Consider the following 55,981-nt stretch of genomic DNA (forward strand, 5'->3'; position numbering starts at 1 on the left):
CGAGCGCGGCGGCGGCACCGATATAGACCATGCGCCGCTTCGCATCGCGCAGCAGCAGGATCGCGAGCAACGCCACACACACCAGCCCCGTGCGCGCCTGCGTACCGATCGGCATCAACAGGCAGGCGAAGATCAGGGCGAGGCCGAAGCATTTTACGCGCCAGTCGGGCGGAAAGATCGTGCCGTGTTTCATGAACCACAGGATCAGCGGAATGACGCAGATCGACACGGCGGAGATGATGCTCCCCTCGAACAGTCCGGAATTGTTATTCACCAGCAGCTTCAGCTCGCCATAGCCGCCGCCGCCCAGCACCGTCTTGACCCCGCCGACGATGATGATCGTGGAGACCGACAGCAGCATGAACAGCAACAGCGCCTCAATCCGCAACTTCGTTCGCAACGTGAGGGGGAGAAAGATGGCGAAGGCCAGCGCCTTCCACACCCAATCCCATTTGAACGCCGCGTCGATCGGGAAATCCGCGCGCGTCGTGGTCCAGAAACAATAGGCCAGCAGCGCCAGCATCATCCCCTGACGCGGGGCGAAGCGAACATCCTTTTTGTCGTCCATCGCCAGCCATGACAGCACCGCGAACGCCACCGCCATCGCCGAAATCGGAAAGGCGTTGAGCAGGAAATAGCTCATCCGCTGGGGCGAGACGACGTCGATATAGACATAGGCCAGCACGAAAATGAACGGCCGGCGAAAGCCGAGCGCGAAGATCACGCCGAGGAATGCGATAAAGGCTAGGTCACGCATCGCTGCGGCCCCAGCGACGTTTGCGCGGCTTGTCGGCAGTGGCGGGCGGCGCATTCTCTTCGTCGAGCGCGGGGTTGCGCATCAGCCGCACGGCGGTGAGCAGCAGCAACCCGTGCGTCATCAACAGAACCAGATTGTCGATCATGTGCCGCGCGTCGCCCTTGATAGGTGGCGACACCAGACCCGCTTCCGCACCCTGCTGCCCGTAATGGGTGGGGGAGCGCGCCTGATGCCGCATTCGCTGCCTAACCGGGTTCGGTTGACGGGCCGTTAAGTGCTGTCGTGGCAAGGGGCATGCATCATGCGCATCCTGCACGTCCTCGACCATTCGCTGCCGCTGCACAGCGGCTATACCTTTCGCACCCGCGCGATCCTGAAGGCGCAGATGGCGCGTGGCTGGAGCGTCGCGGGGGTCACCGGCCCGCGCTACCACACCGGCGATGCGCCGTTCGAGACGCTCGACGGGATCGATTTCCACCGCACCGCGCAGATGCGGCGGTTACCCCCGATCGTGGGCGAGGCGGCGGAGATCGCGGCGTTCGCACGGCGGATCGATCAGGTCGTCGAGCGATTCCGGCCCGACATTCTGCACGCGCATTCGCCGGTGATCGACCCGCTGGCGGCGATGCGCGTGGCGAAGAAGCATGGGATTCCATTGCTCTATGAAATCCGCGCCTTTTGGGAGGATGCGGCGGTCGGCAACGGCACGGGGCGCGAGGGATCGTGGAAATACCGCCTGACACGCGGGCTGGAGACGTTCGCGGCCAAGCGCGTCGATGCCGTCGCGGTAATCTGCGAGGGGCTGAAGCGCGACCTGATCGCGCGGGGCATCGATGCGGACAAGATCATGGTGTCGCCGAATGGGGTGGATTTGCACCTGTTCGGTGAGCCGCCCGCGCCCGATGCCGAATTGACCGCGGAACTCGGGTTGGCAGGGGGCGACACGATCGGCTTCATCGGCAGCTTCTACGATTATGAGGGGCTGGACGACCTGATCGCGGCGATGCCTGCCTTGGTCGCGCTGCGCCCTAACGCAAAGCTCGTCATGGTCGGCGGTGGACCGATGGAAGAGAAATTGCGCGCGCAGGCAAAGGCATCGAGCGCGGCGGGGGCGATCCATTTTGTCGGGCGCGTGCCGCACGAACAGGTCGAGCGATACTATTCGGTGATCGACTTGCTGGTCTATCCGCGCAAACGGATGCGGCTGACCGATCTGGTGACGCCACTTAAGCCGCTGGAGGCGATGGCGCAGCGGCGGCTGGTCGCCGCGTCCGACGTGGGCGGGCACCGTGAGCTGATTCGTGACGGCGATACGGGTACGTTGTTTCCGCCCGACGATCCGGCGGCGCTGGCGCGATCGGTGGCGACGGTGTTCGACAATCGGCCAGGATGGGACGCGCAGCGTGAGCGTGGGCGCGTATTTGTTGAGAAAGAACGTAACTGGTCGTCAAACATTTCCAGATACGAACCTGTTTACCAAAGGCTTATCGAGGCCCGCGGGCGGGATGGGAAATGGTTGCGTACACGCTCGTTCAACGTCTGACTCCGAACCTTGCGCTGATCGGCGCGGGTGTGGCTGGCGCGATCGTCGCGCTGGCGACGCTGGCGATTCCGGTGCCTCTGCTGGAGGATGCGGTCATCGCCAGCGGCATTGCCGTGTTCCTGCCGGCCGCCGAACCGCCATTGGGCTTAACCGCGCGCATCTGTGTCGGCGTGGCTGCCGGGGCAGGCATTGCGGCGGTGTTGTGGCTGATACTGTCGGTGCTGATCGGTATCCGCGTTTCGCGCTCCGTCGAGCCGGGTGCGCGGCGTCCTTTCGTGCGCCGTGCCGATGCCCACCCGGATGCGCCGCCGCGCGAGCCGTTACGCGCGAAGGATCTGGAGATGCCGCGAACACGGTCCTCCGTGGCGAACGTGGAAGCGGTCGAGGAATCCGGTTTCGATGACTTGCCCGTACCGGTGCTGACGGAAGTCGAGCCGGACGACGCCATCGTTTTCGGCGCGCCCGACCCCACATTGCCGCCCGAACCCGTGATCGCGATGGGACCGCCGCCGGTCCCGTCATCGCAGCCGATCCTGGAACTGGTGCCGACACCCGCCGTCCAACCCTTGCCCGTCGATCTCGACCAGCCGCTGGCGGCATTCGACCCGGCTGCGATTCCCGATACGCCTGTTGCGCCGTCACCGCCGGTCGCGCCGCTCCGTCGCAAGCCGCGCCCTCAGGTGTATGACGCCAGCGAGCGGTTCGAGACGTTCGAGCTGACTCCACAGGTGCGGGAGGTGCCGAAGCCTGCCGCGTCGGTGTCCGCGCCGCTTTCGGCACCGGAGACCGATGCGAGCGTCCACGCGCTGCTCGACCGGCTGGAACGGGGGATCGTGCGGCGTGGCGAACGCGTGGAGCCGGAAGGTCCGCACGGGCTGGAGAGCGCATTGGACGCGCTCCGTAAACTGGCGGTTCGCGCCTGAACCAAGAAATCCTCCCCGTGCCGGGGGAGGATTTGACACTATCTGTCCTCCACCGTCAGCGCTTCGAGATCGAAGGTGACCGCGTCCGCATCCGCATGGCGCGACGCGACCGCGAGATCGGCGACGAGGTGGCCCCACAGACTGAACTCCGCCTCCGGCAAACCTGCCAGCCAATGATCCAGCGTCGGTGAGGGCGCCGCCGACAAGGTCAGCCGATGGCGCGCGCCGGTGAAGGTCGCGCTGGCCCAGCGCACCCAGTCGGCCGACAGGATGACCGGAGCCACCCCGGCGACGCCGGCCCCGCAAATCAGCGCGCGTTCGAGCTGGGTGCCCGCATCCGGCCCGCGGCTCATCGCCGTGCCTCCGGTTCGCGCGGCGGCGGCGTCATCAGAAATGCCTCCACACGCTTGAGCGTGCCGGTGCGCAGCTCGCGTCCGTTCCGCAAATCGCCCACCAGCCGGGGGTCGTTAACCGCCAGCCGCCCGAATTTGGTCTGCGGCAGGCCATGTTTCCGCAGATACCGTTCCACCCTGTTCAAAATCGCCATCTCCACTTCCTTTGCCGACTCAGAAGTTCTTTAAATGTTCTCATTTCCAACTTGTCTAGGAAAAATCCTACGGCTATGGATCGAATATGGAATCAGGCGATCAGCGTGCAGCACTGGCAGTTGCGGCAGAGGGGCGGGGGGTGTCGCTGGCGGCGCTCTCGCGCTTGCTCGGGCGCAATGCCGCCTATCTTCAGCAATTCGTGGCGCGGGGAAGCCCGCGCTTTCTGGCGGAGGGCGACCGGCGCAAGCTGGCGCGCTATCTGGGCCTGTCCGATGCGGCGCTGGGCGGGCCGATGGCGGAGGGGCTGGTCGCGGTGGCGCGGGTCGATGCCGGGGCGGCGGCGGGGCGTGGCCGCGTGGTGGAGAGCGAGCGGCGCAGCGAGTTGCTGCTCGACCCTGCGTTGTTGCGACGGCTGGGCGTGCGCGCCGACATGGCCTCGACCATCCGGGTCGAGGGCGCGTCGATGGAGCCGTCCTTATGCGATGGCGACGAAATCCTCGTCGACGGCGCACGCCGCGCGATCGGCCCGCGGCCTGCGATCTTCGTGTTTCGGCGCGACGGGCTGGTGTCGGTCAAACGGCTGCGCACGATGGGCACGGAGGTCGAGGTGGTCAGCGACAATCCGGCGTTCGAGCGGGAGGTGGTGGCTGTGGGGACGGTTGATGTGGTGGGGCGAGTTGTGTGGCTCCATCGGGCGCTGATTTAGGCACCTTTCGATGTGGCACCCCGAATCAGTTAGGGTTGCCCGTTTGATTGGTGGTAGTGTTTGCAAGTGCGTCATTGGATGCGCACTCGATTCGGTTTCCAACTCGTTGCTACCGGGTATGACTTGTGTCCCGCAGGTCTCCGGCTTCCGAAGGCTACGGCCGTGGAACCAATTTTGTTACATCATGAATCTGCCAGCAGTCTGGGTATGGCGCTGGTCATTTCGTCCGCCACGCCGTTGCTGCTGCTCGACGCCGATCTGGTGATTAAAGCTGCCAGCGGATCGTTTTGCAGCGCGTTCGATCTCGACTGCGACCGTGTCGTCGGCGTCGAACTGTCTGCGCTGGGCGAGGGTGAATGGGCAGCACCACAGCTGCGCTCGCTGTTGCGCGCGACGATGTCGGGCAAAGCGGCGATCGAGGCGTATGAGCTGGATCTGGTCCGTCTGGGCAAGCGCCCGTGCAGCCTGATCCTGAACGCGCACAAGCTGGAACTGGCCGAGTCGGGCACGGAATATATCGCGCTGGCGGTCACGGACGTGACGGCGTCGCGGCAGGCCGAAAAGATCAAGGACGATGCGGTTCGCGAAAAGCATATCCTGTTGCAGGAGCTTCAGCACCGGGTCGCCAACAGCCTTCAGATCATCGCCAGCGTACTGATGCAGAGCGCACGGAAAGTGCAGTCGGACGAAGTGCGCCTGCACCTGCACGATGCGCATCACCGCGTGATGTCGATCGCCACGCTTCAGCGTCAGCTTGCCGCGACAAAGGCGGGCGATGTGGCGCTACGCCCTTATCTGACCGACCTGTGCGACAGCATCGGTGCGTCGATGATCTACGACCACGATCTGATGACGATGAAGGCGATCGTTGATGACAGCGTCACGACGTCGGAGGTTTCTGTCAGCCTGGGCCTGATCGTGACCGAACTGGTCATCAACTCGCTGAAGCACGCCTTTCCCGATCGCGCGGCATCCGGCACGATTACCGTGGAATATTGGTCACGCCCGACCGGCTGGAAACTGACGGTGGAGGATAACGGCATCGGGATGCCGGGCGATCACGTCGCGCGCAAACCGGGGCTGGGCACGGGTATCGTCGATGCGCTGGCAAAACAGCTGGATGCGACGGTTACCGTCACATCGACCGATCCCGGCACGCGCGTGGCAATCATCCACCTGGCGAAGAAATAGCAACTAGCTCCGGCTGCCGCGCGCCCGGTCGATCAGCGCGACGATCACGACCAGCGCGATGCCAACGCCGAGGCCCGCGAGGAAGCCGATCGATGGCTGGCCCTTCACCACCCCGATCATCGTGCCGACAATCAGGCTGAGGGCGAGCAGGGCGCCGCCGGCAACCGGCGCGGGCTTGGTATTGCGGTCCATGGCGGTGCCCATGCCACGTCGCGCGCCGCGATGCCATCGTCCACGTACAAGATGGTTTTCCGGGAATTTACCCTTGTTGGACACCGAAATCGCAAGGTCACAGTATATTGCCGCGGGATACCGGCCCAGCCGCCACGCAGGAGCGCCAATGTCCGACGCCATCGCCCCCCAGATGTCGCCAATCCCTTATCTCGCCGACCGTGCGCATGTGCATGACGCAGCCGACCTGATCCGCAACTTCGGCGACGATGCCGGGTTCGAGGCGGCGGCGCGGGCGGACCGGTATCGCGATCTGGGCAACCACATCAATTTTTGTCGCTGGCGTCAGATAGAGCGGCTGATCGTGCTGATGTCGGTTAACCGCGCCGTCGGCACCGTCCACTGAGCGCGCGCCGGTTGCGGGTGTCACACGCACTTCCTAGCTAAAGGGCTGTTTGAGCCTGAGCAGGAGTAGTCGATGCGTAGTGCCGAAGCGGTAGCCGGAATGATGTGCCCCGTGTGCAAGGTGGGCCTCCACATGAGCGACCGGCAGGGGATCGAGATCGATTATTGCCCGCAATGCCGCGGCATCTGGCTGGATCGCGGCGAGCTGGACAAGATCATCGAGCGCAGTGTCGCTGAGGACGCGCCCGCCGCGCCGGTTGCCCCGAAGGCTCCGCAAGCGCCGCAGCCACCGATGCCGCCACAAGGTGGGCCATGGCAGCAGGGCGGCGGCTATCAACAGCAACAGGGCTATGGCGACCGGGGTTACGACAATCGCGGCTATGGCGACCGTGGCTATCACGGGAAGCGGAAGAAGAGCTTTCTGGAGAATTTGTTCGATTGATTTATCCTCCCCGGCACGGGGAGGGGGACCAGCGAAGCTGGTGGAGGGGGAGCGAGGCAACGGAATCCGGTGCCTTGATCCCCCTCCGTCATTGCTTCGCAATGCCACCTCCCCGTGCCGGGGAGGATAAGGTTCAGGCCAGCGCCCCCACGATCGATTTTACTTCCATGAACTCGGCCAGCCCGTATTTTCCATATTCACGGCCATTGCCCGACTGTTTGTAGCCGCCGAACGGCAACCCCGCGTCCGGCTGGCCGCCATTGATATAGACCATCCCCGCGCGTAGCCGGGGGGCGACGCGCTTCACTTCCTCGGGCGACCCGAACAGCACGGCGGACAAGCCATATTCGGTGTCGTTGGCGATGCGGATCGCGTCTTCCTCATCCTTGTAAGCGATGATCGTGACCACGGGTCCGAAGATTTCCTCCCGCGCGATCGTCATGTCGTTGCGTACGCCGGAAAAGAGCGTCGGCTTGACGAAATAGCCCGTTTCGACACCGTCCGGACGACCCGGGCCGCCGGTTTCCAGCTTCGCGCCTTCCTCCATCCCCTTGCGGATCAGTCCCTGAATCTTCTCCCACTGGCTCTTGTTGACCACGGGGCCGATGTGACGGCCTTCCTGTGCGGGATCGCCGGTCTGCACCGCCTTCATCGTTGCGGTGGCGATGGCGGCGGCTTCGTCGGCCTGGCTTTCATGAACCAGCATGCGTGCCGGCGCGATGCAGCTTTGCCCTGAGTTCATGATGACGCTGGCGAGACCGGTCGGGACCGCGCTGGCCAAGTCCGCGCCGGGCAGGATGACGTTGGGCGATTTGCCGCCCAGTTCCTGATGCACGCGCTTGACCGTGTCGGCGGCGTTCTTCGCTACCTGAATCCCCGCGCGGGTCGATCCGGTAAAGCTGACCATGTCGACATCCTTGTGGCGGCTGAGCGCGGTGCCGACGCCGGGACCGTCGCCCTGAACCAGGTTGAATACGCCCGCAGGTACGCCCGCCGCATCGAGGATTTCGGCAAAGATCGCGGCGCAGGACGGCGCTTCCTCGCTCGGCTTCAGGATCATCGTATTACCCGCCGCCAGCGCCGGGGCAACCTTGGCGACGATCTGGTTCATCGGCCAGTTCCACGGGGTGATGAGCGCGACGACGCCGATCGGCTCATGGACCACGAGGCTGCGACCGATTTCTTCCGAAAACTCGAACTCGCGCAGCGCCTTGATCGTCGACATGAAGTGGCCGATGCCGCTGCCCGCCTGCGCAGTGCGGGCAAGGCTGATCGGCGCACCCATCTCCGCCGCCATCGCCTCGGCCAGATCGCCCGCGCGGTTCTTGTATTCGGCGAGGATCGCTTCGAGCAGCGCGACGCGCTCATCGACGCTGGTGCGCGAGAAGCTCTCAAACGCAGCCTTCGCCGCAGCGACGGCCTTGTCGACATCCGCGTCGGAGCCCAGCGTGATTTCGGTGACGGCGGATTCGGTGGCGGGATTGATCACTTCGTGGCGGGTGCCGCCCTCGCTTTCGACCCAGGCGCCACCAATATAATGCTTCAAATAGCTGCGCATCCTCGCCTCCGTTTTTCCTATATCGGGTATGGTGACGTAGATGGCGGTGCGTGCGACGGGTTGCAACCTGAAACTGGAGTGAAGTGCATGGTGCGTGTCGCAGTGATCGAACGGACTGGCGGACCCGAAGTGATCCAGTGGGTGGATCGCGATCTGCCGCCGCCGGGTGCGGGCGAAGTGCGCGTGCGGCATCAAGCGGTCGGGCTGAACTTCATTGACACCTATCAGCGCAGCGGACTGTATTCGATACCGCTGCCGAGTGGGCTGGGCAGCGAAGCGGCGGGTGTGGTCGAGGCGGTCGGTGCGGGCGTGGATACGCTGGCGGTGGGCGACCGCGTTGCCACCTTCGGGCCGGCGCTGGGTGCCTATGCGACCGAACGCAATATTGCAGCGGCGTCGCTGTTCAAGCTGCCCGATGAAGTCAGCAGCGAAACGGCGGCGGCGGCGATGCTGAAGGGGTGCACGGTCGAATTTCTGGTCGAACGTTGCGCGCGCGTGCAGCCGGGGATGACGGTGCTGCTGCATTCGGCGGCTGGCGGCGTCGGGCAGATCGCGGTGCAGTGGCTGAAGGCGGTCGGCGCAACGGTGATCGGCACGGTCGGATCGGCGGACAAGGCGGCGCGTGCGCTCGCGCTGGGGGCCGATCATGTGATCGAATATAAGAACGAGGATATTGCCGAGCGAGTCAGGGCGATCACCGGCGATGCAGGTGTCGATGTGGTGCTGGACGGGGTGGGGGCTTCGACCTGGGAAGCGTCGTTGAAATCGACCGTGCGGCGCGGGCTGATCGTCAGTTTCGGCAATGCCAGCGGGCCGGTCGAGGGGGTAAGGCTGACGACGCTGAACCAGCATGGCGCACTGTTCGTGACGCGGCCGTCGCTGTTCAATTACTATGTGACGGCGGAGGAGCGTGCCGCAGGCGTGGCACGGCTGTTCGAGATGCTGGCGTCCGGCGCGGTCGAGGTCGAGATCGGCCAACGTTTCGCGCTGGAAGATGCGGCGGATGCGCACCGCGCGATCGGTGCGGGGGAGACGGTGGGCTCGACGGTGTTGCGACCTTAGCGCTTTTTCCGGCTCAATCGCGTGATAAACGCCGCGTTGCGCAGCGCCTGAAGCGGGATCGATGTGAGATCGAGCGATTCCCCCTCGGCGTGCGCGCCATTGCCCGCCGCGCCGAGCCCGGCGAGCGTATCGACGTCCGCCGCGACGAACGCGGAGTCCGCCGCGCCGCGTCGCGCCGGGTCCATCTCCGCCATTTCGGGCAGTTTCAGGTCGCGGTTCACGGCGTTGAGCTTGGCCAGCAGCGCGCGGTTGCCTTCGGTGGGCGACATTGGCGGATAGCCGTCCTGAAACTCGAGTCTGGCGGTGGTGCCGGGCAGATTCTTTGCGACGATTGCCTGCATCGCGGCGCGCGTCCTAGCATCCTGTTCGGGCGTGAGCGAGCGCAGATCGCCGCGCGCGACGGCGGCTTCGGCGACGATGTTGGTCTTGCCCGATGCGCTGACCTGATAGCCATTGTCGGCGAGCGTCGCGGGGGTGCCCGCCGCCATCGTGCCGATATTGAAGGTCAGGTTCTTCTCCGGCAGCGTGCGTCGGAACTCGTCGAGGACGCGCGCCATCTCATACGCCGCACCATAGCCCAGATACGTCCCGAACACGCCGGACGAATGCCCGGTCTTGCCGGTGGTGCGCAGTGTCCAGTTGGCCGAACTGCGCCGCGCGACGGTGCCGTAATCCGTGCCGTCCTCGCGCATCAGTCCTTCATATTCCAGCGCCACGTCCGCCCATTTGCCCGCGGCGATCAGGTCGCGGCGGGCGACGGCGATGGGCGCGCCGACGCGTTCCTCGTCGCCGGTCAGCACGATCTTGATGTCCGCCCCCTTCAGCGTCCCCGCCGCCTGCATCGCGCGCAGCGCGGCGATGATGACGACGATGCCGCCCTTGTCGTCACCGATGCCCGGGCCGGTGGCGCGATTGCCGTCGCGCACGAATTTCTGGAACGGCGACTCCGCCTCGAACACCGTATCCAGATGCCCGATCAGCAGGATGCGCTTGCCTTTGCCGTTGCCCGTATGCGTCGCGATCAAATGCCCGGCGCGCCCGGTTTCTTTCATGTCGATCCACTCGACCGCGAAGCCCAAGGGTTCCAGCTCGGCGCGAACCATCTCGCCGACTTTCGTCACGCCGGGCAGGTTGAGCGAGCCGCTGTTCTGGTTGACCAGTTTTTCGAGCAGCGCAACGTGTTGTTCGGTCTGCGCTTTCACGGTTTCCGCCATTTTACGTTCGGGCGCGGTCTGGGCGGTTGCGGGGAGGGCGGCGAGAAGCGCCAGCGGCGCGAGGAGTTTCAGCATGGCGGACAGGCTAGGCCGCCCGCCATGCCGACGCAACGTGCAGTGTTTGGGTCAGTCGATCTTCAACGCGGCCTTGATGTCCGCCCATGCGACGAACTTGAAGTTCTGGGCCGCGGGCGGGTTATAGCCGTCTTGCGCGACGAACAGGCCGCCGGGGTAATTGGGACCGAAATCGCCGGGGGCGAAGTCGATCCCGTCGGTTTCTTCCGTGGCGCCGAAAGTGCTGCCCGCGGCGATACGGAAGCGACCGACATAGCTGTCGTCCGACAGGCGATAGACCGCATAGGCGTGGTCGCCCTGGCTGGAGACGATCAGGTAACCGCGATTGCCGCTGCCTTCGGGCGCGAGCGTCACGCCCTCGGTATCCACGACGATGTTCTTGCCGTCGGCGGGGGCGATCAGCGTTCCTGCGACCGGGCCATCGGCGCGGGCGTCGAAGCGCCAGACGCCCGCGCTTTCCTCACCGACATAGAGGCGGTGGGTGCGTTCGTCGGCGACACAGCCTTCGGACTGGGTCGCCAGCTTCATCGTGCGGACGAGCTTGCCGGTAGGAACCGCGCTGGACAGGTCGAGTTCGACCTGCCGGATCGTGCCGTCCTTGATAACGTTGAATGCATGCAGCTTGCCGCCGGCGCGGTAGAGGCAGAAGCCATAGGCCTCACCCGTGCCGACTGCGACCGTGCCCAGCGAGGTCAGCTTCGCGGTGGCGGGGTCGAGCCGGAACAGCGCCAGCTTGGCATTCTTGCGATCGTTGCGGTCGCTGGCGGCAACGATGATGCCGAGTGGCCCCATGTCCTTCAGATCGACATTGTTAACCTGACCCGCGTCGATGAAGAAGCGGTCCTTGCCCGCAAGATCATAGACGTGCAGCCCGGCCTTTTTGTCCGTGCCGACGATCAGGCTGGCGGACGGGTCCGCCGGATTGCGCCAGATTGCGGGATCGTCGGCGGCATCGGCGTTGGCGGTGCCGACCGCCTCTGTTTCCCCGCGCGCCTGAACCGACGCGGCGGGGGTGATGGGAACGACCGGGACCTCGCGGCCGGTGGTGGCGCAGCCTGCCGCCGCGAACGGCAGCAGACTGAACATCAGGATGTTCTTCAGCATCAGAAGGCAAGCCGTGCCATGATCTGGAACACGGGACCAGCAGTCTCACGCTCCAGTTCATATTCGTCGAAGTCGCGGTCGATCTGGTTCTGGATCGTCGTGAATTTGTTGAACGCTTCTTCCTTGGCACCGTTCAGCAAGTTGGAACCGACCGCGCGGATCGTGAAGCTCTTGCCGAAGCGCTTCTCGACGAACACCTCCAGATCGGCACCGTAGGTGGTGGTAACTTCCTCACCGACATTGCGGTCGATCGCCGTGCCCTGCTTGCGATAAGTCGCGCCGAACGCGCCGCCGAAGCTGGGGAAATTCTGGATGAAGCCGAAATTATAGACGATGTCGGACTGTCCGTTGAAACGGCGATCGCTGAGTTCGTCGGTGATGTCGCTTTCCAGCAGCGACAGATTGCCGAACACGCCGGTGTCCGGAAGGCCGAGGAAGCCCAAGCTGGTCGAGACGTCGAACTCGACGCCGTAAACCTGGCCGTCGCCGGTGTTGCGCGGCTGGTAGACCCAGGTGATTTCGTCATCCGTGGGATCGTTCGGATCGCCAAGGTCGGTGGCGACGCCGTTGACGCCCGTGTTGAACACTTCGACCAGGTCCTTGATGTCGCGATAGAAGAAATTCACGCCGATCACGCCGGTGCGGCCGATACGCTGTTCAAAGCCGAGGTCCGCGCCCCAGGCCGATTCCGGCTTGAGCAGCGGATTGCCCTTGAAGTCATTGTCGCCCAATTCCTCTTCGAGCGTGATCGGGCTGATATAGTCGAAGCGGGGGCGGCGCACGGTGCGCGCGACGGAGGCGGTGACGCGGCCGCCATTGCCGACGCTGATCTTCGCCGATGCGCTGGGCAGGAAATGGTCGTAATCCTGATCGATCGCGCCACCGCCAAAAGTGAAGTCGTCAATTCGGACTTTGGTATTCTCGTAACGAACGCCAGCTTCCCACTTCACCGGGCCGGTATCGCCCTCGATCAGCACGAACGCATCCTTGCGCTCTTCGTTGATCTTGCTCAGGCCGCCCGCGATCGGATCGAACCCGACAAAGCCCATGGCGTTGAGATCGGGGCTCAGCTTGAACTGGCTATAGCCAGTGTGGAAGCTGGTAGCGAGGTTGAAGCGCTGGCGATCGGCCTCGCGGATGTCGGTATCGCGGACCTTGTTTTGATAGAAACCGCCGAACACCAGATCGATGCCTGTGCCGAGTGCGGCCTCATGCTCGATCCCGGCCGAGAATTCCTTGTCCACGATATCGGTGTCGAAGCGGTCGCCGGTGAAGCGGGGAGCGGCGCGATCGAACTCGATCTCGTTCTCGGTTTCCCACTGCTTGTCGGTGAATTTGGAGAAGCCGGCCTTCAGCTTGGTCTCGCCCGCCGCCCATTCATGCGAAATCTTGGTGGCGATGCTGAAGCTGTCGAGCTTGATGCCGTTGATATTGCTGTTGTCGACCAGCAGATTTCCGCCCGCGCCGTTGCGGATCGACCCGCCCGAGCTGGTCGCCGTGCTGTACTCGAACGAACGCTCGGTCTCCAGACGATCGGTGTGGACGTAGAAGCCGCTCAGCTCGAAATCGGTGGTGTCGCCGTCGATATTATAGGTGGCGTTGAAGGCATAATCGGTGCCGTCGCGCGTGTCGGACTGATCCTCGCGGTTGTTGAGCGCCGCGCCGGGCTCGTCGTAGCGCAGGCTGAACTTCTTTTTCGGATTATAACGGCCCTGGACGTTGGCACCGAGCAGGATGCGGCCGGGTCCGACCTGGCCACCGAACACCGCTCCAAGGCTGGGCTTCACCTCGCCATCGTCGAAACGCAGCGCGCCGGCGCGGAGGTAACCGCCGTCGAGCTGATAGCCGTCGCGCAGCACGATGTTGAGCGTGCCCGCGACGGCGTCACCGGTGCGGCGCGCGGAGGAAGAGCGGACGATCTCGACCTGCTTGATGAGTTCGGCCGGAATGCGGTCGAGGAAGAAGCTGCGGTCGGCGTTCGATCCGGGGACCTTTTCGCCGTTGATCAGGATCTGCGTATAGCCGGGGTCGAGGCCGCGAAGGCGCGCGCCGTCGCTCTCGATCACGTCGGACAGGAAGGTGACTGAGGGCACACGCTTCAGTGCGTCACCGGCGGTCAGCGGCTCGAAGCGCTGAAAGAAATCCTGATCGTACACCAGCTCCGGCTCGGCGCCTTCGCTGCGGTTGCGATAGGCGATCGTGCCGTTGACCACCACGTCGGCGGCGGTTTCGATTTCGGTTTCGGCCGGGGCGTCGCTTTCGGCCTCTGCGGTCTGCGCAGCGGCGGGCGCGGCAAGCGAAAGGGCGAGTGCCGTGGCGCTGATTCCGGCAAGCGTGGTGAAGGTCGAACGCATCTGAATTAGTCCCCCGAGGTGAGTCGAGGGGCCGGTTAGGCGCGCGGTGTGTCAGTCCGGTGTGATTTGCGTTTCAATGTCGGGTCAGCATGATGACAAAATCGTGACGTTGCCGGAATGGCACGTTGCACCGCACAAACGAAAACGCCCGGGCCTGTCGACCCGGGCGTCTCGCTGTCCGGCGCCGCTTCCCCCCGGAACGGCGCTGCGAACCGGCGATCAGGACGAGTAGTACATCTCGAATTCGACCGGGCTGGGGGTCATTTCCCAGCGCGCCACGTCCTCATATTTCAGGTCGATATAGGCTTCGATCTGATCCTTGGTGAACACGTCGCCCTTGAGCAGGAAGTCCATGTCCGCCGTCAGCGATTCCAGCGCTTCACGCAGCGATGCGCAGACGGTCGGCACCAGCTCCAGTTCGGCCGGGGGCAGGTCATAGAGGTTCTTGTCCATCGGCTCACCCGGATGGATTTTGTTCTGGATGCCGTCGAGACCGGCCATAAGCAAAGCCGCATAGCAGAGATACGGGTTCGCCAACGCGTCGGGGAAGCGGAACTCGACGCGCTTTGCCTTGGTACCCGCACCATAAGGAATGCGGCACGACGCCGAACGGTTGCGCGCCGAATAGGCGAGCAGCACGGGTGCCTCGTAACCCGGCACCAGTCGCTTATAGCTGTTGGTGGTGGGGTTGGTGAAGGCGTTGAGCGCCTTGGCGTGCTTGATGACGCCGCCGATGAAATAGAGGCATGCTTCGCTGAGACCGGCATAGCCATTGCCCGCGAAGGTGTTGTTGCCACCTTCCCAGATCGAGATGTGGGTGTGCATGCCCGAGCCGTTATCTTCCTTGATCGGCTTCGGCATGAAGGTCGCGGTCTTGCCATAGGCGTGCGCGACCTGATGCACGACGTACTTGTAGATCTGCATGCGATCCGCCGTCGTCACCAGCGTGCCGAAGGTCAGGCCCAGCTCATGCTGCGCAGCCGCGACTTCATGGTGATGCTTGTCGCAGGGCAGACCCATTTCGAGCATGGTCGAGACCATCTCGCCACGGATATCGACCGCACTGTCGACCGGGGCGACGGGGAAATAGCCGCCCTTGGCGCGCGGACGGTGGCCCATATTGCCGGTTTCATATTCCTTGCTGGAATTGCCGGGCAGTTCGATGTCGTCGATCGCGTAATAGCTGGTCGCATAGCTGTTTTCGAAGCGGACATCGTCGAACATGAAGAACTCGGCCTCGGGGCCGACATAGACGGTGTCGCCGATCCCCAGCGTCTTGACATAGGCTTCGGCGCGCTTGGCGCACGAGCGCGGATCGCGCGAATACAGCTCGCCGGTCGAAGGCTCGACGATGTCGCATACCAGGATCAGCATGGGCGTGGCGCTGAACGGATCGGTCCACACCGCGTCCAGATCGGGCTTCAGCACCATGTCGGACTCGTTGATCGCCTTCCAGCCCTCGATCGACGAACCGTCGAACATCAGGCCGTCGGTCAACTCGTCTTCGCCCATCACGCTGGCGACCATCGTCAGATGCTGCCACTTGCCCTTGGGGTCGGTGAAACGCAGGTCGATCCACTCGATCTCCTGATCCTTGACCATCTTCAGAATGTCGCTGGCGGTGTTAGCCATTGGAACCTAGCCCCTTTCTCTCGCTCATCGGTCCGGCTGTTGCCGGAGAATCATGTTGCGCCGCAGCGCAGTTTTCAGAAATTTTTGCAGCGCGTCAAATGGCCCAAGCGCATTGCGCGTTAAATTGCATTATCGTCGCGCTCGCCAGTGCGGATGCGCAACGCGGTTTCGACGGCTGTTACGAAGATCTTGCCGTCGCCGATCCGCCCGGTCTGTGCCGACGCCGCGATCGCCTCGACCACGCGTTCGGCCAGCGCGTCCTCGACCACCACTTCCAGCTTCACCTTGGGCAGGAAATCGACGACATATTCGGCACCGCGATACAATTCGGTATGCCCCTTTTGCCGTCCGAACCCCTTGGCCTCGGTCACGGTAATCCCCGATACGCCCACTTCGTGCAGCGCCTCCTTCACCTCATCCAGCTTGAACGGCTTGATGATGGCTTCGATCTTTTTCACGGCCATTCATTCCTTTTGTCGTGCCCAGCACATTACTCGGGGACTTGCCCCGGTTTCGCCTTGTCGTGTCAATGCTGACACGCTTTCCGAATGGATCAAGCGAAACGCCCCCTGTCGCGCAAGTTTGCACGAGCCGTGCCAGAATAGAAGCGGCGGAAATGCGCGGGTAACGCGCCAGCGCCGGTTAACAACTGCCTAACAAATGGGCAGCAATGCGCAACGCTTGCGCGATTGCGGTGCAGCCTTGCCGGGGTTCTGGTGTCGGTGTAGCAGATGGCTAATCCACCTCCTGATCCGGAAGTTCCCCCAATGCGCTATACTCGCCTGATTCTCGCGGCCTCGCTTGTCGGCACTGCCGTTACTGCCGCCACTGCCCAGCAGGCGGCGCCGCCAACCGCGCTGCCCGGTGAAGGTGCCGAGGATGTGAAGCTCAAGACCCTGTTCCACGAAAGCGACGAAGCATCGCTCAAGCGCAATCCGATCAGCGCGATCTTTCGCGGCGACCTGCGTTATGCCGACAGTGTCGGGGAGTTCTACACCGAAGCCGCGCTGATGGCCGAGAAGAAGGCGGCCGAGGCAGATCTGGCCGGCTTGAAACGCATCGAACGTGCGAAACTCACCCGCGTCAATCAAGTCGCCTACGACGTATTCAAATCGGATACCGAACGCGGCTTGCGCGGCTTCGACCCGAAGCTGCTTGCCGTGACGCTGTACCTGCCGATCGATCATTTTCGTGGGCTTCAGGGCTTTTATCCTGACTTCGCGTCGGGGCAGGGAGCCGCACCCTTCAAAACGGTGCTGGACTATGAAAACAACCTGAAGCGTAATGCCGAATATGCTGCGATCTATGACCGGATCATCGGCTGGTTTCGCAAGGGGATGGCGAAGAAGATCACGCAGCCCAAGCTGGTGGTGAACAACATGATCGGCCAGTTCGACAATCTGCTGGCGCAAGGCGTCGAGGGATCGGTGCTCTACGCGCCGGTGACCAAATTCCCCGACGGCATCGGCGCGGCGGATCAGGCGCGGTTGAAGGCCGCCTATGCGACGCAAATACGCAATGTGATCCAGCCGGCGCACAAGAAGATGCGCGATTTCCTGGCCAACGAATATCTGCCGGCAGCGCGCGATACGGTGGGCACGTCGGCGCTCCCGGGCGGTGCGGCGGTCTACGACAATGCGATCCTGTCGAACACCACGCTGCCGCTGACGGCGGATTACGTCCACAATCTGGGGCTGTCGGAGGTCAAGCGCATCCTGGGCGAGATGGAGGCGCAAAAGACAAAGGTCGGGTTTAAGGGAACGCTGCCCGAATTCTTCACCTTCCTGCGCACCGACCCGCAATTCGCGCCAAAGAGCGCCGATGCGTTGCGCGAGGGGTATGAGGCGATCGGCAAGCGCGTCGATGCGCGGGTGCGAGAGCAATTCTCGCTGATCCCCAAGACGCCGCTCGAGATCCGCCCCGTCCCGGAATATCGCGCCAAGACCGATGCGGCGGGCAGCTATAATCCAGGGTCGCCCGACGGGTCACGGCCCGGCATTTTCTATTACAACACCTATGATCTGCCGATCCGCTACACCTGGGGCATGGAAACCTTGTACCTGCACGAAGCTGCGCCGGGGCATCATTTCCAGATCAGCCTGGCGCAGGAGAATGAAGCGCTGCCGGCCTTCATGCGCTTCGGCGGCAACACCGCCTATGCCGAGGGCTGGGCGCTGTATGCCGAGACGCTATATAATGAGTTGGGCGTGGCGGTGGAGCCGTATCAGCGGATGGGCGGCCTGTCGGACGAAATGCTGCGCGCGATGCGGCTGGTGGTCGACAGCGGCCTCCATGCCAAGGGCTGGAGCCGCGAACAGGCGATCGACTATATGATCGCCAACTCGCCAATGCCGAAGACCGATGCGATCGCAGAGGTCGAGCGCTATATCGCGATGCCGGGGCAAGCGCTGGCGTACAAGATCGGGCAGCTGACGATCCTGAAGGCGAAAGCCGATGCCAAGGCGGCGCTTGGCGCGAAGTTCGATCCGCGCGGCTTCCATGCGGCGGTGCTGGACACGGGAGCGCTGCCGATGCCTGTGCTGGAGAAGAAGGTCGCGGACTGGGTGGCGGGGGTGAAGTGAGGCGTCAGATTGCCTGACCGGCCGCCCAGCCACTCGCCCACGCCCATTGGAAATTATAACCGCCGAGCCAGCCGGTCACGTCCACCGCTTCGCCAATCGCGTAGAGGCCGGGGACGTCGCGGGCTTCCATCGTCTGCGATGACAATCCGGCGGTGCTGATGCCGCCGATGGTGACTTCGGCCTTGGCATAGCCTCCGGTGCCGTTGGGATGGAACGCCCAGGCGGACAGGCGTTCGGCGGCGGCGTTCAGCGCGCGGTCGGGAGTGTTGGCGAGTTCGGCGTCGAGCACGACCTTTGCGGCGAGGATGTCGGCGAGACGGGCGGGGAGGGCGTCGGTTAGGAGTTTGCGCAGGGTCGTGCGGGGCTGGCTGCGCTTGGCTTCGATCAGCCAGTCGCGGGGACGATCGGGCAGGAAGTCGATCGCCACCGGCTCGCCGTGCCGCCAATAGGAACTGATTTGCAGGATCGCGGGGCCGGACAGACCGCGATGTGTGAACAGGGCAGCCTCGCGGAACTTCGCTTTGCCAGCGCGTGCCTCGACCGGCGCGGCGATACCGGAGAGGTCGCGGAACAGGACTTCATTGCCACCCAGCGTGAGCGGCACAAGCGCGGGGCGGGGTTCAACGACCTTCAGGCCGAATTTGCGGGCGAGATCGTATGCGAAGCCGGTCGCGCCCATTTTCGGGATTGATGGCCCGCCGGTGGCGATCACCAGCGCCGGGGCGGTTGCTTCGCGGTCGCCGAACGTGACGCGATACTGGCCATCGGCATGGGTCACGTCGCGGATCGCTTCGCCCAGCGCGATCTCGACGCCGCCTGTGGCACATTCCGCGAGCATCATGTCGACGATCTGACGCGCGCTGCCGTTGCAGAAGAGTTGGCCCAGCGTTTTTTCATGCCATGCGATGCCGTAGCGATCGACCAAGGCGAGGAAGTCCTGCGCGGTGTAGCGGCGCAGCGCCGATTTGGCGAAATGCGGGTTGGCGGAAATGTAGCGGTCGGGCGCGGTGTGGATGTTGGTGAAATTGCACCGCCCGCCGCCAGAGATGAGGATCTTCTTTCCGACCCGCTCGGCGTGATCGATCAGCAGGACGCGGCGGCCACGCTGGCCCGCGATGGCGGCGCACATCAGTCCGGCGGCGCCTGCGCCGAGGATGATGGCGTCATACTTGCTGGTTACATTCACAGGTGTGCCGGGCACAGCCTGCGCAGCCGACGCATGTTCTCGTGCGGAAATCGGGTGCGAAATGTCCGCAACTCTTCGCGTGCGTCCAGATCAATCCGCGCTGCCCGTGCCAGCCAATATCGATAAAGGCTCATGTTGCCGCGATTGAGGTATTCGACCGATAAATTGTACATTGCAGTGGGGTCACCGGTTGCAGCGGCAATGCGTTGAAGCCGCAACGACCGTGCGGGGCTCTCAAAATCGCTTAGAACGGCCAATGCGGGCGAATAACGCCGCATCGCGAGCTTGCGCAAAATAGGCAACGCATGACCGTTGCCTTGGCGCTCCAAAATATCGATCGCGCGCCCGTACAAAGGGTCGGGCTTGCTCACCGCAATTTCGCGATCGGCAGGCCGTCTTCCTTTGCACGATCCTTCACCGACTCCTCGCTGCGGGTCAGCGCCTTGGCGATCGCTTTCAGCGCCATGCCCTTCTTGGCTAGCGTGTGCAGTTTCTGGATTTCGTCTTGCCGCCATGGCTGACGGTGCCGCTCGAACTTCTCGGCGGCCATCAGGCGTAGGGCGGGGCATGACGCCCGGTCGGCGATTGCGTGAAAATCTCGCAGCCATCCTCGGTAATGCCGATCGAATGTTCGAACTGTGCCGACAGCGAGCGGTCGCGCGTCACCGCCGTCCAGCCATCGTCGAGCAATTTTACGTCGGGACGACCGATGTTGATCATCGGCTCGATCGTAAAGAACATGCCGGGTTTCAACTCAGGCCCCGTGCCCGGGCGACCGACATGGACGACCTCGGGCGCATCGTGGAACACGCGGCCTAACCCATGGCCGCAGAAATCGCGGACCACGCCGTAGCGATGCGCCTCGGCATGCCGCTGAATCGCGTGGCCGACATCGCCCATATGATTGCCGGGCTTTGCCTGTGCGATACCGAGCATCAGGCATTCATAGGTCACGTCGACCAGCCGCTTTGCTTTCAGCGGCACATTGCCAACGAGGTACATACGGCTGGTGTCGCCATGCCAGCCGTCAAGCAGCGGGGTCACGTCGATGTTGACGATGTCGCCGTCCTTCAGCGTCTTTGGCCCCGGAATGCCATGGCAGACGACGTGGTTGATGCTGATGCAGCATGAATGCGTATAGCCGCGATAGCCGAGCGTCGCGGGTACCGAGCCGCCGTCGAGCATGCGCTGCCGCACGAAATCGTCGAGTTCCGCCGTGGTCACGCCGGGCACGACATGCGGCACCAGCGCGTCGAGGATTTCCGCCGCCAGCCGCCCGGCAGCGCGCATGCCGGCGAAGCCGTCCGGCCCGTAAAGCTTGATCGCCCCGTCGCGGGCGAAGTTCGTGTCGGCGGTTACGATCTGATACTCGGTCATGCGCGCGATATAGTCCAAATGTCAGCGCTTTGCGAGGGGGGTAGGGCGCGCTATGGGCAGTCGCATGAGCGGCCAAGAAACAGACGAACGCATCTGGACCGCGGGGCTGGTGGTAATCGGCGACGAGATCCTGTCGGGTCGGACACAGGACAAGAATATAGCGCAGCTTGCGACGTGGCTGAACGTCCAGGGCATCCAGCTGGCCGAGGTACGCGTGGTGCCGGACGTGCCGGATCGCATCGTCGCGGCGGTCAACGCGCTGCGCACCGAAAACGACTATTGCTTCACCACCGGCGGGATCGGGCCGACGCATGACGACATCACTGTCGATGCGATCGCGGTGGCACTGGGCGTGCCGGTCGTCATCCACCCGGCGGCGCGCGCCACGCTTGAACGCTATTACGAGACGCGCGGCGGGATCACCGAAGCGCGGCTGCGCATGGCGCGCGTGCCGGAAGGGGCGGATCTGATCCCCAACAAAATGTCGGGTGCGCCGGGTATCCGCGTCGGCAATTTGTTCATCATGGCCGGGGTGCCGCACATCACGGCGGGGATGCTCGACGCGCTGACCGGCACGCTGGAGGGCGGCAAGCCGGTGGTCAGCGGGACGATCGGTTGCTGGGTCGCCGAAAGCGAGATCGCCGAGGTTCTGCGTGAAACCGAAAAGGCGCATGCGGGTGTCGCCATCGGCAGCTATCCGTTTTTCCGCGAGGGGCGCACAGGTGCCAACTTCGTGGTGCGCGCAACGGAGCAGGCGGTGGTCGATGCCTGCATCGCCGACCTGACCGCGAAGCTGACGAGTACCGGGCGCGATGTGACGGCGGGCGGAATCTGAAGAACTTCCGCGTTGACCTGCTGTCCTGTGCTGATACGCTAACACACATTCGCAGTTCATAGGGGTTCGGCATGACGATGAAACGATGGGTGGCGGCGCTTGCGCTGGCCGGGGCGGCAATGCCGCTCGGGCTGACGGCGGTACCGGCGGCGGCGCAGGGCGCGGCACAGAAGCTGGCGGTCGAGACGCAATATTTCACGCTGCCCAACGGTCTGCGCGTCGTGCTGGCGAAGGACACGATCTCACCCACCGTCACCGTTGGCGTCTATTACGGCATCGGGTTCCGGATCGAGCCGAAGGAGCGCACCGGTTTCGCGCATCTGTTCGAGCATCTGTTGTTCCAAGGATCGAAAAACGCGCCAAAGGGCGTGATGATCTCGACCGTCGCCAATGTCGGCGGCATCCAGAACGGATCGACCCGCTTCGACTTCACCAATTATTTCGAGGTGGTGCCGTCCAACGCGCTGGAACGGATGTTGTGGCTGGAGGCCGATCGCATGGCCAGCCCGGTCATCAACGATGAAGTGCTGAAGAACCAGCAGGGCGTCGTCGGTAACGAGGTCAAGGTCAACGTCCTCAACCAGCCCTATGGCACCTGGCCGTGGATAGATCTGCCGATGCTGGCCAACACCAACTGGTATAACAGCCACAATTTCTATGGTGAGCTGAAAGAGATCGAAGCCGCGACGGTCGCGGATGCGAAGCAGTTCCACGACACCTTCTACAAGCCATCCAACGCGGTGCTCGTCGTTGCCGGCGACCTCGATTACGCGGCGACCCGCGCGATGGTAGAGAAATATTTCGGCTGGATGCCGAAGGCACCGGCGGTCAAGCTGCCGGACCTGACCGAGCCGCGCCAGACGGCGGAGAAATATCGTGCACGCACCGATGCGCTGGCACCGAAGCCGGGCTGGGCGGCGGGCTATCATGTGCCCGCACGCGGCACGCCCGAATGGTATGCGATGGGCCTGATCGATCAGATGCTGGTCAAGGGGCAGGACAGCCGCCTGTACCGCAAGCTGGTCGCGGAAACCGGGATTGCGGGCGAGGTGAGCGGGGGCATCAACAACCTGCTCGGCAACATGTTCAACTATTCCGGGCCGATGCTGTGGAGCTTCAGCTTTACGCACGACGCCAACCGCAGCCGCGACGAGATCAAGACGGCGGTGGATAGCGTGATCGAGGATCTGCGGACGAAACCCGTCTCCGCAGCGGAACTGACGCGTGCGCGCACGAAGATGCGTTCGTCGCTTTATTCGACGATCGACGGCACCGGTCGGATCGGCCTGATCGATCTGCTCGCGGTCTATGCGCTGTTCGACAACGATCCAGCCAAGGTCAATGGAATCGAGGACGGCTTCGCCAAGGTGACGCCCGCGCTGATCCAGAAAACTGCGCAGGAGTATCTGCGCCCCACCAACCGCTCGATCTATGTGATCGATCCCGGCGCGGCCCCCGCCGCTGCGCCCAAGCCAGCGGGAGCCAAGTAATATGCGCCGCACGATCACCAGCCTGACGGCCGCCGCCCTGCTTGCCGGCCCTGTCGCCGCGCAGGAGCTTCCCACCACGCCGCCGCCGATCCCGGCGCCCAAGCCGTTCACGGTTCCGGCGACGGAGACCTATACGCTGGCCAACGGGATGAAGGTGACGCTGATCCCTTATGGCGTCACGCCGAAAACGGTGGTGTCGCTCATTACATATGCCGGTACGATCAACGAGGGGCAGGATACCTGGCTCGCCGGCCTGACGACCGACATGATGCGGGAGGGTGCGGCGGGCAAAACCGGGGCACAGCTGGCACAGGCGGCCGCCGAAATGGGCGGCGGGCTGGGCGTCAATTCGGGGATCGAGAGCAGCAGCGTATCGCTGAACGTGCTGTCGGACCGCGCCGTGGATGCCGTGACGCTGGTCGCCGACGTGGCACAGCGCCCGACCTTTCCAGAGAGCGAGCTGGCACGGGTCAAGGCCAACTGGAACCGTCGTCTGGCCGTCGCGCTGACGCAGCCGGGAACGCTCGCCAACGCCGCGCTCACCCGTGCCTATTATGGCACCGACCATCCCTATGGCCGGGTGTTGCCGACGCCGGCGCAGTTCAGCGCCTATACGATCGCCCAATTGAAGGCGTTCTACACCGGTAATTACGGGGCGAAACGCTCGCACCTCTACATTGCGGGCAAATATGATGCGGCGGCGGTGAAGGCGGCGGTAGAGAAGGCTTTCGCGGGCTGGGCTGCCGGACCGGATCGGCTGGTGCTGCCACCCAGCCCGAAACCGGGCCCGCAAGTGCTGTTGATCGACCGCCCAGGCGCGCCGCAGACCACGTTCAGCATTTCCTATCCAGCCCCGCGCGCCGGAACGCCCGGGGAAATCCCGATGCGGGTATCGAATGCGCTGCTGGGTGGGGCATTCAGTTCGCGCATCACGCGCAACATCCGGGAGGCCAAGGGCTACACCTATTCCCCCGGCTCAGGCCTGGGCTTCTTTCCGCACAATGCGGTGTGGACGTTCAACGCCGACGTGACGACGGCGGTGACGGGGCCGGCGCTGAAGGAAGTGTTCTACGAAATTCGCACGCTTCAAACGACGCCGCCTGGTGACGAGGAGGCGGCCGGGATGCGGCAATATATGGCGGGACTGTTCGTGATCCAGAACTCCACCGCGGGGTCGCTGATCGGCACGATCGCAAGCCGTGACACGCTGGGTTTGCCGCGCGACGCGCTGAATCGATACGTGACCGACGTGCTGGCCGTAACGCCGACACAGATGAGCGAGTCGGCAAAGCTGTTGCCGCTCGACAAGATGACGCTGGTTGTGGTCGGCGACCTTAAAGTCGTGACGCCCCAGCTTCAGGCACTACCCGAGTTGAAGGGTATGACGTTCAAGACAGTCACAGTCCCGTGACGTGCTGATCGAGTTTTGTGACAGTTGAAACGGGGGCGATGCAAGTTGCCCCCGCTTTCATTCACGTTCGCGCCGAATCATCATTTGAACGGCGCCAGCGAACAACTCGCCGCAATTTTGAGCCTGTGGTGGGACGAATCGCGGGTTCCAGTCATTGAACCCCCGTTATGACCCACACCCCGAACATCGCGCGTATCGCGCATCGCCGGGCCGCCGCGCTGCTTTTGGCCGCGGTCGCCATCCCCGCAACCGCCTATGCACAAGAGACGGTGACCCCGCCGACCGTGCTCGTGCCCAGCCAGCCTGCGCCGGCCCCTGCGCCGGTTACGCCTCCTGCGGCGACGGCTCCCGCCCAGCCCGGACAGTCACGCACCCCGGTCGCACCCGGCGTCGCCGAACAAGCCGCGCAGGAGGCCCGCGAACGGGCCGCCTCAGCGCGCGCCGCACGTGCCGAGCGCGCTGAGGCTCGGCCCCAGCCGCGCGCTGCACGACCCGCGCCCGTGACGGAACGCGCACCCGCACCCGTCGCCGCCCCTGCACCCGTTGCCGTTCCCGAACCGACGGCCCCTGTTGCCGCAACGCCGGTGACGCCGCCTCCTGCTGAAGTCGCGCCGCCGCCCGCCGAGACCGCGCCGGTAACGACTGCCGAAACCGATGTCGCGCCTGAAGCGGCAACCGGCGGCAGCACGATCTGGCTGCTGCTTGCGGGCCTTGGCCTTGCCGCTGCGGCGATCGCCGCCTTCATGCTGCTGCGTCGCCGTCGTGACGACGATGTCTATGAGGAAGCCTATGAAGCCGAGGCGTATGAGCCGGTCGCCGAACCGGTCGCAATAGCCCCGGTGCATGAAGAGCGCGCCGTCGAGGCACCTGTTGCTCCGCGTGCCGATCCTGCCGCCGCAGCGCCGCTGTTTATACAGCGACCGACGGTCGCGGAAACCCGTGAGACCGAAATCGCAGAGATCGACGAACCGGCCGAGGCACAGCCTGCGCTGGAAAATGCCGAGATGGTCACGCCCGACGCGGCGGATATCGATGCGGTGCTTGGCGGCGTAAAACCGAGCGGCAGCCGTCCGCAGCTTGAGCTGGCTATGCGGCCTACGCGTGCAGGAATGAGTCGTCGCGGTGCGATGGTCGAGTTCGAGCTGACCGTCGCCAATTCGGGCGGGATCGCGGCGGAAGATGTCCGCATCGGTGCCTTCATGCTGGGCGGCAATGCCGGACAGGATGCCGCGATCGATCAGCTGCTGATCGATCCGCCCGCCGATTCGGTGATGCCGTCGGAGCGGATCGAGCCCGGCGACGGTCGTCGCCTCGATGCATCGGTCACGATGCCGCGCGACTATGTCGATGCCGCAATGGGTGACAGCGACGATGGCTTCACTCCGATCCTCGTCGCCGATGCCCGCTATCGCATGCCCGATGGCAGTGAAGGCCGCACTGCCGCTGCCTTCACCATTGGCCGCGTCAACGGTGGCGAACATCTGGTGCCGATCGCGGTCCAGGACGACCCGGCAATGTATGCCGACATCGAGGCGCGGCTGCACAGCGTCCCCGCCAAGGTATGAGTACCGCCCGCCCCGTTGCATATGCGGCGGGGCGGGCATCGTTTTCGCCGAACCTGCGCATTTTTTGGTGCGCGGGTTCGTTCGCATCATGCTAACGCGCGGCCCGTGACTTTGCTAAATCTCCGCGCGACCACCGCGCTGTTCCCCTTGCTGCTCCTCGCTGCCATCGCTGCGACCCCGGTCGCTGCCCAGAACAGCCAGCAGCCGGTGATTATCACGCCGCCGATGCAGGATTTCAGTCTGCCCCCGACGGGCCAGACCCCGACACCGCGCCCAACGGCGGCACCCACGCCCGCGCCGACTCCGGTGCCGATCCGTCCCGTGCCGGTCCCGCAGGTATCGCCAACGGCGACCCGCACCCCCGCGCCACGTTCGGTCGCGACCAGCGCCGCTCCTGTGCCCCAGCCGAGCGCCCCGGTCCCTGAAACGTCGCCCGGCCCGGTCGATATGCCTATGACGCCGGTCACACCGGCGACGCCAATCCAGAGCGATTTGACCTCCGACATCGCTGCCAATCCCGAGACTGCGAGCGAGATGCCCGGCTGGCTGTTGCCCGTGCTGGGCGGCGCGCTGTTGCTGGTCGCGGGACTCACCGCTGGCTGGTGGTTTGGCCGCCGTCGTCGTCGCGAGGACGAGGAAGCGGAGGAGGCACCTGTCTTCACGCCGCCCGCGTCGGCTCCGTCACCGGGTCCGCCCCCGCTCGACCGCAGAGCGCCGTCAGCGCAGCCAGCGGCACCGCGCGCCGCGCCGTCTGCGCCGCCGCCCGAGGGGCCGCTGCTCACCGAAATGCGTCCGCTGCGTGCCGCGATCCGCGACGGCATAGTGACGGTCGATTTCGAGCTGTTCATCCAGAATCGCGGGACCGAGGCCGCCGACAATATCCGCGCCACGCTCGCGCTGCTCGGGGCCAATGCCGAGCAGGACCAGCAGATCGCCGCCTTCCACGCCGCCGCGCGCATGGCGGCGGGGGCGGAACCGTTCAGCCTGGCACCGGGCGGCGTCTATATGCTGAGCGGGCAAGTGAGCCTGCCGGGCGACCAGATGGCTGTCGTCAATGTGCAGGGCAAGCCGATGTTCGTGCCGATCCTGCCGGTCGCACTACGCTGGTATGCCGGCCTCAGCATCCGCACGCTGCGCGACGTGTTCATGGTCGGCACTGCGCCGGCGCAGGGCAGCGACAAGCTTGGGCCGCTATGGGTAGAGCGCGCGGGTGAGGGCTTTGGGCGGCTGGCGGCGAAGCGATATGTGCCGAAGGTGGCCGGCTAACCGTCGTAAGCCGCGACCGCTGCGACGAGCATCGCTATAGGAGCGAGCAAGATTGCTGCGGGCATCCAAGCAAGTACCCGCCATATTCGTGTTTCGCCGAGTAAGGGGCTTTCCGGCGTGATCAGTTCCGGATCAATGCCGGTTTGCCTTGCGAGCGCCGTCGCAAAACGATTCCACTCTTCCGGGGTACCCATCTCCACACTGGGTAGCGCCTTGTGCAAAGAGCGGAACACATCGCCTGCTGTCACCCAACCGATCGCATCTTTATCGTCAAGCTTTACGCCAAACGCTGTTTCGACTTCCTCGATCGCCCAAATCTCATCGCCGTCCCCACCCAATCCGACGCTGTGAACCGGTGAATCCGTCATCTGACCAGCCTAACCCGTGCGCGCCCCAACGAAAAGGGGCGGTCCGTCGCCGGACCGCCCCCTTCATTTCGTCTGCCGTGAAGCAGAAGAAGCTTACTTGACCTCGACGGTCGCGCCGGCTTCTTCGAGCTGCTTCTTGATCTTCTCGGCTTCGTCCTTCGACACGCCTTCCTTGACGGCCTTTGGCGCGCCTTCGACGAGTGCCTTGGCTTCGGTCAGGCCGAGCTGCGTGATCGCGCGGACTTCCTTGATGACGTTGATCTTCTTGCCACCGTCGCCGGTGAGGATCACGTCGAATTCGGTCTGCTCTTCAGCAGCCGGGGCAGCGGCGCCGCCGCCAGCAGCAGGAGCCGCAGCAACAGCGGCAGCAGCCGAAACGCCCCACTTCTCTTCGAGCAGCTTCGACAGCTCAGCTGCTTCGAGGACGGTCAGTTCCGACAGGGCGTCGACGAGCTTGTTCAGGTCAGCCATTTGATATTCCTTCAATCAGATTGGTTCGAAAATTATCGCGAAAGAACACCGCCTCAGGCGGCTTCCTTCTCCGCATATGCCGAAAGCACACGAGCAAGCTGTGCCGCAGGTGCCTGGGTGATGGTCGCGATCTTGGTTGCCGGGGCAACGATAAGACCAACGATCTTCGCACGCAGTTCATCCAGCGACGGCAGCGAGGCGAGTGCCTTGATGCCTTCCGCGTCGAGCAGCTGGCTTCCCATCGCGCCGCCAATGACTTCGATCTTGTCATTGGTCTTTGCGAACTCGATCATCACCTTTGCCGCAGCAACGGGGTCGATCGAGGTGGAAAGCGCCGTCGGACCCGTCAACAGGTCCGCCAGCACCGTGTAGTCGGTGCCGTCGAGCGCGATTTTGGCAAGGCGGTTCTTCGCGACCTGGTAGCTCGCACCAGCTGCACGCATCTTGTTGCGGAGGTCCGTCGATTGCTTGACGGTCATCCCGAGATTGCGGGTGACAACCACCACGCCGACCTCGTTAAAGGTGCGATTCAGCTCGGCAACGGCTTCGGTCTTCTGAGCACGATCCATGCCGGTCTCCTCAAAATACCCCAACCAGATGGTTGGAGCCGGTTACGCCGGAGGATGGGCGGATGCCCAACCCCCTACTGTCCGAGGGAGCATGATCGTCAGGGCCGAATCGCTCCGGCGGGCTGACCCGGACACGCCACGAATGGCAAGGCCGGATAAAATCTCTGTCCCCGTCTTGGCAGGAAATTAAGACCGGCAAATTCCGGTCACCTACTGTCTCGGACGGTTCGCGCGCACAGGGTCACCCCCGAACGAACGAAGGCGCGCCAATAACGGACGGGGCGGGGAAGTCAAGGCGGGGATCGCGCGCGCCCGGTTTGCGACTCTGGGGCCGCTCGCGTTGCACTCAACCGGCGAACGCGCATGGGCCGAACCGGAATTCCGACCGCGCGTATCGACGCCATCGATTGTCACAATCGCCACCTATACGGATTCCGTAAACAGTACAGTAACTTATAGACAAGACTTCATCAATTGCTCATCGAAGTAAATATCGATCCCTGATTTCCAAAGACTTGGAATAGTCAACTACCGATGATATAGCCGCTCTGCTTTCAATGTAAAAATTAGCGTTCCAACTCGATATGCCGTTTCCATGACTGGACGGTTGTTTTCGTGCGTGCCTTTTGCTCGAACACGTTGGAGAGGTTGAAATGCACTATAGATTCGCAATCATTGTCGGTGCCGCAGCCATTGCCGGACTTGGCGCGGTCGGTGCCGCTTCCTTTGCCGGACCTACCGCCGGGCAACCCGGCGTTGCACAGATCAAGCCGTCAGCAATCCGTATTCCGGAGCGGGCGATCTATAGCCAGCGCCTGACCAAGGCATCACCGGCGATCCGCACCCAGATCACGCAGTTGCGGTCCGTGGCAGTCCAGAACAACTGGACCTTCAACATCAGCTATACCGAGGCGATGGACCGCCCGCTGTCGCAACTGGCGGGGCTCAAACCGCCCACCGATCTCGCATCGACCGCGCCGCAGGTGAACAGCTTTGCCGTGCAGGCGCTGCAGCTCGACAAGCAGTTCCTGGCCGAACAAAATGTGACGCTCGCCGCGCTGCCCTGTGCCGCCGGATCGGCGACGTGCAGCTATCAGTCGGCGTTCGGGCCGGTGCGCAATCAGGGCGGCTGTGGCAGCTGCTGGGCGTTTGCGACGATGGGCGCGTATGAGGGCAGCTATCGACTGCTGTACGGCAGCGCGATCGACTCGTCGGAACAGCATGTCCTGTCATGCTCCGGCGCCGGCACCTGCGGGGGCGGCTGGTGGGCGTTCCCATGGTTGCTGGGGACGAAGGACCGGACCGAGAGCCAGATGCCCTATACGGCGGCCAACGGCACCTGCACGCCGTCGCCGAACGGGCTCTACCGGGCATCGGCATGGGGCTATGTCGGCAACGGATCGTCGGTGCCCAGCGTCGCACAGCTAAAGGCGGCGCTCGCGCAATATGGCCCGCTCGCGGTCGCGGTGCGCGTCACACCCGCGTTTCAGGCCTATGGCGGCGGCGTGTTCAACCAGACCGATAATGGTCCGCTCAATCATGGCGTGACCCTGATCGGCTGGGACGACAGCAAACAGGCATGGCTGATCCGCAACAGCTGGGGCGCGGTCTGGGGTGACGGCGGGAATATGTGGATCCGCTATGGCAGCAACCGGATCGGCTATGCGGCATCCTGGGTTCGCCCGGTGCGCGCGGGGCTGGTCATCAACCCCAAATTCTTCGATCTGATCCGTCGCTCGCGGCTGCCGTTCCGGGTGCCAGAGCCGGTCGGCTCATAATGAAGCCGGGGCGACCTGGCGGAATCGGCGTGGCCGCGGCGTTGCTCGCTGCGGCCGCGTGCAGCGATGGCAGCGCGGTCGGATCGGCGACGGAGGCTTCCGTGGTCAAGCTGACCGAGGCCGAGGCCGGGCGCGTCATCGACGCCGCGCGGGGTGACGTGGTCGAGGTCCGTCTCGTGGCCCAACTGGGCACCGGCTATAGCTGGCGACGCGCCGATGACGCGCCGCTGCCATCGCTCGAGGCATCCACGGGGCCGGGCGATGGCGGTCAGGACGTCGGTGGGCAGGACATACAGCGGTTCCGGCTGTCGGCGACAACGACGGGCGAGCATGTGCTGCGCTTCGTCTATGAACAGCCCTTTGCCGGTGGCACGAAGAACGCCCGCACGATCCGCTTCACGCTGCGCGTCCGCTGACGATAACCGAAATGCGGCTATTCCGCCGGGGCGGTTTCGTTCGCGCTATCCTGACGCGGCAGGCGTGCGGTCATGCCGACCGAATCGGCGTCGTCCATCACCTGTTCCTCGGTCGCGCGCTCGTCCTCCACGACCGGTGCGGGGGTGGGCGAGGGGGTCGGCGACGGTTCGGGATCGGCGATATTCTCGACTGGCGCTTCGTTAATCACCTCGACCACGTTTTCAGTTTCGTTTTCGGGCGGCGGTGGCCCGTCCGAACCGCCCGAACAGGCGGCGAGCGCGGTCGCGGCGAGGAGCGCGGCGGTGAGGGAAAGGCGGCGGGTCATGGTCATTCTCCGTGTTCCGGGCAGCATTGCGTGTTCAGGCAATTGTTTCAGCATGGGGATCGGGCAAATGCGCGACCCAGTCAAACGTGACTTCATCGGAAATCTTGCGCGCGGGGCAGCCCGCATAGACGCCGGGCTCGGTGATCGATTTGGTCACCAGCGACATCGCGCCGACCAGCACATTGTCACAGATCGTCAGCGGCCCCAGCAACGTCGAATTGGTTGCGATGACGACATTGTCGCCCAACACGAAGGTGCGGCCCGCACGGCTTTTTTCGATGAAGTCGGGATCGTTCGGCCGTCCGCCTCCGAACTTCACGCCCGACATCACTACCACGCGCCCTTGCGAATAGACGCCGACGCCGCCGAACATGACCCCCACCGGATGCGCGATCGACAAATGTTTGATATCAACCGAGAACGACCAGACGTCGATGCCGAAGAAGACCAGGATGCACCGGTCGATGAACATGCCGACGAACCGCCCGACCACCGGCACGCGCCGGTAGAAGAAGCGCGCCAAGGCGATGGCGGCATTGACCTGCCACTGCATCGAGATCAGTTTCGAGAAGGTGGCGCGCATTCGGTTTTGGGGATCAGCGTGCCGCGAGTGCCTGGGCGGCGGAGCGTTTTTCGATCTTGGATGCCAGCGTCTTGTCCCAGCCATAGGGGTCGCCACGAAAGTTCATCGTGCCGTTCCCGCTGGCATAAGCGGTCCAATAGAGCAGATAGACCGCGACCTGCTTCGGCAGCGGTGCGCGCACCGTCTCACCCTTGGCGAGCGCGGCGTCGATCCCCTCATCCGTCCACACCGTGCTGCCGTTCAGCAACAGCCGCGCGAGATCGGCAGGGCGCTCCAGCCGGATGCAGCCATGGCTGGCGAGGCGGTCATAGCTGGAGAATTTGCCCTTGCTGGGCGTGTCGTGGAGATAGACGGCGAAGGGGTTGTTGAAGTCGAACTTGAACTTGCCCAGCGCCGACATCGCCGGAGCCTGTTGCAGGCGGCGGCTGGGGCCGGTGCCGATCACCTTGAACCCGTTGCGTGCCAGATAGGCCGGGCCCTTGGGAAACAGCTCACGCGCGGCGATGCCGGCGGGCACGTTCCATGGCGGGTTGAGCACGACGGAATGGATATTGGATTGCAGCATCGGCGTCTCACCGCCGCCGGGCTTTCCGGTGACACCGCGCATCGACATGACGGGCTTGTCGCCCTCGAAAACCGCGACCTGTGCTGCCGCGATGTTCACCTGAATGCGATCGACCGGCATTTCCTTTGGCATCCAGCGCCAGCGTTCCATGTTCGCCATGATCTGACGGATGCGGCTGGACACGGGAACATTGAGCGCGGCGAGCGTGCCGGTAGAGACGACACCGGTGGGGGCGAGGCCGTAGCGGCGCTGGGCGCGAAGAACGGCTTCCTTCAGCGGCGCGTCGAACTTGTCGCCGATCCTGTCGACGCCATTATCCTCCACCGAAAGGCGGGCGCGGAGCGCGGCGACGCGCGGACCGGTCGATCCAGCCGACAGGTCCGGGCCAGCGGCGATCGCGCTCCAACCGCCGACCGTTTCCAACTGACGATAGCGGGCAAGGCCCTTGCGGAGATTGTCATAGCCTTCGTACTGCGGCGTCAGGCTGGCGAACCAGGCCGGGATGCGGTTGGCCTGAACCGCGCGGGCGAAGTCGGGAACGGGGTCCCAGGCGGCGGGGCGCAGCGCCCAATCCTCCTGAAAATCGCTGGTGTCGAGGCGTCCGATATGCGTGGCGCGGGCATAGTCGATCGCGGCGCGGACCAGCCCCTCGTCATCGGCGGGAAGCACTTCCGCCTCGGCCGTCGAATAGCGCAGCCCTTGCGAAATGCGGCCAAGCACGATCAGGCGGCGGACCTGATCGGCCTGTTCGGGCGACAAGGTAGGGAGCGGGATCTGGATGGGCGCGATCTGCACCGGTGCTGGCTGCGGCGTGTTTTGCGACGGTGCCGGAATCGCACTGGTGGCTGGCGGCGGCGCGGTCACCTCCTGCGCGAGCGCGGAGGCGGAACCGCCGATTGCCAGGAGGGCCGCGATAACGCGTGGCCCGGGTCGTGCGAACATCGAATGTATCATCCCTATCACGGAGTGGCGATGATAGAGGCGGCGGGGATGAATGTCACCCGGCTGTGCGCCGGACAGACGGCTTTTATCCGTGCGCGTCGAGCCACGCGACGATGTCCGCCATCACCCCCGCCTTGCCGGTGTCCGCGAGGAGATCGTGATAATGGCCGTCATACAGCTTCAGCGTCTTGTCGATTGCACCCGCATTGTCGAAGAACATCTGGCTGCCTGCGGGCAATGTGGCGTGGTCCTCGGTCCCGTGGATGATGAGGACGGGGAGGGTGATCTGCGGGAAGGAGCGTTCCAGCACCCGGTCCGCCTTCCACATCTGTCCCACGGTCTTGGCGGGCTGACGCTCGTCATGGATCAGCGGATCGGCGTTCATCATCGCAACCCAGGCGGGGTCACGCGAGAAATCCTCATTCTTGAGCTTCAGTACCTTGAGCCGTGGGAAGGCGCCGCTGAGCCAGGTGACCAGATCGAGCACGAAGCCGGGCGCGGGGACACGAAACGCAAAGCTGTGGCAAATCAGTCCAGCGAGCTCCATTTGATAGCGCAGCGCAAAGCTGGTCGCGATGACGCCGCCCGCGCTGTGGCCCAGAATGAAGACCGGCAGGCCTGGATGGTCTGCCCGCGCCTTGTCGAAGGCGAGGCGGGTGTCGGCGATATATTGATCGAAGCTATCGACGAAGAAGCGCTCGCCATCCGACTTGCCGCGCCCGCGCAGATCGACGCCGTAACAGGCATAGCCAGCCGCATTCAGCTGCTGCCCCGCCCAGTCGAGATGCGCCGTATGGGCGTTGAAGCCATGCTGGAGAACTACGGCCCCCTTTGCGGGACCGGACGTGGGCCATGACCGCAGGTTGATGCCGGTGCCGTCGGGTTGGGTGATCCGTTCTTCTGCCATGTGCGCCCCCGTGCCAGAGTCGGGGCTGGTTTATCACGGGATCGTAACGACGACGAATGCATAGTTGTCATGCATCTTTCGGCGGGCGTCAGTTTCGGGCGAGCCTGACCAATGCATCGTCCAGTGCCGAGAGGAAACGGGAGCGGTCGGCTTTGCTGAAGGGGGCAGGGCCGCCCAGTTGCTCGCCGCCTGCACGCAGATCGGCCATGATCGCGCGCGTGGCGATGGCCGCGCCGATCGAGGCGAGCGTGAACGGCTTGCCGGTCGATGACAACACCGTCGCGCCCGCCTTCAGGCAGCGATCGGCCAGCAATATATCGGCGGTTACCACCACCGTCTTCGCCCCTGCCTGCTCCGCAATCCAGTCATCCGCCGCGTCGAAACCATCCGACACCACCACCCGCGTAATCAGCGTATGATCGGGGATACGGATATAGGCGTTGGCGACGATCACCACCGCTACCGCGCGCCGCCATGCGACCTTGTAAATCTCGTCCTTCACCGGGCAGGCGTCGGCATCGACCAGGATGCGCAGCGTCATCGTGGGTTACCGCTGCGGCGGCTTGCCACGATGCGGTTTCGGCTTGCCCTTGAATCCGGGCTTGCCGCCGGGGGCTGCGAAGCCCGGCTTGCCACCAGGCGCGGCGTTCGCGGGCCGCGCGGTGCGCAACACCTGACGGTCGTGATTGCGCGGCGGGCCGGAGCGGCGCGGTTCGTGGTCACCGCGCGTGCCGGGCGGGGGCGGGCCTTCAGCCATCTCGATCCGCACGCCAGCCTCATCCTCGCCACCTTCGTCGGCGGACTTCAACACGTTCATGGCGAAGGTCTTGGCAATCGCGCTCGGCACCTGAAACCGCGTTTCGCCGGCACCGATGCGGATCGCACCGATTTCGGACTTGGTGACATGGCCACGACGGCAGATCAGCGGCAGGATCCAGCGCGGATCGGCATTCTGGCGGCGACCGATGTTCATCTTGAACCAGACGGTGTCGTCGAAACCGGGACGGTGCACGGCTTCGCGCGTGGGGCCAGCACCGGGGCCGCGGTCGATCAGTTCCTCGGGCGCGGGCATCGACGCGCGATGCGCCTGCACCAGTGCGGCGGCGATTTCGATCGGGGTTTTCTGCTCCAGCAGCGCCTCGGCCAGCGTGCGATCGTCGTCGTCGATCTCGACCGGCGCGATCAGCTTTTCCATCAGCCGCTCGCGGTCCTTGGCGCGGATGTCTTCGATGCTTGGCACCGGCAACCATTCGGCGTTGATCCGCGCCTGTTTGAGCGTCATCTCGACACGGCGACGGCGGGGGTAGGGGACGATGAGGACAGCCGTGCCCTTCTTGCCCGCACGCCCGGTGCGGCCCGAACGATGCTGCAACGCCTCGGCATCGCGTGGCAGTTCGACATGGACCACAAGGCTGAGCGTCGGCAGATCGATACCGCGCGCGGCGACGTCGGTGGCGACGCAGACGCGAGCGCGGCGATCGCGCAGCGCCTGCAACGCCGCGTTCCGCTCGTTCTGGCTGTGCTCGCCCGACAGCGCGACGGCGGTAAAGCCACGCTCGGTCAGGTTCGCGTGCAGATGACGGACATTGTCGCGCGTAGCGCAGAACAGCATTGCCGTCTCTGCCTCGTGAAAGCGCAACAGGTTGATGACGGCGTGTTCGATGTCCGACGGGGCAACTGCGATCGCCTGATAGGCGATGTCGCCATGGCCGCGATCGTCACCGACGGTCGAGATGCGATGTGCGTCGCGCTGATAGCGCTTGGCCAGCGCCACGATCGGCTTTGGCAGGGTGGCGGAGAACAGGAAGGTGCGGCGCTGATCCGGCGTCGCGTCGAGCAAGGCTTCCAGTTCCTCGCGGAAACCCATGTCGAGCATCTCGTCGGCTTCGTCGAGCACTGCGACGCGGACCTTCGACAGGTCGAGCGCGCCGCGCTCAAGATGGTCGCGCAACCGGCCCGGGGTGCCGACGACGATATGGGTGCCGTGCGACAGCGAGCGACGTTCGCGCGAGGCGTCCATGCCGCCGACACAGGTCGAAATGCGCGCACCGGCGCTGGCATAGAGCCACGCCAGTTCCTTCGCCACCTGAAGCGCCAGTTCGCGCGTCGGCGCGATGGCGATCACCAGCGGCGCACCCGGCGGCGGCAACACGCCGTCCGCCAGCAAATCCTCGGCCATCGCCAGACCAAAGGCGACGGTCTTCCCAGAGCCGGTCTGGGCGGAAACGAGCAGGTCACGCCCGTTGGCGTTGTCCTCGACCACGGCGGCCTGAACGGGGGTGAGCGCGGTATAGCCGCGCGCGGTCAGCGCCTCGGCAAGGCTGGGGGGGAGATTGGAAAAGGGCATAAATTCCGATGATATGGCTCGCGCGGAAAAGATCACGGCGCGGGAAGCGGTGGCCCATAGCCGAAAATGTGCCGCTTGGCGAGGGGGGAGCCAATGCTAGTTCGCGGCGCTGCCCTGCGCATCCCATGTTGCGACCACATCGCCCGTCGCAGCATTCTCCACCGACACCTGTTCAAATGCGGTAGCGATCAGGCAAATTGGGCGCTGCTCGGCCCCGGCGGGCTGCTGACAGCGCACGGTGCCGCCGTTCGGAGCGGCCACGACGCGACCGATGATGCGCAGCCGAAAACCCTTTGACGTGTCCAATTCGTCTGCCGGAACACGGACGACGGCCTCATAGGGTTGGCCGTTGCGTCGCCCGCGCCGTGTCCCCTCAAGCGACAGAATCTGGCCGATCGCCAGTGTTTGACCGGGCAGGGTGACGGCTTCGGCACCGGTTGCGGAGGGGCGGTCGGAGGTCGCGGGACAGCTGTCGCTGCCGGTCCATGGACGCATCAGCCAGAACCCCTCGACGCCCTCGATCCCCTCGGGCGCAGTGCTCCACCAGTCCTCCGCGCGCCAGCTGACCGGGGCGGCGTGAATGCGCAGCGCACGGGCCTCGGCGTCGTAACGCCAACGCATCGCCGCCTTGCTGTCCGCCTCGGCCGGGCCATTGCACCCGAACGGCAGCCGGAGCTCGAACCGGCGACCATCGGCATCGCGGGTCGCCTCGCCCGGATCGCCCCCGGCGGCAAAGCGGTCGGTGGCGCTCGCGGCCAGCGCGATCAGATCGGCGCGACCCAGAATCCCGCGCGGCTCCGGCGACGGCGTCGCCTGTGGTCGGGTCGAAGCGATCGGGACCGGTGCGATTACCACCTCGGTGCGTTCGCTTGTAACGCGACCGAACAGAAACCCGCCGCCGGCGATGATGACGGCGGCTGCAATGCCACCGGCCAGGGCTAGGCGGCTGCTGCGTAGGCTTGGCTCTTCCATCCACACTTGATAGCGAACAATCCCGCCAAATCCATGTCCGATCAGGGACATATCGCAATGACTGGACGTTCGATCCCGTAATGAACATCGACCAGATCCTGACATTGGTGGTGCTCGCGGCGGTGGTTGCAGCGCTGATTTGGGACAAGGTGCGCTCCGACGTCGTCGCGTTGAGCGGCGCAGCGGTGCTGCTGATGACCGGCGTCGTTCGCCCGGTCGAGGTGCAGGGTGCGTTCGCCAGCCCCGCGATCATCGCGCTCGCATCGCTGTTCGTGATTGCCTATGCGCTGGAACTGTCGGGGCTGCTCGATCGCGCGATCGCGGCGGGCGTCAGACTGTGCAAACGCGCCGGGTCCGCAGGGGTGTGGATGTTGCTGGGCGGGATCGGGATCATCTCGGCATTCATGAACAGCACGCCGATCGTCGTGCTGGGTGCGCCGGTGATCCGCGACGTAGCGATCGCGCTGAAACAATCGCCCAAACGCTATCTGATGCCGCTGTCCTACATCACCGTGCTCGCCGGGTGCTGCACGCTGATCGGCACCTCGACCAATTTGCTGGTCGACGACATGGCGAGCAACGCCGGGCAGCCGCGTTTCGGGATGTTCGAGATTACCCCCGTCGGCGTGCCGATGGCGATTGCGGGCGGCCTGTACCTTTTCCTGTTCAGCGGCCGCCTGATGAAAAAGGCGCTGGGCCGCGAGGACGAGGCGACCGGCGATTACGACCCCGATCTCAGCATCGGCGGCGCGCAGGTCGGTCATGCCGAGCTCTTTGCCGAGCCGCGCCCGCTGCAACCGGTAAAGGCGGCGATTGCCCTTGCCATCTTCGTCAGCGCCATCGTCATCGCCGCTTTGGGCATCGCCCCGATCGCGGCGTCCGCCTTTGCCGGGGCGGTGCTGCTGATCCTGTTGCGTGTCATCACCGCGGATCAGGCTTATGGCGGGCTGAAACCCGATATTCTGATCCTGATCGCGGGCATGGTCGTGATCGGTATTGCGATGGAGGAAAGCGGGCTGGCCGCCACCGCGACCGAGGCGCTGGTCGGATCGCTGCACGATCTGAAACCCGTGATCGCGCTGATTATTTTGTATCTGGTGACGATGGTGCTGACCGAATTGCTGTCCAACGCCACCGTCGCGGTGCTGGTAACCCCGATCGCGGTAGCGCTGGCCGAAAGCCTGGGGGTCAGCCCGCGCCCGTTTCTGGTCGCGGTGATGATGGCGGGCAGCGCTGCCTTCGCCACGCCGTTCGGTTATCAGACCAACGTCATCGTCTATCAGATGGCCGGCTATCGCTACATGGATTTCGTGCGCATCGGCCTGCCGCTCAACCTGATTACCTTTGCCGTCGCAATTGCCACGATCCCGATTTTCTTCCCGTTTTAAAGTGGCTTACGTTTGCGGAAGGCTTTTTATGCAGCAAAATTGCGGTTGGATCGTTGAATGACCGTAATGGCCCGTGGGTCACCACTGCGAGAATTGAGAATGCAGACTGAGAACAAGGCACCAAGATCCGCCATCGTTTCGACTGGAATTGCCGAACTGGACAATATTCTGGCGGGCGGGCTGACCGGCAATCGCGCCTATTTGGTGGAGGGCGCACCGGGCAGCGGCAAGACGACGATCGCGCTGCAATTCCTGCTCGACGGGGCACGTCGCGGCGAGCGTGGGCTTTATATTACCCTGTCCGAAACAGCGGCCGAACTGCGCGAAGTGGCCGCGAGCCATCGCTGGTCGCTGGACGATATCGAGCTGTTCGAACTGGTGAGCGAGGACGGGCTCGACCCGGACACCGAGCAATCGATCCTGGAACCGTCCGAGGTTGAGCTGGGTGAGACGATCCAGGGCGTGATGGAGTGCGTCGATCGCCTCAAACCCTCACGCGTGGTGTTCGACAGCCTGTCCGAAATGCGGCTGCTGGCGCAGAATTCGCTGCGTTATCGCCGCCAGATTTTGGCGCTGAAACAATATTTTTCGCTGCGCAATTGCACCGTGCTGATGCTCGACGATCGCAGTTCCGATCCCGGCGACCTGCAATTGCATAGCATCGCGCACGGCGTCATCACGCTGGAACAGAATGCGCAGGAATATGGATCGGAACGACGTCGGCTGCGCGTGGTGAAGCTGCGCGGTGTCAAATATCGCGGCGGCTTTCATGATTTCATCATCGAGACCGGCGGCGTGGCAGTGTTCCCGCGCCTGATCGCGGCGGAGCATCACACCGATTTCTGCGAGGAACTGGTGTCCACCGGCGTCGCTCATTTCGATCAGATGCTGGGCGGCGGCCTGTCCGCCGGCACCAACGTCCTGTTCAACGGCCCGTCCGGCGTCGGCAAGACCAGCACTGCGGTGCGCTGCGTCACCACTGCGCTGGAACGCGGCGAACCCGTCTCCTATTTTCTGTTCGACGAGGGGCGGGCGACGATGCTCGCGCGCGCCAAATCGATGGGCATGAATTTGCAGCCGCATATCGATGACGGCACGCTGCACGTCACCCAGATCGATCCGGCGGAACTGTCGCCCGGCCAGTTTTCGCACTGGGTGCGCCATGCCGTCGAGGCGGATGGCGTGAAGATGATCGTGATCGACAGCCTGAATGCGTTTCTGCAAGCAATGCCGGGTGAAAAATACCTGTTGCTGCAAATGCATGAAATGCTCAGCTATCTGAACCAGCAGGGCGTCATCACGCTGCTCATTCTGGGTCAGCATGGCATTATCGGCGATGTCCGCTCCGAAATCGATCTCAGCTATCTGTCCGACACGATCGTGCTGTTCCGCTATTTCGAGGCGAAGGGCGATATGCTGAAGGCGGTGTCGGTCGTCAAAAGCCGGATGACTGCGCATCAAACCAGCATCCGCGAATTCCGCCTGTCGCGTGAGGGGGTCGAGATCGGTGAGCCGCTGCGCGATTTTGAGGGCGTGCTGACTGGCCTGCCTACTTATCGCGGTGTGACGCCGTTGCTGTCTGCTGATCCGGCGGCGGACGACTGATTGTGCCTGAACAACGCATCTTGATTTTCGCGCTGCGCGGTCGCGATGCGCCGGTGATGGGGCAATTGCTCGATCGCATGGGGCATGTACATGTCATCTGTGACAGCATCGATGCGCTCGCCGCAAATATGGCGGACGGCGCGTCGATGGCGATTGTGACCGAGGAATCATTGGGCGGCAGCGACCGCGCGCCGCTTGACGATTGGCTGGGCGCACAGCCGCCCTGGTCGGACTTTCCGTTCATCCTGCTCGCCACCAAACGCGTCGGTCGGCGCCCGCCCGATGCACAGAGAATGCTGGACGGGCTAGGCAATGTGGTCGTGCTGGAACGCCCGATTCATAGCGACACGCTGGTCAGTGCCGTTGCGTCGGCATTCCGTGTGCGCCGCCGCCAATATGAGGCACGCCGACGCCTGCTCGATCTTCAGGCGATCGAGGAACGCCTCACCCAGCTCAACGGCAGCCTCGAAAGCCGCATCGCCGAACGCACGCGCGAACTGTCGGACGCGAATAACCAGTTGATGCAGGAAGTCGCCGAGCGCGAACGCATTCAGTCGGCGCTGGTCCAGTCGCAAAAGATGGAGGCGGTCGGTCAGTTGACCGGCGGGATCGCGCATGATTTCAACAATCTGCTGACGGTCATTTCCGGCAATCTCGAACTGATCGAACATCGTGTCGAGGATCCCCGCGTACTCCGCCTCGCCGGGTTCGCGCGCCACGCCACGTCAAGCGCGGCCAAGCTGACGCATCAGCTACTCGCTTTCTCGCGCACCCAGCAACTCACGCTGACCCCGGTCGATCTCAACGCATTGGTTGAGGGGATGAACGACATCCTCGAACGCACGATTGGCCCGCAGGTCGAAAAGAAATGGATTCTCGACCCGGCATCGCCTTGGGTGATGGCCGATACCAACCAGCTTGAACTGGCGATCCTCAATCTGGCAATCAACGCGCGCGACGCCATGCCGCGCGGCGGCACGCTGTCGATCACCACGGGCATGCCCACTGCCAACGCATCGGGTTTGCGTGAGGGCAGCTATGCCACGGTGACCGTTGCCGACACCGGCAGCGGCATTCCGCCGCACCTGCTCAGCAAGGTGTTCGACCCCTTCTTCACGACCAAGGCGGTGGGCAAAGGCACTGGCCTTGGCCTGAGCCAGGTCTTCGGCATCGCTCGCCAATCCGGAGGCAGCGCGGTGCTGGAGAGCGAGGAGGGTGTCGGCACGTCCGTCAGCATCTGGCTCCCGCGCGCCGAGGCGGTGACCCAAGCCGCGACCGTGGCCCCCGTTGCCGCCGCATCGCGCCGCGAAGGCGGTCGCATCCTCGTGATCGACGATGACGATGGCGTCCGCCGCTTTATGACCGACTGCCTCGAATCGCTTGGCTACAAGGTGTGGGAGGCGGCCGATGGCCCCACCGGGCTCGATATCCTGAAACAACAGCGCCCCGACCTGCTCCTGGTCGATTTCGCTATGGCGGGGATGAACGGCGCGGAAGTGGTGCGTGAGGCGCATCGCGTCCGGCCCGATCTGCCGGTCATCATGGCCACGGGCTATGCTGAATTCGACGCCGCCGATCAGCCTGTCGGCATTCATCAGATCCTGCGCAAACCGTTTCAGATCGGCGATCTCAGCGAAGCGCTGGGCGCAGCACTCGCTCACGCCTGAACGACGCACGAAAAAGGGGCCGGAGTTTCCCCCGGCCCCTTGTTGTTCGCTTGCAGTCGAAAGATCAGACCGCCGAAACCTCGGCGACGTCGATCTTCACGCCTGGCCCCATCGAGCTACTCACCGCGGCCTTGCGCAGATACTTGCCCTTGGCGCCCGATGGCTTGGCCTTGACCACCGCATCGACCAGCGCGTCGAAATTCGCGCGCAGGTCTTCCGCCGGGAACGACGCCTTGCCGATGCCCGAATGGATGATGCCGGCCTTTTCGACGCGATACTCGACCTGACCGCCCTTGGCTGCCTTGACGGCTTCCGCGACGTTCATGGTGACCGTGCCCAGCTTCGGGTTCGGCATCAGGCCTTTCGGACCCAGCACCTTGCCCAGACGCCCGACCAGACCCATCATGTCCGGGGTCGCGATGCAGCGATCGAACTCGATCTTGCCACCCTGAACGATCTCGAGCAGGTCTTCCGCACCGACGACGTCGGCACCGGCGGCCAGCGCCTCTTCAGCCTTCGCACCCTTGGCGAACACGCCGACGCGAACCGTCTTGCCGGTGCCCTTTGGCAGGGTCACGACGCCACGGACCATCTGGTCGGCGTGGCGGGGATCGACGCCCAGGTTCAGTGCGACTTCGATCGTTTCGTCGAACTTCGCGGTCGCATTGGCACGTGCCAGTGCAATCGCTTCGTCCACGCCGTACAGCTTTTCACGGTCGACTGCGTCGGCCATCGTCTTCTGCTTCTTGGTCAGCTTTGCCATGTGATCAGCCCTCCACGACCTGAAGACCCATCGAACGGGCCGAGCCCTCGATGATCTTCGTTGCCGCCTCGATATCGTTTGCGTTCAGATCCTTCATCTTCGATTCGGCGATGGCCGACAGCGCCGAGCGCTTGATCGTTCCGGCCGAAATCTTGCCTGGCTCCTTCGAACCCGACTTCAGGTTCGCTGCCTTCTTGATGAGGTACGTCGCCGGTGGCTGCTTCGTCTCGAACGAGAAGCTGCGGTCGGCATAGACGGTGATGACGGTGGGCAGGGGGGTGCCCTTCTCGACTTCGCCGGTCGACGCGTTGAACGCCTTGCAGAATTCCATGATGTTGACGCCGCGCTGACCCAGAGCAGGGCCGATCGGAGGCGACGGATTGGCGGCACCCGCAGGCACCTGGAGCTTGATATAGCCCGTGATTTTCTTAGCCATGTTTCACTCTTTTGCTGGACAGGCCGCAAGCGACCCGCCCGGTTCAAGTTTAGCGGTTCAGACGCACATCCGAAGATATGCTCCCGCACGATTCCATCGATGAGACGGTGGAAGAGGGCGCGCCTAGCGCCAGCGCACGATAAAAGCAAGGTTCGGTCGATTGTTGGATACATGTTGGATTCGGAGTGGCATAACCAAGTCTTGCCTTCTTTCCCGGCAAACTTTAGGAGCGCTCACCGCACAGGGGCGTAGCTCAGCTGGTTAGAGCGTCGGTCTCCAAAACCGAAGGCCCTCGGTTCGAATCCGAGCGCCCCTGCCATCACATTCCGGGCGCGCCCGGTGCTTTGCAGAGGTCCGCCCCGCATGTTCCGCGCGCTTTACGACTGGACGCTGAAGCTCGCCGGTCACCGTCACTCCGAACGCTATCTAGCGACGATATCCTTCGCCGAATCGAGCTTTTTCCCGATTCCGCCCGACGTCATGCTGGTGCCGATGGTTCTGGCACGGCGCGAGCAGGCGTATCGGATCGCCACGATCTGCACGCTCGCGTCGGTACTGGGCGGTATGTTCGGCTATGCGATCGGCTATTTCCTGACCAGCTTCGCGCATCAGGTGCTGGAATTCTTTCGTCACGGCGCGTTCGAGGATTTCACGGCGGCGTACCAGAAATGGGGCGCGGCGCTGATTCTGGTCAAGGGCCTGACGCCGATCCCGTTCAAGCTGGTGACGATCGCCAGCGGCGTGTCGCACTATCCGCTCGGCATCTTCATCATCCTGTGCACGATCACGCGTGGCGCGCGCTTCTTCCTCGTCGCGTTCCTGCTCAAGAAATATGGCGAGCCGGTGCAGCGCGTGATCGAGGAGCGGATGAACCTGATTGGCTGGATGGTCATCGCGGCCTTGGTAGGGGGCTTCGCGCTCGTTGCGCTGCTCTAAGCAGTATACGCCCCTTGCCCCGGCGGACCCTTCTCGCTAGATACTGCGCCCAATCCTACAATCTGGATGGGTTTCGCCGGGTCTCTCGCTAAGGGGGGCCGGGCGGAGAAACCTGTCCGGATGCCGGGCAAATTTATGTGAGGCAATCAGGTGGCCAAGACCAGTCCGCTCGAATTCATGCGCCAGGTACAGGCAGAGACCAAGAAGGTCGTCTGGCCGACCCGCAAGGAAACCGTGATGACCGCCGTGATGGTGTTCATCATGGCGACGCTGCTCGGGCTGTTCTTCTTCGGCGTCGATCGATTTTTCGATACGATCGTGAAGTTCCTGCTCAGCCTCGCGGCATAACGACCCAATAACAGGAATTACCATGGCGCGCTGGTACATCATTCACGCCTATTCGGGCTTTGAGAACAAGGTTCGGGACCAGATCCTGTCCGAAGCGACGCGGCTGGGCCTCGACGCGCTGGTCGAATCGGTCGAAGTGCCGGTCGAAACCGTCACCGAAGTCCGCCGCGGCAAGAAGGTGCAGTCGGAACGCAAATTCTTCCCCGGCTACGTCCTCGCCAAGCTGGCGATGAACGACGACGTCTATCACCTGGTCAAGAACACGCCCAAGGTGACCGGATTCCTGGGTTCGATGGGCAAGCCCCAAGCGATCAGCGAGGCCGAAGCGGCCCGCATCCTGAACACCAAGGAAGAAGCCGCCGCCGCACCGAAGCAGCAGATCAAGGTCGATTACGAGATCGGCGATTCGGTCAAGGTGCTGGACGGTCCGTTCGCCAGCTTTACCGGCATGGTCGAGGAACTGGATTTCGACAAGTCCAAGGTCAAGGTCAGCGTGTCGATCTTTGGTCGCGCAACGCCGGTCGAACTGGATTTCGATCAGGTCGAACGGTCGAAGTAACGGCGCGAGCCATTTGCAGATTGCGAGAGGCCGGGGCGGAAACGCTCCGGCCTTTTTGGTTAAAGGTCCAAAATTCGGCCGATTGCGGAATTTCCGCCACTCGCCGCCAGATCTAGAAAAGCGGCCATTCGTGAAATAGCTCGAACAACGGGGTGCATGTTGCCATGCACCCCGTGACGATTTCCCAATGCCGAACCGGATGGTTCAGAACTGGAGGCGGATGCCCGCGCGGCCACCGGCCCCGTCGATGCTGCCCGTGCCATTGCTGTCGGTGAACGAGCGGGTGTAGTTGCCTTCGATGAAGCCGCTGATCCCCTGACTCTGCGCGATCGTCAGACCCAGCGTCGCTTCGCCATAATCGCGCAGGCGATTGTTGGTGAAGTCGAGGCTCGTGCCGCCGCTGGTGAAGGTCACGCGGTCGCGGCCCTTGAACTCATGGACGTAATTGCCGCCCACATAGATCGCCGCTTCCGCGCCGCTTCCGATGGCAAAGGCGCCGCCGATGCGGCCACCGGCGCGTCCGCGCAGGCCATCGTCGTCGTCGAAATTGATGGTCGTGCCGTTGAGCGACAGATCGTCGAAGTCGTTCTTGACGTAGGAGATGCTGGCTGCCGGTTCGATGAAGAAGCTGTCGCTGCCGAAGCGGACGCCCGCCTCCGCCCGTGCACCATAGACGCCGCCGTTGCTATCCTCGCGGAAACCGGCACCCGGCATATTCGATTTCGCCCAGAAATAATCGTATTTTCCGATCGCGTTGACGAAGATGTTGCCCGAGGTGAAGCTGCCATAGACACCGCCGTTCACGACATCGAAGCTCAGCCGGTCGGCCGAGCCCGCGAAGTTCATCGACGAGTTGATATAGCCGCCAGTGACGCCAAACGCGAAGCCGCCGCGTTCACCGCTTCCGCCGCTGATGTCGAGGCCGATCTGCCCGCCGAAATAATCCTGCTCATAGCCGGTGTCGGTCAGGCGCGACTGGCCGAAGGTGTTGAAGTTTCGGCTGCCGCCACGGGTTTCGACCGAACCGTGCATCTGCGTCCAGAAACGACCGGCGACATCGCCGCCACCCTGCGTCCACAGCGCATCGCGGCGGGCGCGAAGCTGGCCCGAGACGGTGTCGGCGGATTTCAGCCACAGGCTGCGAACACCCTCGTTGAAATTGAGCGTGCGGAAGGCGCTGTCGCTCGGTGCGCCGGTCAGCGAGTAGGTGCCGGTGGCAGGGTTGAACACGACTTCGAGCCGGACGAATCCCGAAGTGAGCGAGCCGCCGGCCAGATCGAATGCATTGGCATCCGATGCGGTCGAGGCACGGACCAGCACTGTGCCCGAATTCAGGACCGGCTGGCTGCCCGTCAACTGGTTGAGCTGGATGGTCGTGGTGCCACTGGCGACGCCGCCGATGACGAGCTGGTCCGCTACCGGTGTCGCGCCGAGCGTGACGTCGAGTCCGAGCGTGCCGTTGGTGCCAGCATAGGTGCCCGGCAGGGTCAGCGTGTCGCCTGCGCGTCCGTTGCGCAGATCGATGGTGCCGCTGTTGGTCAGGCTCTCAAGGCCGGTGAAGGTCGGCGCAACCGTCGCGGTGGCTCCGGTGCCGACAAGGATCACACCGCTGTTGACGAAGCTGTCGGTACCCGCACCGAAATCGGGGTTGACGCCGACGTTGAAGGTCCCGCTGTTGTTGATGCGGTCCGCGCCGCCGGTCAGGACGATGTCCGACGTCAGGTTGCCGCTGTTGTTGATGGTGATCGGCCCGCCGGTGGCGACGAGTGCGAAGCCGTTCGCATTATTGGCGATCGTTCCGGCGTTGTTGAGCGTGCTGGTACCGACCGAATTCAGAGCGATCGAATTGCCCTGAGTCGTTGCGAACGAGCCGCCGGTGCCGACATTGACGACGCTGTTACCGCCGCTGGTGACGGTCAGCGCGTCGGCGGTGGTGCCGGTGGTACGCAGCGCACCATTGACCGTTGCGGTGGCGTTGCCGGTAACCGCATTGACGACCACTGCGCGCGAGCCGTTGCCGGTGGTCGTCACATTGTTGACCGTGACGGCGACCGGGCCTGCGATGCTCGACGCATCGACGCCGTTCGAGGTGACGCCAGCAGTGCTGATCGTGCCGCCATTGGTGACGGTCACGCCCAACGGGCCGGTGGCGAAAATGCCACGGCTGTTGGTGCCCTGGGTCGTGATGTTGCCGGTGACATTGACCGTCGCGGTGCCGGTGCCGGCAATGGCGCGGACGCCGTCCGACGTGGCACCAACGGTGCTGACGCTGTTGCCGTTGACCGTGGTGGTTGCGGTTGCGCGAGGGCCGAAGAACTGCACACCGGCGGGGACGAGCACGCCATTGGCGTTGGCACCGGTCGTGCTGATCGAGGCGAAGTTGATATTGGCACCGGTCACGCCGCTGGCGACGATGCCGTCGGCATTCGCACCGGTGGTGGTGATCGCGCCGCCGTTGATTGTCGCGGTGCCTGCAGTGGTAACGCTGATGCCATCGGCGTTGAGGCCGGTGGTGGCGATCGTCCCCGAAGTCACCGAGAGCGCGCCGGTGTTGGACACCGCACGGATGCCGAACGCATCGGTTCCGGCGGTGTTGATCGCGGTCGAATTGACCGTGACCGTCCCGATGCCGCCGGTCTGAGCGAGAATGCCGACTGCGCCGCCGTTAAAGCCGCCCCCGCCGACACCGGTGGTGCGGATAGTCGAAGACGTGACGTTGAGATTGCCGAAATCGCTGTTGGCGTCGATGCCGATGGCGTTCTGGCCACTGGTCGTGACGCTGCCCGAACGGATGGTGATCGCGCCGGTGTCGGTGCTGGCGCTGATACCGTCGGCATTGGCACCATTGGTGGTGATGGCATTGGTGCTCGTCGTGATCGAGCCTTCCGATGAGCTGACGATCAGGCCGAAATTATTGGTCCCGTTGGTGACGATGCGGTCGAGCGTCACGGAGATCGGATCGGTATTGTTCGACACGAGGACGCCGAAGCTGTCGCTGGTGATGAGCGTGTTGGTGCCGCCGTTGACCGTGAAGGCATTGTCGCCGACGACGAGCATGCCGAGATTCAGGCTGCCACTCGTGTCGATACGCACGCCGTCCTGCAACACGATGGTGAGATCGGCGGGCGGGACGATATAGGTCACGCCGTTCGGATAAGGGTTACCGGCTGGGGTGCAGGTCACCGTGCCGGGGGTCGCGGGCGCCGGGCCGCATTCTTCCTGAGCCAAAGCTGCGGACGGCAATACCAGAAGCAGGGCGGATGCGGTTCCGGCGAGAGCTGAGGCGAGGGTGAAGCGCGCGCGCGTGCGGCGCGACTGGGAAATGGGGGTCGTGGGCATTGGGGGGGAAGCCTTTGATTACGACGCGTTCGGACTAAACGATCGGCGGAGCAACGCTGCGCGGATCAACACGGACGCACGAATGAACGTAATTTTATTTCTTATGACCGGCATTTTCTATCAATGTTGCCTGATGGCCACAGGCCGGTTGCGCAACAATTCCCGCGCGAGCGTGGCTAAACCCACCAAGAACGGGGCTTGTTACGCCCTCAGTTCGCCTGACAAGGAACTTCGTCACCGGGTTGCGGCAAATATCACAGCAACCGTCTCTCTGGCGGTTTACGCGACGAACGGTAAGCGGCACTGGTACGAATAGCCGGTTTCAGGAAACTAATGCCCGGACAGCAACGACCGACTTTGGGGCGCAAAGCCGACTTCCCCAGCCTGTCGTCAAACCTTCACCCCTTCCAGTCCTTCAACCGCCACCCGCCGAACATCGGCGTGTCGGGATCATGCGGCACCTTGCCCGGGTCGGCCTTGCTCCAGCCCCTGACCTGATCGAGCGCCGGTAACGGCAAAACCTTCGGGCCGAACAGATGCGGGTGGCCGGCGGCGCGGCGGGCGGCTTCGGCGATGTTGAAGTCTTCGCGGCGGCGCTGGAGGTCGGCTTCGTACATCGCGCCCAGGCGATAGCTGTGGGCGTCGCTGCTTTCGCCGCGCCGGCGTTTGATGTGCGGGGGTTCGGCCTGAAGACGCGCTTCCTTTTGGTGGAGGTGGAGGAGCTGCAACGCCTCCGCCGCGGTCATTTGCGGGATCGGCGGGGGTTCGTTGTGGCGCCAGGAATCGTCGCGGTGGCTGGCGGGATCGGCGGCGGCGAGCAGGGCCATTTCGAGGCGTTCGTAACCCAGTTCAAGTGCGAGGCGCATTTCGCGGGCGAAGGCGGCGGAGAGGCGGACATTGGCGGTGGCGCTGAGCGCGGCGAGAAATGCCTGTTCGGCGGCGCGATCGAGGCGGCGGGGCTGGGCGCGGCGGACTTGCAGCCTGCCCGATGCGGTGCGGATGATGCCGGGTTCTTCGGGGGTTTTCGTGGCCTTTGCGTGGAGGCGGGCATGGGCGAGCGCCAGGGCGGCATCCCATTCGACAGCGAAGGCGGGGTCTTTTGCGCGGCGCTTGAGCATGGTCGAGCGGTGGACGTTGAGGCTGCGCGCGGCTTCCCGCGTGTTGCCGGTGCTGCGGAGCGCGGCGAGGAAGGCGTCGTTCTGAAGCGCCTGAGTGTGGTTGAACGGGCGTGTCATCTGGCAGTGTTCGGAAACGGGTTCCAACATTGCAAGGGGGGATTTGGGGGTGTGCCCTTAGCGTTTTGGTATCCTCCTCCTTCGTCAGCCTGCGGCTGCCACCTTCCCTTGGCGGGGAGGATCAAGAGAAAGGTTTACGCCGCGACGCTGGCACCGCCTTCGCCGTCGCGGCAAGCGAGGCCGCGGGCTTCGTGGACGGGGAGGGGGCGGCCGAAATAATAGCCCTGAACCTTGGTGCAACCGAGCGCCTGGACCATGCGGTGTTCGTCCTCGGTCTCGACACCCTCGGCAGTGGTTGCCATGCCGAGGCTGTCGGCGAGGGCGACGACGGCGCGGATGATGGCGATGGCTTCCTTGCTGCCTTTCGACGCGCCCTGAACGAAGCTGCGATCAACCTTGATCGAGGAGAAGCGCGTGCGGCTGAGATAGCCGAGCGAGGAATAGCCGGTGCCGAAATCGTCGAGGCTGAGGCGCACGCCCATGTCGAGGATCGCCTCCAGCGTCTGCACGGCGGCGGTGCCTTCGCGCATGAACACGCTTTCGGTGACTTCGAGTTCGAGGCGGTCGGGGCGTAAATTGCTTTCGCGGAGCGCTCCCGCGACGAACGAGGCGAAGCCGGGATTGTGGAGCTGTTCCGGGCTGACATTGACGGCGATGCGGACGGGATCGTCCCAGCGCGCGGCCTCGATACAGGCGGCGCGCAGCACCCACTCGCCGATCGGGGCAATCAGCCGGGCTTCCTCGGCCAGCGGTACGAACTTGGCGGGGGAGACGTTGCCGAATTCGGGGTGGGTCCAGCGCAGCAGCGCCTCGAACCCGGTCAGCGCACCGGTGCCGGCCTGCACGACAGGCTGGTACATCATGTGGAACTGGTCGTTTTCGAGCGCGGCGCGCAGGGCCATTTCCAGGACGCGGCGTTCCTCCGCCTGCGAATGCAATTCGGGTTCATAGGCGTGGTAGACGCCGCCGCCGGCATCCTTCGAGCGATAGAGCGCAAGATCGGCGGAGCGGACCAGCATCTCCGCCGTGCGCCCGTCGCGGGGCCCGTGGGCGAGACCGACGCTGGCACCGATGAAGAGGGTGTGCTGGTCGACTTCATAGGGCTGTGACAGCACGTCGATGATGGTGTGGGCGAGGCGCTCGACCGCGGCGGTATCGGCGGCATCGCGCACGACGACGGCGAATTCGTCGCCGCCCAGCCGTCCGATCATTTCCTTGGCGCTCATCAATTGCTTGAGGCGTTCGGACACGCGCATCAACAGGCGATCGCCGACCGGGTGGCCAAGCGTGTCGTTGACCGCCTTGAACCGGTCGAGGTCGATCATCATGAAGGCGCAGCGCGAGCCCCATTTCTCGGCCTCCGCCATCGCCAGCGCGAGGGTTTCGTTGATGAGCAGGCGGTTGGGCAGGCCGGTCAGGGAATCGTAGCGCGCCATGCGGCTGATCTTGCTGGCGGATTCGCGGGCTTCGGTAACGTCGGATCCGACGCCGCGAAAGCCGATGAAATTGCCCGCCTCGTTCAGGCGCGGGGAGCCGGTCATCTCCCACCAGCGCTCGACCCCGTCGACATAGACGGGCAGCAGCAGGTCGCGGAACGGTTCGCGCTTCTTCAACTGGTCCGCCATCGCGCGCAGGCCGGGTGCGAAATTGCCCGATTCCCAGGCGGTGCCGGCCAGCACCTGAAGAAACGGCATGCCGTTGATCGCTTTGGGATCGACCCCCAGCGATACGGCAAAACGCGGATTGGCGCGCATCACGCGGCGCTGCGAATCGGTCTCCCACAGCCAGTCGGCGGATTTGTCCTCGAACTCGCGCAGCAACAGGCTGACGGTTTCGTCGCGTTCGGCCAGTGCGATCTCGTTTGCGCGGATCACCACCAGCGCCTTGCCGCGCGCATAGCAGGCGATCATCAGCAGCACGGTGAAGAGCAGCGAGGCGGCACCGAGTGCGGGGGAGATGGTCAGCGCCTGCGACGCGGCGACCGATCCGCCGAGCACGAGGAGAAACGCGAGCGTTGCCAGCGGAAGTGCGGCCATGGCGACCGACGACGCCGCCATCAGGATCGACAAGACCGTCCAGAGGCCGAGCGCGGCCCCTGCATCCGCCTCCGGCCCGAACAGTAGCGGCGCGATCGACCAGACGGCGCCCAGTGCGATGCCGTCGAGCACGGTGTCGCGCACGTCGCGCAACGACGCGGTGCGTTCGGTGCGGTGGCGCACGGCGAGACGGCGAAAGGCGACGGCGACCCCGACCGCCGCGACGGTCGCACCCCAGCTTGCCAGCTGCCACAATGGCACGAGCTGAGCGAAATTGAGGGTAATGAGCGTGGCACCGACGACATTGGCGGCCAGCATGAACAAGGCGAGCTGACTCCCCGCGTTCATCTGGGCGGCGCGAATCGGCCCCCAATCGGTGGTGTCCGCAGGATCATAGAGACCCAGCAGCGCACGCACATCGATGCGCGGCTTCGCAAATTGGGAAGTCGTCTGGCTTTTCACCTGACCCGAATAGCGCGGGTCAGGTTAGCGAGTGGTTAGGCCCGGACCCGGAACGGCAGATTTTTTCGCACCGTTTCGGAGGTAGGTGTTCGCAGCAAATCCCTACGCGGCGATGTCGTAAGGCTTGATCTCGCCATTGAGATACAGGTTGCGAGCCTTGGCACGGCTGAGCTTGCCCGAGCTGGTGCGCGGGAGTGTGCGCGGCGGGATCAGTTCGATCACGCAATTCATACCGGTGACGGTACGTACGCGCTCGCGGATTTCCTCGCGCAGCTTCTGGCGCTCGGCATCGTCGCTGGTGCGGCACTGGACGAGCACGGCGGGGGTTTCCTCGCCGCCGGGGGTAGTGATCGCAAAGGCGGCGATGTCGCCTTGCTTGAAGCCCGGAAGCTGCTCCACCGCCCATTCGATGTCCTGCGGCCAGTGATTCTTGCCATTGATGATGATCATGTCCTTCGCCCGGCCGACGATATAGACATAGCCATCCGACATATAACCCATGTCGCCGGTGTCGAGCCAGCCATCGACCAAGCAGGCATCGGTCGACGCGGAATCGCGGAAATAACCGACCATGACGCTGGGGCCGCGGCACCAGACCTTGCCGATCGCGCGTTCGGGAAGCGGAGCGCCGTCCTCCTCACGGATCTGGATTTCCATGTCCTTGACCGGCTTGCCGCAATTGACGATCGCGCGGAAGCGTTGCGGGCGGTCTGCGCCATGGGCGCTGCCGGACAGCTGGGTTTCCTCGACCAGTTCGACGATGATGCCTTCGCCCGGGGGCATGATCGACACGGCAAGCGTCGCTTCGGCAAGCCCGTAGCTGGGCAGGAAGGCCGAGGCCTGAAAGCCGGCATCGGCAAAGGCATCGACGAACGATTGCATCACGTCCGGGCGGATCATGTCGGCACCGTTGCCCGCAACCCGCCAGCGACTGAGGTCGAAGCGATCCGACGCCTTGGTCTGGCTCGACATGCGGCGCGAGCAGATGTCGTAGCCGAAGGTCGGCGAATAAGAGAGGGTGGTGCCGCTGTTGCGGCTAATGAGATCGAGCCATGCCAGCGGGCGGCGGGCGAAATCCTCGGTCTTCAGATAGTCGGTCGAAACCTGGTTGGCGACGATCGACAGGAAACAGCCGACCAGCCCCATGTCATGATACCAGGGCAGCCACGACACGCAGCGGTCGCCATCCTGCAACTCCATCCCGTGGCTGTGTGCCGAGAGATTGTTGAGCAGGGCGTGGTGGGTGATCGCAACGCCGTGCGGGAAGCGGGTCGAGCCGCTGCTGTATTGCAGATAGGCAATGTCGTCGGTCTTCGCGCTCGGCAGATCCGCTTCGGGTGCGGCGCGCGTGGCGAATTCGGCCCAGTCGATGCCCTCGACATTTTTCAGCCGTGCCGCCTCTCCCGCCATCGCGGCGAGTTCGGTGGGGAAGAACAGCATCGTCGGGTCGCAGCTGTCGAGCTGAACGCTGAGCTGGTCGATATAATGCTGGCTGCCGCCGAAGCTGGTCGGCAACGGCAGCGGCACCGGCCACGCACCGGCATAGATGACGCCGAAGAACAACGACGCGAAATCGGTGCCGGTCTCGGCAATCAGCGCGATCCGGTCGAGCGGCTTCACGCCCGCTGCGATCAGGCGGCGTGCCTGAAGCAATGCGTCGTCGCGCATCTCGCTAAACGGATAGGGGCGGACGAGCGCGCCGCGCGCGTCGTGAAAGTTCATGCCGCGCACGCCCTGCGCCGCGTAATCCAGCGCGTCGCCAAGCGTGTCGAAGCTTGCCAGACGGCGAGGAAGAGTGTCGTCGGTCGGGGTCGGCCGCATCGCTGCGCCGTCCGCTTCAACCACATCATTGACGTTCAAAGCCATATTCAAAAAATCCGTGCCCCTGATCGTTGCAGGCCGCCGCCTTTATGACGAATTGGCCCCACACCAGAAATGCGGGCGGCTCTGCTACGCACTGGCGTTCAAATTCGGTTGCCAGTGTGGCACAAACAAGGCGCATGCGCCGCGATCGCCGCCCCATACCGCCGCTGGACGCGGCTTCGCTTGATCGGCTGGCGCTGCGCTATGTCGAGCGCTTCGCCACGACACGAGGGAAACTGGCGGTCTATCTGGTGCGCAAGATCCGCGAGCGGGGGTGGGAGGGCGACGCCGCCGACCCCGCCGCAATTGCCGAACGCTTTGCCGAACTGGGCTACATCAACGACCGGCTCTATGCCGAATCGAAGGCGTCGGCGATGGCGCGGCGCGGGCTGGGCGCGCGGCGGGTGAACGATACGCTGCGCCATGCCGGCATCCAGAGCGAGGATGCCGAAGCGGTCGCGCCGCAGATTCAGGCGCGGCGCGGCGAAACGGCGGTCGCCTTTGCCCGCAGACGTCGAATCGGGCCGTTCGCCACCGCAAGCGCCGACCGCGCGCTGATGGCCAAGCAGGTCTCGGCAATGGTGCGCGCCGGACATTCGCCCGACCTGGCGTGGAAGATTGCGCGCATGGAACCGGGTGAAAACGTTGAAATGTTGCTTGATGAAGGTGAGTAACAAAGGATTCGCAGCTTCCGGAAATGCTGTGTTAATGTCCCCGGTCAGGGGGAAATGCTTAAATGGGAGTCGACCCGCAGCGAGTGTCGGACGCGTACGTGCCCATGTCGATGGGCTCAGGGCTATCGTCGATCGATTCGAGCCTCGACGATGAGCGGCATGCGGGCGTCGTGAAATGGTTCGACGTGACGCGCGGCTTTGGTTTCATCGTCGCGGACGATGAAGCGATCGGCGACATCCTGATCCATTTTTCGGTCCTGCAACCGCATGGCCGCCGCAGCCTTCCCGAAGGGGCGCGGGTCGAATGTCTGGCGGTGCGGCGCGAACGCGGGTTGCAGGCGCGCGAGATTCTGTCGATCGACCTGACCGATGCGGTCGAGCCACCGCGCGCGCGCGCCGGGGCGGGGGGCGAGCGCGGCGACCGGCTGCACCTGATCGAGGGGGCCGGACCGTTTGAGGGCGTTACGGTCAAATGGTTCAACCGGCTGAAAGGATACGGGTTTCTGGTGCGCGACGGCGATTCGGCCGATATATTCGTGCATATGGAAACGCTTCGGCGGGCGGAGATTTATGATATCGAACCGGAACAACCCCTGCGCGCGCGGATCGTCGACGGGGAAAAGGGGCCGCTCGCGGTCGTGGTCGAGCAGCCCTAAAGCCGCGCTGCTGCTGGCGCTGGCGGCGCTGGCGCTGGTTCCCGGATGCAAAAGCAGCGAGGCGGGCAATGCCGTGGCCGCACAGCAGGCAAGCCAGGCTGTCGTCACCGTCGAATCGGGTGAAATGCGGCATGTCTTCAAGGTCGATGTCGCGCGCACCGTCGCCGAGCAGCAGCGCGGGCTGATGTTCCGCACCGGCATCCCAGTGGACGGCGGCATGCTGTTCGCACCCTATCCGGCCGAAGGCGGCGGGCCACGCGAGGCAAGCTTCTGGATGAAGGACACGCCCAGCCCGCTCGACATCATCTTCATCCGCCCCGACGGGACGATCGCGCATATCGCCGAGAATACGGTGCCATTCTCCGAAGCGCCG

General features: G+C 64.2%; 56 protein-coding genes and 1 tRNA gene (2 of these 57 only partly in view). 26 read left to right on the forward strand and 31 right to left on the reverse strand.

Going from position 1 to position 55,981, the window contains the following annotated elements; translation table 11 throughout:
- On the reverse strand, nt 1-757 hold the 5' portion of the coding sequence (locus tag U1702_RS01630; protein WP_332721500.1) for a DUF5935 domain-containing protein. The gene continues 605 nt to the left of window position 1, outside the view; 757 of the gene's 1,362 nt are visible here — the first part of the coding sequence; the start codon lies at nt 755-757; the stop codon falls past the left edge of the window.
- Nucleotides 750-995: a hypothetical protein gene (locus U1702_RS01635; RefSeq protein ID WP_332721501.1), complete on the reverse strand. Its 246-nt coding sequence runs from the start codon at nt 993-995 to the stop codon at nt 750-752. Before U1702_RS01635 ends, U1702_RS01630 begins: the two co-directional genes overlap by 8 nt.
- Before the next feature lie 63 nt (nt 996-1,058).
- Here U1702_RS01635 and U1702_RS01640 point away from each other — a divergent pair, with 63 nt between their 5' ends.
- Nucleotides 1,059-2,300, forward strand: a complete 1,242-nt coding sequence (locus tag U1702_RS01640; RefSeq protein ID WP_332721502.1) for a TIGR04063 family PEP-CTERM/XrtA system glycosyltransferase — start codon at nt 1,059-1,061, stop codon at nt 2,298-2,300.
- Entirely contained in the window at nt 2,270-3,223 is a 954-nt protein-coding gene (locus tag U1702_RS01645; RefSeq protein WP_332721503.1) for a hypothetical protein, read from the forward strand. The genes U1702_RS01640 and U1702_RS01645 overlap by 31 nt, the downstream gene beginning before the upstream one ends.
- Before the next feature lie 38 nt (nt 3,224-3,261).
- Here the strand turns inward: U1702_RS01645 and U1702_RS01650 are convergent, their stop codons facing one another.
- Nucleotides 3,262-3,576 (reverse strand): hypothetical protein, encoded by a 315-nt coding sequence (locus tag U1702_RS01650; protein ID WP_332721504.1) that lies wholly within the window; start codon nt 3,574-3,576, stop codon nt 3,262-3,264.
- The gene (locus tag U1702_RS01655; protein WP_332721505.1) at nt 3,573-3,770 is read right to left on the reverse strand and encodes a hypothetical protein; all 198 of its coding nucleotides are present in this window, start codon (nt 3,768-3,770) and stop codon (nt 3,573-3,575) included. Before U1702_RS01655 ends, U1702_RS01650 begins: the two co-directional genes overlap by 4 nt.
- An 86-nt stretch (nt 3,771-3,856) precedes the next feature.
- On the opposite strand from U1702_RS01655, the gene U1702_RS01660 reads away from it, so the two are divergent.
- Both U1702_RS01660 and U1702_RS01665 read left to right on the forward strand, forming a co-directional pair.
- Nucleotides 3,857-4,477, forward strand: a complete 621-nt coding sequence (locus tag U1702_RS01660; RefSeq protein ID WP_332721506.1) for a S24 family peptidase — start codon at nt 3,857-3,859, stop codon at nt 4,475-4,477.
- Nucleotides 4,478-4,684: 207 nt separating this feature from the next.
- Nucleotides 4,685-5,668, forward strand: a complete 984-nt coding sequence (locus U1702_RS01665; RefSeq protein WP_332721507.1) for a sensor histidine kinase — start codon at nt 4,685-4,687, stop codon at nt 5,666-5,668.
- A 3-nt stretch (nt 5,669-5,671) separates the two neighbouring features.
- Here U1702_RS01665 and U1702_RS01670 read toward each other — a convergent pair whose 3' ends face one another.
- A complete protein-coding gene (locus U1702_RS01670) occupies nt 5,672-5,872 on the reverse strand; it encodes a hypothetical protein (protein ID WP_332721508.1) in 201 nt (66 codons plus the stop codon).
- A 160-nt stretch (nt 5,873-6,032) separates the two neighbouring features.
- Here U1702_RS01670 and U1702_RS01675 point away from each other — a divergent pair, with 160 nt between their 5' ends.
- Both U1702_RS01675 and U1702_RS01680 read left to right on the forward strand, forming a co-directional pair.
- Nucleotides 6,033-6,245: a hypothetical protein gene (locus tag U1702_RS01675; protein WP_332724535.1), complete on the forward strand. Its 213-nt coding sequence runs from the start codon at nt 6,033-6,035 to the stop codon at nt 6,243-6,245.
- A 72-nt stretch (nt 6,246-6,317) separates the two neighbouring features.
- Complete coding sequence (locus U1702_RS01680; protein WP_332721509.1) at nt 6,318-6,686, forward strand: TFIIB-type zinc ribbon-containing protein; 369 nt, start codon at nt 6,318-6,320, stop codon at nt 6,684-6,686.
- A gap of 133 nt (nt 6,687-6,819) precedes the next feature.
- Here U1702_RS01680 and U1702_RS01685 read toward each other — a convergent pair whose 3' ends face one another.
- Complete coding sequence (locus U1702_RS01685) at nt 6,820-8,244, reverse strand: aldehyde dehydrogenase family protein (protein ID WP_332721510.1); 1,425 nt, start codon at nt 8,242-8,244, stop codon at nt 6,820-6,822.
- 87 nt (nt 8,245-8,331) lie between these two features.
- Between U1702_RS01685 and U1702_RS01690 the strand changes: the two genes are divergently transcribed.
- A complete protein-coding gene (locus U1702_RS01690) occupies nt 8,332-9,306 on the forward strand; it encodes a quinone oxidoreductase family protein (RefSeq protein WP_332721511.1) in 975 nt (324 codons plus the stop codon).
- Here U1702_RS01690 and U1702_RS01695 read toward each other — a convergent pair.
- The 5 genes from U1702_RS01695 to U1702_RS01715 form a co-directional block, all read right to left on the reverse strand.
- Nucleotides 9,303-10,595 carry a M20/M25/M40 family metallo-hydrolase gene (locus U1702_RS01695; RefSeq protein WP_332721512.1) on the reverse strand — a complete coding sequence of 431 codons (1,293 nt, stop codon included), beginning with the start codon at nt 10,593-10,595 and terminating at the stop codon, nt 9,303-9,305. The genes U1702_RS01690 and U1702_RS01695 overlap by 4 nt on opposite strands.
- A gap of 51 nt (nt 10,596-10,646) precedes the next feature.
- Nucleotides 10,647-11,699, reverse strand: a complete 1,053-nt coding sequence (locus U1702_RS01700; RefSeq protein WP_332721513.1) for a phytase — start codon at nt 11,697-11,699, stop codon at nt 10,647-10,649.
- On the reverse strand, nt 11,699-14,053 hold the full coding sequence (locus U1702_RS01705; RefSeq protein WP_332721514.1) for a TonB-dependent receptor plug domain-containing protein: 2,355 nt from the start codon (nt 14,051-14,053) through the stop codon (nt 11,699-11,701). The genes U1702_RS01700 and U1702_RS01705 overlap by 1 nt, the downstream gene beginning before the upstream one ends.
- A gap of 219 nt (nt 14,054-14,272) precedes the next feature.
- On the reverse strand, nt 14,273-15,685 hold the full coding sequence (gene glnA, locus U1702_RS01710) for a type I glutamate--ammonia ligase (protein WP_332721515.1): 1,413 nt from the start codon (nt 15,683-15,685) through the stop codon (nt 14,273-14,275).
- 119 nt (nt 15,686-15,804) lie between these two features.
- Nucleotides 15,805-16,143, reverse strand: coding sequence for a P-II family nitrogen regulator (locus tag U1702_RS01715; RefSeq protein WP_332721516.1), 339 nt, complete (start codon nt 16,141-16,143; stop codon nt 15,805-15,807).
- Between the two features lie 309 nt (nt 16,144-16,452).
- Here U1702_RS01715 and U1702_RS01720 point away from each other — a divergent pair, with 309 nt between their 5' ends.
- Entirely contained in the window at nt 16,453-18,267 is a 1,815-nt protein-coding gene (locus U1702_RS01720; protein ID WP_332721517.1) for a DUF885 domain-containing protein, read from the forward strand.
- Nucleotides 18,268-18,271: 4 nt separating this feature from the next.
- Here U1702_RS01720 and U1702_RS01725 read toward each other — a convergent pair whose 3' ends face one another.
- From U1702_RS01725 to map, 4 genes are read right to left on the reverse strand one after another with little or no spacing between them, the layout of a single operon-like run.
- Nucleotides 18,272-19,453 carry a BaiN/RdsA family NAD(P)/FAD-dependent oxidoreductase gene (locus U1702_RS01725; RefSeq protein WP_443026822.1) on the reverse strand — a complete coding sequence of 394 codons (1,182 nt, stop codon included), beginning with the start codon at nt 19,451-19,453 and terminating at the stop codon, nt 18,272-18,274.
- Nucleotides 19,450-19,824, reverse strand: a complete 375-nt coding sequence (locus U1702_RS01730) for a hypothetical protein (protein ID WP_332721519.1) — start codon at nt 19,822-19,824, stop codon at nt 19,450-19,452. Before U1702_RS01730 ends, U1702_RS01725 begins: the two co-directional genes overlap by 4 nt.
- Nucleotides 19,821-20,003, reverse strand: a complete 183-nt coding sequence (locus U1702_RS01735) for a hypothetical protein (protein WP_332721520.1) — start codon at nt 20,001-20,003, stop codon at nt 19,821-19,823. The genes U1702_RS01730 and U1702_RS01735 overlap by 4 nt, the downstream gene beginning before the upstream one ends.
- On the reverse strand, nt 20,003-20,830 hold the full coding sequence (gene map, locus U1702_RS01740) for a type I methionyl aminopeptidase (protein WP_332721521.1): 828 nt from the start codon (nt 20,828-20,830) through the stop codon (nt 20,003-20,005). Before map ends, U1702_RS01735 begins: the two co-directional genes overlap by 1 nt.
- Before the next feature lie 64 nt (nt 20,831-20,894).
- Between map and U1702_RS01745 the strand changes: the two genes are divergently transcribed.
- The 5 genes from U1702_RS01745 to U1702_RS01765 all read left to right on the forward strand — a co-directional run bounded on the left by U1702_RS01745 (nt 20,895) and on the right by U1702_RS01765 (nt 27,397).
- A complete protein-coding gene (locus U1702_RS01745) occupies nt 20,895-21,665 on the forward strand; it encodes a competence/damage-inducible protein A (protein WP_332721522.1) in 771 nt (256 codons plus the stop codon).
- Between the two features lie 71 nt (nt 21,666-21,736).
- Nucleotides 21,737-23,155 (forward strand): M16 family metallopeptidase, encoded by a 1,419-nt coding sequence (locus tag U1702_RS01750; protein WP_332721523.1) that lies wholly within the window; start codon nt 21,737-21,739, stop codon nt 23,153-23,155.
- Between the two features lies 1 nt (nt 23,156).
- Nucleotides 23,157-24,566, forward strand: coding sequence for a M16 family metallopeptidase (locus U1702_RS01755; protein WP_332721524.1), 1,410 nt, complete (start codon nt 23,157-23,159; stop codon nt 24,564-24,566).
- Between the two features lie 167 nt (nt 24,567-24,733).
- Nucleotides 24,734-26,131 (forward strand): LPXTG cell wall anchor domain-containing protein, encoded by a 1,398-nt coding sequence (locus U1702_RS01760; RefSeq protein ID WP_332721525.1) that lies wholly within the window; start codon nt 24,734-24,736, stop codon nt 26,129-26,131.
- 105 nt (nt 26,132-26,236) lie between these two features.
- A complete protein-coding gene (locus tag U1702_RS01765) occupies nt 26,237-27,397 on the forward strand; it encodes a hypothetical protein (RefSeq protein ID WP_332721526.1) in 1,161 nt (386 codons plus the stop codon).
- Here U1702_RS01765 and U1702_RS01770 read toward each other — a convergent pair.
- The 3 genes from U1702_RS01770 to rplJ all read right to left on the reverse strand — a co-directional run bounded on the left by U1702_RS01770 (nt 27,394) and on the right by rplJ (nt 28,805).
- Nucleotides 27,394-27,765: a hypothetical protein gene (locus tag U1702_RS01770; protein ID WP_332721527.1), complete on the reverse strand. Its 372-nt coding sequence runs from the start codon at nt 27,763-27,765 to the stop codon at nt 27,394-27,396. The genes U1702_RS01765 and U1702_RS01770 overlap by 4 nt on opposite strands.
- 93 nt (nt 27,766-27,858) lie before the next feature.
- Complete coding sequence (gene rplL / locus U1702_RS01775) at nt 27,859-28,236, reverse strand: 50S ribosomal protein L7/L12 (RefSeq protein ID WP_332721528.1); 378 nt, start codon at nt 28,234-28,236, stop codon at nt 27,859-27,861.
- 53 nt (nt 28,237-28,289) lie between these two features.
- The gene (gene rplJ, locus U1702_RS01780) at nt 28,290-28,805 is read right to left on the reverse strand and encodes a 50S ribosomal protein L10 (RefSeq protein ID WP_332721529.1); all 516 of its coding nucleotides are present in this window, start codon (nt 28,803-28,805) and stop codon (nt 28,290-28,292) included.
- Nucleotides 28,806-29,458: 653 nt separating this feature from the next.
- On the opposite strand from rplJ, the gene U1702_RS01785 reads away from it, so the two are divergent.
- Both U1702_RS01785 and U1702_RS01790 read left to right on the forward strand, forming a co-directional pair.
- Nucleotides 29,459-30,583 (forward strand): C1 family peptidase, encoded by a 1,125-nt coding sequence (locus tag U1702_RS01785; RefSeq protein WP_332721530.1) that lies wholly within the window; start codon nt 29,459-29,461, stop codon nt 30,581-30,583.
- Nucleotides 30,584-30,612: 29 nt separating this feature from the next.
- Nucleotides 30,613-30,999, forward strand: coding sequence for a protease inhibitor I42 family protein (locus U1702_RS01790; RefSeq protein ID WP_332721531.1), 387 nt, complete (start codon nt 30,613-30,615; stop codon nt 30,997-30,999).
- Nucleotides 31,000-31,016: 17 nt separating this feature from the next.
- Here U1702_RS01790 and U1702_RS01795 read toward each other — a convergent pair whose 3' ends face one another.
- From U1702_RS01795 to U1702_RS01825, 7 genes are all read right to left on the reverse strand, one after another.
- Nucleotides 31,017-31,331 carry a hypothetical protein gene (locus U1702_RS01795; protein WP_332721532.1) on the reverse strand — a complete coding sequence of 105 codons (315 nt, stop codon included), beginning with the start codon at nt 31,329-31,331 and terminating at the stop codon, nt 31,017-31,019.
- A 28-nt stretch (nt 31,332-31,359) separates the two neighbouring features.
- Nucleotides 31,360-31,908 carry a hypothetical protein gene (locus tag U1702_RS01800; protein ID WP_332721533.1) on the reverse strand — a complete coding sequence of 183 codons (549 nt, stop codon included), beginning with the start codon at nt 31,906-31,908 and terminating at the stop codon, nt 31,360-31,362.
- A 13-nt stretch (nt 31,909-31,921) separates the two neighbouring features.
- Nucleotides 31,922-33,415, reverse strand: coding sequence for a L,D-transpeptidase family protein (locus U1702_RS01805; RefSeq protein WP_332721534.1), 1,494 nt, complete (start codon nt 33,413-33,415; stop codon nt 31,922-31,924).
- Between the two features lie 85 nt (nt 33,416-33,500).
- Nucleotides 33,501-34,322 (reverse strand): alpha/beta hydrolase, encoded by an 822-nt coding sequence (locus U1702_RS01810; RefSeq protein WP_332721535.1) that lies wholly within the window; start codon nt 34,320-34,322, stop codon nt 33,501-33,503.
- Nucleotides 34,323-34,410: 88 nt separating this feature from the next.
- A complete protein-coding gene (locus U1702_RS01815; RefSeq protein WP_332721537.1) occupies nt 34,411-34,863 on the reverse strand; it encodes a YaiI/YqxD family protein in 453 nt (150 codons plus the stop codon).
- Nucleotides 34,864-34,869: 6 nt separating this feature from the next.
- Nucleotides 34,870-36,669, reverse strand: coding sequence for a DEAD/DEAH box helicase (locus U1702_RS01820; protein WP_332721538.1), 1,800 nt, complete (start codon nt 36,667-36,669; stop codon nt 34,870-34,872).
- A gap of 96 nt (nt 36,670-36,765) precedes the next feature.
- Complete coding sequence (locus U1702_RS01825) at nt 36,766-37,692, reverse strand: hypothetical protein (RefSeq protein ID WP_332721540.1); 927 nt, start codon at nt 37,690-37,692, stop codon at nt 36,766-36,768.
- Between the two features lie 29 nt (nt 37,693-37,721).
- On the opposite strand from U1702_RS01825, the gene U1702_RS01830 reads away from it, so the two are divergent.
- From U1702_RS01830 to U1702_RS01840, 3 genes are all read left to right on the forward strand, one after another.
- A complete protein-coding gene (locus U1702_RS01830; protein WP_332721542.1) occupies nt 37,722-39,029 on the forward strand; it encodes an SLC13 family permease in 1,308 nt (435 codons plus the stop codon).
- A 99-nt stretch (nt 39,030-39,128) separates the two neighbouring features.
- A complete protein-coding gene (locus U1702_RS01835) occupies nt 39,129-40,634 on the forward strand; it encodes an ATPase domain-containing protein (RefSeq protein ID WP_332721544.1) in 1,506 nt (501 codons plus the stop codon).
- Between the two features lie 20 nt (nt 40,635-40,654).
- Nucleotides 40,655-42,301, forward strand: coding sequence for a response regulator (locus tag U1702_RS01840; RefSeq protein ID WP_332721546.1), 1,647 nt, complete (start codon nt 40,655-40,657; stop codon nt 42,299-42,301).
- Nucleotides 42,302-42,365: 64 nt separating this feature from the next.
- Here the strand turns inward: U1702_RS01840 and rplA are convergent, their stop codons facing one another.
- Both rplA and rplK read right to left on the reverse strand, forming a co-directional pair.
- Entirely contained in the window at nt 42,366-43,064 is a 699-nt protein-coding gene (rplA, locus tag U1702_RS01845) for a 50S ribosomal protein L1 (protein WP_332721548.1), read from the reverse strand.
- 4 nt (nt 43,065-43,068) lie between these two features.
- Entirely contained in the window at nt 43,069-43,500 is a 432-nt protein-coding gene (rplK, locus tag U1702_RS01850) for a 50S ribosomal protein L11 (RefSeq protein WP_332721550.1), read from the reverse strand.
- Between the two features lie 242 nt (nt 43,501-43,742).
- On the opposite strand from rplK, the gene U1702_RS01855 reads away from it, so the two are divergent.
- From U1702_RS01855 to nusG, 4 genes are all read left to right on the forward strand, one after another.
- Nucleotides 43,743-43,819 (forward strand) — tRNA-Trp (locus tag U1702_RS01855).
- A 44-nt stretch (nt 43,820-43,863) separates the two neighbouring features.
- Nucleotides 43,864-44,436, forward strand: coding sequence for a YqaA family protein (locus U1702_RS01860; RefSeq protein ID WP_332721551.1), 573 nt, complete (start codon nt 43,864-43,866; stop codon nt 44,434-44,436).
- Nucleotides 44,437-44,586: 150 nt separating this feature from the next.
- Entirely contained in the window at nt 44,587-44,784 is a 198-nt protein-coding gene (gene secE / locus U1702_RS01865) for a preprotein translocase subunit SecE (RefSeq protein ID WP_332721553.1), read from the forward strand.
- Between the two features lie 22 nt (nt 44,785-44,806).
- On the forward strand, nt 44,807-45,343 hold the full coding sequence (gene nusG / locus U1702_RS01870) for a transcription termination/antitermination protein NusG (RefSeq protein ID WP_332721555.1): 537 nt from the start codon (nt 44,807-44,809) through the stop codon (nt 45,341-45,343).
- A gap of 204 nt (nt 45,344-45,547) precedes the next feature.
- Here nusG and U1702_RS01875 read toward each other — a convergent pair whose 3' ends face one another.
- Entirely contained in the window at nt 45,548-48,526 is a 2,979-nt protein-coding gene (locus U1702_RS01875; protein ID WP_332721557.1) for a beta strand repeat-containing protein, read from the reverse strand.
- Between the two features lie 106 nt (nt 48,527-48,632).
- Between U1702_RS01875 and U1702_RS01880 the strand changes: the two genes are divergently transcribed.
- Nucleotides 48,633-48,998: a hypothetical protein gene (locus U1702_RS01880; RefSeq protein WP_332721559.1), complete on the forward strand. Its 366-nt coding sequence runs from the start codon at nt 48,633-48,635 to the stop codon at nt 48,996-48,998.
- 82 nt (nt 48,999-49,080) lie between these two features.
- Here the strand turns inward: U1702_RS01880 and U1702_RS01885 are convergent, their stop codons facing one another.
- From U1702_RS01885 to U1702_RS01895, 3 genes are all read right to left on the reverse strand, one after another.
- Nucleotides 49,081-49,917 carry a hypothetical protein gene (locus tag U1702_RS01885; protein ID WP_332721560.1) on the reverse strand — a complete coding sequence of 279 codons (837 nt, stop codon included), beginning with the start codon at nt 49,915-49,917 and terminating at the stop codon, nt 49,081-49,083.
- A gap of 134 nt (nt 49,918-50,051) precedes the next feature.
- Nucleotides 50,052-52,376, reverse strand: coding sequence for a putative bifunctional diguanylate cyclase/phosphodiesterase (locus tag U1702_RS01890; RefSeq protein ID WP_332724536.1), 2,325 nt, complete (start codon nt 52,374-52,376; stop codon nt 50,052-50,054).
- A gap of 141 nt (nt 52,377-52,517) precedes the next feature.
- Nucleotides 52,518-54,281 (reverse strand): fatty acyl-AMP ligase, encoded by a 1,764-nt coding sequence (locus U1702_RS01895; RefSeq protein WP_332721562.1) that lies wholly within the window; start codon nt 54,279-54,281, stop codon nt 52,518-52,520.
- Nucleotides 54,282-54,415: 134 nt separating this feature from the next.
- Between U1702_RS01895 and U1702_RS01900 the strand changes: the two genes are divergently transcribed.
- The 3 genes from U1702_RS01900 to U1702_RS01910 form a co-directional block, all read left to right on the forward strand.
- A complete protein-coding gene (locus U1702_RS01900) occupies nt 54,416-54,952 on the forward strand; it encodes a regulatory protein RecX (RefSeq protein ID WP_332721564.1) in 537 nt (178 codons plus the stop codon).
- Nucleotides 54,953-55,056: 104 nt separating this feature from the next.
- Nucleotides 55,057-55,608, forward strand: coding sequence for a cold-shock protein (locus U1702_RS01905; protein ID WP_332721566.1), 552 nt, complete (start codon nt 55,057-55,059; stop codon nt 55,606-55,608).
- Nucleotides 55,609-55,681: 73 nt separating this feature from the next.
- Nucleotides 55,682-55,981, forward strand: partial view of a DUF192 domain-containing protein gene (locus U1702_RS01910; RefSeq protein ID WP_332721567.1) — the 5' portion only. Its footprint extends 99 nt past the window's final position; only the first 300 of its 399 coding nucleotides appear in the window; it begins with the start codon at nt 55,682-55,684; its stop codon lies off the right edge, out of view.

Origin of the sequence: Sphingomonas sp. LT1P40, from assembly GCF_036663835.1 — a bacterium.
Lineage (GTDB): Bacteria > Pseudomonadota > Alphaproteobacteria > Sphingomonadales > Sphingomonadaceae > Sphingomonas.

Bases quoted from the DNA above. Each gene is read 5' to 3' on its own strand.
- U1702_RS01635 (WP_332721501.1), bottom strand. From the start codon at position 995: ATGCGGCATCAGGCGCGCTCCCCCACCCATTACGGGCAGCAGGGTGCG.
- U1702_RS01640 (WP_332721502.1), top strand. From the start codon at position 1,059: ATGCGCATCCTGCACGTCCTCGACCATTCGCTGCCGCTGCACAGCGGC.
- U1702_RS01645 (WP_332721503.1), top strand. From the start codon at position 2,270: ATGGTTGCGTACACGCTCGTTCAACGTCTGACTCCGAACCTTGCGCTG.
- U1702_RS01650 (WP_332721504.1), bottom strand. From the start codon at position 3,576: ATGAGCCGCGGGCCGGATGCGGGCACCCAGCTCGAACGCGCGCTGATT.
- U1702_RS01655 (WP_332721505.1), bottom strand. From the start codon at position 3,770: ATGGCGATTTTGAACAGGGTGGAACGGTATCTGCGGAAACATGGCCTG.
- U1702_RS01660 (WP_332721506.1), top strand. From the start codon at position 3,857: ATGGAATCAGGCGATCAGCGTGCAGCACTGGCAGTTGCGGCAGAGGGG.
- U1702_RS01665 (WP_332721507.1), top strand. From the start codon at position 4,685: ATGGCGCTGGTCATTTCGTCCGCCACGCCGTTGCTGCTGCTCGACGCC.
- U1702_RS01670 (WP_332721508.1), bottom strand. From the start codon at position 5,872: ATGGGCACCGCCATGGACCGCAATACCAAGCCCGCGCCGGTTGCCGGC.
- U1702_RS01675 (WP_332724535.1), top strand. From the start codon at position 6,033: ATGTCGCCAATCCCTTATCTCGCCGACCGTGCGCATGTGCATGACGCA.
- U1702_RS01680 (WP_332721509.1), top strand. From the start codon at position 6,318: ATGCGTAGTGCCGAAGCGGTAGCCGGAATGATGTGCCCCGTGTGCAAG.
- U1702_RS01685 (WP_332721510.1), bottom strand. From the start codon at position 8,244: ATGCGCAGCTATTTGAAGCATTATATTGGTGGCGCCTGGGTCGAAAGC.
- U1702_RS01690 (WP_332721511.1), top strand. From the start codon at position 8,332: ATGGTGCGTGTCGCAGTGATCGAACGGACTGGCGGACCCGAAGTGATC.
- U1702_RS01695 (WP_332721512.1), bottom strand. From the start codon at position 10,595: ATGCTGAAACTCCTCGCGCCGCTGGCGCTTCTCGCCGCCCTCCCCGCA.
- U1702_RS01700 (WP_332721513.1), bottom strand. From the start codon at position 11,699: ATGCTGAAGAACATCCTGATGTTCAGTCTGCTGCCGTTCGCGGCGGCA.
- U1702_RS01705 (WP_332721514.1), bottom strand. From the start codon at position 14,053: ATGCGTTCGACCTTCACCACGCTTGCCGGAATCAGCGCCACGGCACTC.
- glnA (WP_332721515.1), bottom strand. From the start codon at position 15,685: ATGGCTAACACCGCCAGCGACATTCTGAAGATGGTCAAGGATCAGGAG.
- U1702_RS01720 (WP_332721517.1), top strand. From the start codon at position 16,453: ATGCGCTATACTCGCCTGATTCTCGCGGCCTCGCTTGTCGGCACTGCC.
- U1702_RS01735 (WP_332721520.1), bottom strand. From the start codon at position 20,003: ATGGCCGCCGAGAAGTTCGAGCGGCACCGTCAGCCATGGCGGCAAGAC.
- map (WP_332721521.1), bottom strand. From the start codon at position 20,830: ATGACCGAGTATCAGATCGTAACCGCCGACACGAACTTCGCCCGCGAC.
- U1702_RS01745 (WP_332721522.1), top strand. From the start codon at position 20,895: ATGAGCGGCCAAGAAACAGACGAACGCATCTGGACCGCGGGGCTGGTG.
- U1702_RS01750 (WP_332721523.1), top strand. From the start codon at position 21,737: ATGACGATGAAACGATGGGTGGCGGCGCTTGCGCTGGCCGGGGCGGCA.
- U1702_RS01755 (WP_332721524.1), top strand. From the start codon at position 23,157: ATGCGCCGCACGATCACCAGCCTGACGGCCGCCGCCCTGCTTGCCGGC.
- U1702_RS01760 (WP_332721525.1), top strand. From the start codon at position 24,734: ATGACCCACACCCCGAACATCGCGCGTATCGCGCATCGCCGGGCCGCC.
- U1702_RS01770 (WP_332721527.1), bottom strand. From the start codon at position 27,765: ATGACGGATTCACCGGTTCACAGCGTCGGATTGGGTGGGGACGGCGAT.
- rplL (WP_332721528.1), bottom strand. From the start codon at position 28,236: ATGGCTGACCTGAACAAGCTCGTCGACGCCCTGTCGGAACTGACCGTC.
- rplJ (WP_332721529.1), bottom strand. From the start codon at position 28,805: ATGGATCGTGCTCAGAAGACCGAAGCCGTTGCCGAGCTGAATCGCACC.
- U1702_RS01785 (WP_332721530.1), top strand. From the start codon at position 29,459: ATGCACTATAGATTCGCAATCATTGTCGGTGCCGCAGCCATTGCCGGA.
- U1702_RS01795 (WP_332721532.1), bottom strand. From the start codon at position 31,331: ATGACCATGACCCGCCGCCTTTCCCTCACCGCCGCGCTCCTCGCCGCG.
- U1702_RS01800 (WP_332721533.1), bottom strand. From the start codon at position 31,908: ATGCGCGCCACCTTCTCGAAACTGATCTCGATGCAGTGGCAGGTCAAT.
- U1702_RS01805 (WP_332721534.1), bottom strand. From the start codon at position 33,415: ATGTTCGCACGACCCGGGCCACGCGTTATCGCGGCCCTCCTGGCAATC.
- U1702_RS01810 (WP_332721535.1), bottom strand. From the start codon at position 34,322: ATGGCAGAAGAACGGATCACCCAACCCGACGGCACCGGCATCAACCTG.
- U1702_RS01815 (WP_332721537.1), bottom strand. From the start codon at position 34,863: ATGACGCTGCGCATCCTGGTCGATGCCGACGCCTGCCCGGTGAAGGAC.
- U1702_RS01820 (WP_332721538.1), bottom strand. From the start codon at position 36,669: ATGCCCTTTTCCAATCTCCCCCCCAGCCTTGCCGAGGCGCTGACCGCG.
- U1702_RS01825 (WP_332721540.1), bottom strand. From the start codon at position 37,692: ATGTCCCTGATCGGACATGGATTTGGCGGGATTGTTCGCTATCAAGTG.
- U1702_RS01830 (WP_332721542.1), top strand. From the start codon at position 37,722: ATGAACATCGACCAGATCCTGACATTGGTGGTGCTCGCGGCGGTGGTT.
- U1702_RS01835 (WP_332721544.1), top strand. From the start codon at position 39,129: ATGCAGACTGAGAACAAGGCACCAAGATCCGCCATCGTTTCGACTGGA.
- rplA (WP_332721548.1), bottom strand. From the start codon at position 43,064: ATGGCAAAGCTGACCAAGAAGCAGAAGACGATGGCCGACGCAGTCGAC.
- rplK (WP_332721550.1), bottom strand. From the start codon at position 43,500: ATGGCTAAGAAAATCACGGGCTATATCAAGCTCCAGGTGCCTGCGGGT.
- U1702_RS01860 (WP_332721551.1), top strand. From the start codon at position 43,864: ATGTTCCGCGCGCTTTACGACTGGACGCTGAAGCTCGCCGGTCACCGT.
- nusG (WP_332721555.1), top strand. From the start codon at position 44,807: ATGGCGCGCTGGTACATCATTCACGCCTATTCGGGCTTTGAGAACAAG.
- U1702_RS01885 (WP_332721560.1), bottom strand. From the start codon at position 49,917: ATGACACGCCCGTTCAACCACACTCAGGCGCTTCAGAACGACGCCTTC.
- U1702_RS01895 (WP_332721562.1), bottom strand. From the start codon at position 54,281: ATGGCTTTGAACGTCAATGATGTGGTTGAAGCGGACGGCGCAGCGATG.
- U1702_RS01900 (WP_332721564.1), top strand. From the start codon at position 54,416: ATGCGCCGCGATCGCCGCCCCATACCGCCGCTGGACGCGGCTTCGCTT.
- U1702_RS01905 (WP_332721566.1), top strand. From the start codon at position 55,057: ATGTCGATGGGCTCAGGGCTATCGTCGATCGATTCGAGCCTCGACGAT.